The sequence below is a fragment of the Streptomyces sp. NPDC002845 genome, from assembly GCF_053591955.1.
Genome location: NZ_JBSFUU010000012.1, coordinates 1 through 52,737, shown reverse-complemented (window position 1 = coordinate 52,737; position 52,737 = coordinate 1). Strand labels below are relative to the sequence as shown.

64 protein-coding genes and 1 pseudogene (1 of these 65 only partly in view) are annotated in these 52,737 nt (G+C 70.9%); 31 read left to right on the top strand and 34 right to left on the bottom strand.

The features are described 5' to 3' along the window. The 20 genes from ACWD3C_RS11115 to ACWD3C_RS11020 all read right to left on the bottom strand — a co-directional run. Nucleotides 1-106, bottom strand: partial view of a hypothetical protein gene (locus tag ACWD3C_RS11115; RefSeq protein WP_451142417.1) — the 5' portion only. It extends 968 nt beyond the left edge of the window; 106 of the gene's 1,074 nt are visible here — the first part of the coding sequence; its start codon is at nucleotides 104-106; its stop codon lies off the left edge, out of view. Nucleotides 107-154: 48 nt separating this feature from the next. Next, nucleotides 155-544: a hypothetical protein gene (locus ACWD3C_RS11110; RefSeq protein ID WP_451142415.1), complete on the bottom strand. Its 390-nt coding sequence runs from the start codon at nucleotides 542-544 to the stop codon at nucleotides 155-157. Nucleotides 545-581: 37 nt separating this feature from the next. Further along, entirely contained in the window at nucleotides 582-1,016 is a 435-nt protein-coding gene (locus ACWD3C_RS11105; RefSeq protein WP_451142413.1) for a DUF4326 domain-containing protein, read from the bottom strand. Between the two features lie 55 nt (nucleotides 1,017-1,071). Further along, entirely contained in the window at nucleotides 1,072-2,256 is a 1,185-nt protein-coding gene (locus tag ACWD3C_RS11100; protein ID WP_451142411.1) for a DNA adenine methylase, read from the bottom strand. Further along, nucleotides 2,253-2,480: a hypothetical protein gene (locus tag ACWD3C_RS11095; RefSeq protein ID WP_451142409.1), complete on the bottom strand. Its 228-nt coding sequence runs from the start codon at nucleotides 2,478-2,480 to the stop codon at nucleotides 2,253-2,255. Before ACWD3C_RS11095 ends, ACWD3C_RS11100 begins: the two co-directional genes overlap by 4 nt. Further along, a complete protein-coding gene (locus ACWD3C_RS11090) occupies nucleotides 2,477-2,788 on the bottom strand; it encodes a hypothetical protein (RefSeq protein ID WP_451142407.1) in 312 nt (103 codons plus the stop codon). The genes ACWD3C_RS11095 and ACWD3C_RS11090 overlap by 4 nt, the downstream gene beginning before the upstream one ends. Next, nucleotides 2,781-4,604: a zinc finger domain-containing protein gene (locus ACWD3C_RS11085; RefSeq protein WP_451142405.1), complete on the bottom strand. Its 1,824-nt coding sequence runs from the start codon at nucleotides 4,602-4,604 to the stop codon at nucleotides 2,781-2,783. The genes ACWD3C_RS11090 and ACWD3C_RS11085 overlap by 8 nt, the downstream gene beginning before the upstream one ends. A 3-nt stretch (nucleotides 4,605-4,607) precedes the next feature. Continuing rightward, a complete protein-coding gene (locus ACWD3C_RS11080; RefSeq protein WP_451142404.1) occupies nucleotides 4,608-5,138 on the bottom strand; it encodes a hypothetical protein in 531 nt (176 codons plus the stop codon). Beyond that, the gene (locus ACWD3C_RS11075) at nucleotides 5,135-5,452 is read right to left on the bottom strand and encodes a hypothetical protein (protein ID WP_451142402.1); all 318 of its coding nucleotides are present in this window, start codon (nucleotides 5,450-5,452) and stop codon (nucleotides 5,135-5,137) included. The genes ACWD3C_RS11080 and ACWD3C_RS11075 overlap by 4 nt, the downstream gene beginning before the upstream one ends. Next, nucleotides 5,449-6,849, bottom strand: a complete 1,401-nt coding sequence (locus ACWD3C_RS11070) for a hypothetical protein (RefSeq protein ID WP_451142400.1) — start codon at nucleotides 6,847-6,849, stop codon at nucleotides 5,449-5,451. Before ACWD3C_RS11070 ends, ACWD3C_RS11075 begins: the two co-directional genes overlap by 4 nt. Before the next feature lie 5 nt (nucleotides 6,850-6,854). Continuing rightward, nucleotides 6,855-7,172, bottom strand: a complete 318-nt coding sequence (locus tag ACWD3C_RS11065; RefSeq protein WP_451142398.1) for a hypothetical protein — start codon at nucleotides 7,170-7,172, stop codon at nucleotides 6,855-6,857. A 75-nt stretch (nucleotides 7,173-7,247) separates the two neighbouring features. Continuing rightward, nucleotides 7,248-7,994 carry a hypothetical protein gene (locus ACWD3C_RS11060; protein WP_451142396.1) on the bottom strand — a complete coding sequence of 249 codons (747 nt, stop codon included), beginning with the start codon at nucleotides 7,992-7,994 and terminating at the stop codon, nucleotides 7,248-7,250. Next, entirely contained in the window at nucleotides 7,994-8,758 is a 765-nt protein-coding gene (locus ACWD3C_RS11055; protein ID WP_451142394.1) for a hypothetical protein, read from the bottom strand. The genes ACWD3C_RS11060 and ACWD3C_RS11055 overlap by 1 nt, the downstream gene beginning before the upstream one ends. Continuing rightward, nucleotides 8,755-9,573, bottom strand: coding sequence for a hypothetical protein (locus tag ACWD3C_RS11050; protein ID WP_451142392.1), 819 nt, complete (start codon nucleotides 9,571-9,573; stop codon nucleotides 8,755-8,757). The genes ACWD3C_RS11055 and ACWD3C_RS11050 overlap by 4 nt, the downstream gene beginning before the upstream one ends. Further along, on the bottom strand, nucleotides 9,570-10,223 hold the full coding sequence (locus ACWD3C_RS11045) for a hypothetical protein (RefSeq protein ID WP_451142390.1): 654 nt from the start codon (nucleotides 10,221-10,223) through the stop codon (nucleotides 9,570-9,572). Before ACWD3C_RS11045 ends, ACWD3C_RS11050 begins: the two co-directional genes overlap by 4 nt. Further along, nucleotides 10,217-10,495 (bottom strand): hypothetical protein, encoded by a 279-nt coding sequence (locus ACWD3C_RS11040; RefSeq protein ID WP_451142388.1) that lies wholly within the window; start codon nucleotides 10,493-10,495, stop codon nucleotides 10,217-10,219. The genes ACWD3C_RS11045 and ACWD3C_RS11040 overlap by 7 nt, the downstream gene beginning before the upstream one ends. Further along, complete coding sequence (locus tag ACWD3C_RS11035) at nucleotides 10,489-11,070, bottom strand: hypothetical protein (RefSeq protein WP_451142386.1); 582 nt, start codon at nucleotides 11,068-11,070, stop codon at nucleotides 10,489-10,491. Before ACWD3C_RS11035 ends, ACWD3C_RS11040 begins: the two co-directional genes overlap by 7 nt. Continuing rightward, the gene (locus ACWD3C_RS11030) at nucleotides 11,067-11,600 is read right to left on the bottom strand and encodes a hypothetical protein (RefSeq protein ID WP_451142384.1); all 534 of its coding nucleotides are present in this window, start codon (nucleotides 11,598-11,600) and stop codon (nucleotides 11,067-11,069) included. Before ACWD3C_RS11030 ends, ACWD3C_RS11035 begins: the two co-directional genes overlap by 4 nt. Nucleotides 11,601-11,689: 89 nt before the next feature. After that, nucleotides 11,690-11,992 carry a helix-turn-helix domain-containing protein gene (locus ACWD3C_RS11025; protein ID WP_451142382.1) on the bottom strand — a complete coding sequence of 101 codons (303 nt, stop codon included), beginning with the start codon at nucleotides 11,990-11,992 and terminating at the stop codon, nucleotides 11,690-11,692. After that, nucleotides 11,989-12,219, bottom strand: coding sequence for a helix-turn-helix domain-containing protein (locus ACWD3C_RS11020; RefSeq protein WP_451142380.1), 231 nt, complete (start codon nucleotides 12,217-12,219; stop codon nucleotides 11,989-11,991). The genes ACWD3C_RS11025 and ACWD3C_RS11020 overlap by 4 nt, the downstream gene beginning before the upstream one ends. A 517-nt stretch (nucleotides 12,220-12,736) precedes the next feature. Here ACWD3C_RS11020 and ACWD3C_RS11015 point away from each other — a divergent pair. From ACWD3C_RS11015 to ACWD3C_RS10965, 11 genes are all read left to right on the top strand, one after another. Continuing rightward, entirely contained in the window at nucleotides 12,737-13,195 is a 459-nt protein-coding gene (locus tag ACWD3C_RS11015; protein ID WP_451142378.1) for a hypothetical protein, read from the top strand. 108 nt (nucleotides 13,196-13,303) lie between these two features. Then, nucleotides 13,304-13,549: a hypothetical protein gene (locus tag ACWD3C_RS11010; protein WP_451142376.1), complete on the top strand. Its 246-nt coding sequence runs from the start codon at nucleotides 13,304-13,306 to the stop codon at nucleotides 13,547-13,549. A gap of 22 nt (nucleotides 13,550-13,571) precedes the next feature. Further along, nucleotides 13,572-15,122, top strand: coding sequence for a LacI family DNA-binding transcriptional regulator (locus tag ACWD3C_RS11005; RefSeq protein WP_451142374.1), 1,551 nt, complete (start codon nucleotides 13,572-13,574; stop codon nucleotides 15,120-15,122). A gap of 813 nt (nucleotides 15,123-15,935) precedes the next feature. Further along, nucleotides 15,936-16,640, top strand: coding sequence for a DUF5994 family protein (locus ACWD3C_RS11000; protein WP_451142637.1), 705 nt, complete (start codon nucleotides 15,936-15,938; stop codon nucleotides 16,638-16,640). 10 nt (nucleotides 16,641-16,650) lie between these two features. Next, nucleotides 16,651-16,938, top strand: coding sequence for a hypothetical protein (locus tag ACWD3C_RS10995; RefSeq protein ID WP_451142372.1), 288 nt, complete (start codon nucleotides 16,651-16,653; stop codon nucleotides 16,936-16,938). A 177-nt stretch (nucleotides 16,939-17,115) separates the two neighbouring features. Further along, a complete protein-coding gene (locus tag ACWD3C_RS10990; RefSeq protein ID WP_451142370.1) occupies nucleotides 17,116-17,427 on the top strand; it encodes an STAS domain-containing protein in 312 nt (103 codons plus the stop codon). A 312-nt stretch (nucleotides 17,428-17,739) separates the two neighbouring features. Further along, nucleotides 17,740-18,981, top strand: coding sequence for a PP2C family protein-serine/threonine phosphatase (locus ACWD3C_RS10985; protein ID WP_451142368.1), 1,242 nt, complete (start codon nucleotides 17,740-17,742; stop codon nucleotides 18,979-18,981). Between the two features lie 695 nt (nucleotides 18,982-19,676). Next, entirely contained in the window at nucleotides 19,677-20,102 is a 426-nt protein-coding gene (locus ACWD3C_RS10980; protein ID WP_451142366.1) for an STAS domain-containing protein, read from the top strand. Beyond that, nucleotides 20,099-20,770 carry a hypothetical protein gene (locus ACWD3C_RS10975; protein WP_451142364.1) on the top strand — a complete coding sequence of 224 codons (672 nt, stop codon included), beginning with the start codon at nucleotides 20,099-20,101 and terminating at the stop codon, nucleotides 20,768-20,770. Before ACWD3C_RS10980 ends, ACWD3C_RS10975 begins: the two co-directional genes overlap by 4 nt. Continuing rightward, complete coding sequence (locus ACWD3C_RS10970) at nucleotides 20,760-21,515, top strand: ANTAR domain-containing protein (RefSeq protein ID WP_451142362.1); 756 nt, start codon at nucleotides 20,760-20,762, stop codon at nucleotides 21,513-21,515. The genes ACWD3C_RS10975 and ACWD3C_RS10970 overlap by 11 nt, the downstream gene beginning before the upstream one ends. 79 nt (nucleotides 21,516-21,594) lie before the next feature. Next, on the top strand, nucleotides 21,595-22,311 hold the full coding sequence (locus ACWD3C_RS10965) for a GAF and ANTAR domain-containing protein (protein WP_451142360.1): 717 nt from the start codon (nucleotides 21,595-21,597) through the stop codon (nucleotides 22,309-22,311). Nucleotides 22,312-22,356: 45 nt separating this feature from the next. Here the strand turns inward: ACWD3C_RS10965 and ACWD3C_RS10960 are convergent, their stop codons facing one another. From ACWD3C_RS10960 to ACWD3C_RS10935, 6 genes are all read right to left on the bottom strand, one after another. After that, on the bottom strand, nucleotides 22,357-22,590 hold the full coding sequence (locus ACWD3C_RS10960; protein ID WP_451142358.1) for a hypothetical protein: 234 nt from the start codon (nucleotides 22,588-22,590) through the stop codon (nucleotides 22,357-22,359). Continuing rightward, nucleotides 22,587-23,405 (bottom strand): SigB/SigF/SigG family RNA polymerase sigma factor, encoded by an 819-nt coding sequence (locus ACWD3C_RS10955; RefSeq protein WP_451142356.1) that lies wholly within the window; start codon nucleotides 23,403-23,405, stop codon nucleotides 22,587-22,589. Before ACWD3C_RS10955 ends, ACWD3C_RS10960 begins: the two co-directional genes overlap by 4 nt. A gap of 271 nt (nucleotides 23,406-23,676) precedes the next feature. After that, on the bottom strand, nucleotides 23,677-24,036 hold the full coding sequence (locus ACWD3C_RS10950; RefSeq protein ID WP_451142354.1) for an ANTAR domain-containing protein: 360 nt from the start codon (nucleotides 24,034-24,036) through the stop codon (nucleotides 23,677-23,679). A 40-nt stretch (nucleotides 24,037-24,076) separates the two neighbouring features. Beyond that, a complete protein-coding gene (locus ACWD3C_RS10945) occupies nucleotides 24,077-24,433 on the bottom strand; it encodes a PRC-barrel domain-containing protein (protein ID WP_451142352.1) in 357 nt (118 codons plus the stop codon). Between the two features lie 9 nt (nucleotides 24,434-24,442). Next, entirely contained in the window at nucleotides 24,443-24,835 is a 393-nt protein-coding gene (locus ACWD3C_RS10940) for an ANTAR domain-containing protein (RefSeq protein WP_451142350.1), read from the bottom strand. An 81-nt stretch (nucleotides 24,836-24,916) separates the two neighbouring features. Further along, nucleotides 24,917-25,195, bottom strand: coding sequence for a hypothetical protein (locus ACWD3C_RS10935; RefSeq protein ID WP_451142348.1), 279 nt, complete (start codon nucleotides 25,193-25,195; stop codon nucleotides 24,917-24,919). Nucleotides 25,196-25,576: 381 nt separating this feature from the next. Here ACWD3C_RS10935 and ACWD3C_RS10930 point away from each other — a divergent pair, with 381 nt between their 5' ends. From ACWD3C_RS10930 to ACWD3C_RS10880, 11 genes are all read left to right on the top strand, one after another. Then, nucleotides 25,577-25,807, top strand: coding sequence for a hypothetical protein (locus tag ACWD3C_RS10930; protein WP_451142346.1), 231 nt, complete (start codon nucleotides 25,577-25,579; stop codon nucleotides 25,805-25,807). A gap of 117 nt (nucleotides 25,808-25,924) precedes the next feature. Beyond that, complete coding sequence (locus tag ACWD3C_RS10925) at nucleotides 25,925-26,092, top strand: hydrophobic protein (RefSeq protein ID WP_451142344.1); 168 nt, start codon at nucleotides 25,925-25,927, stop codon at nucleotides 26,090-26,092. 92 nt (nucleotides 26,093-26,184) lie between these two features. Beyond that, nucleotides 26,185-26,358 (top strand): CsbD family protein, encoded by a 174-nt coding sequence (locus ACWD3C_RS10920; protein ID WP_451142342.1) that lies wholly within the window; start codon nucleotides 26,185-26,187, stop codon nucleotides 26,356-26,358. A 509-nt stretch (nucleotides 26,359-26,867) separates the two neighbouring features. Beyond that, a complete protein-coding gene (locus ACWD3C_RS10915) occupies nucleotides 26,868-27,224 on the top strand; it encodes a PRC-barrel domain-containing protein (RefSeq protein ID WP_451142340.1) in 357 nt (118 codons plus the stop codon). Nucleotides 27,225-27,262: 38 nt separating this feature from the next. Beyond that, complete coding sequence (locus ACWD3C_RS10910; RefSeq protein ID WP_451142338.1) at nucleotides 27,263-27,433, top strand: hypothetical protein; 171 nt, start codon at nucleotides 27,263-27,265, stop codon at nucleotides 27,431-27,433. 667 nt (nucleotides 27,434-28,100) lie between these two features. Continuing rightward, nucleotides 28,101-30,005 carry a rhamnogalacturonan lyase family protein gene (locus tag ACWD3C_RS10905; RefSeq protein ID WP_451142336.1) on the top strand — a complete coding sequence of 635 codons (1,905 nt, stop codon included), beginning with the start codon at nucleotides 28,101-28,103 and terminating at the stop codon, nucleotides 30,003-30,005. 189 nt (nucleotides 30,006-30,194) lie between these two features. Beyond that, nucleotides 30,195-31,385, top strand: a complete 1,191-nt coding sequence (locus ACWD3C_RS10900) for a sensor histidine kinase (RefSeq protein WP_451142334.1) — start codon at nucleotides 30,195-30,197, stop codon at nucleotides 31,383-31,385. Beyond that, entirely contained in the window at nucleotides 31,382-32,188 is an 807-nt protein-coding gene (locus tag ACWD3C_RS10895) for a response regulator (RefSeq protein WP_451142332.1), read from the top strand. The genes ACWD3C_RS10900 and ACWD3C_RS10895 overlap by 4 nt, the downstream gene beginning before the upstream one ends. A gap of 144 nt (nucleotides 32,189-32,332) precedes the next feature. Next, nucleotides 32,333-32,842, top strand: a complete 510-nt coding sequence (locus ACWD3C_RS10890; RefSeq protein ID WP_451142330.1) for a hypothetical protein — start codon at nucleotides 32,333-32,335, stop codon at nucleotides 32,840-32,842. 51 nt (nucleotides 32,843-32,893) lie between these two features. After that, entirely contained in the window at nucleotides 32,894-33,685 is a 792-nt protein-coding gene (locus ACWD3C_RS10885) for an ABC transporter ATP-binding protein (protein ID WP_451142328.1), read from the top strand. Then, entirely contained in the window at nucleotides 33,682-36,249 is a 2,568-nt protein-coding gene (locus ACWD3C_RS10880) for an FtsX-like permease family protein (protein ID WP_451142326.1), read from the top strand. The genes ACWD3C_RS10885 and ACWD3C_RS10880 overlap by 4 nt, the downstream gene beginning before the upstream one ends. A 275-nt stretch (nucleotides 36,250-36,524) precedes the next feature. Here the strand turns inward: ACWD3C_RS10880 and ACWD3C_RS10875 are convergent, their stop codons facing one another. The 5 genes and pseudogenes from ACWD3C_RS10875 to ACWD3C_RS10855 all read right to left on the bottom strand — a co-directional run bounded on the left by ACWD3C_RS10875 (nucleotide 36,525) and on the right by ACWD3C_RS10855 (nucleotide 42,034). After that, nucleotides 36,525-36,998 carry a DUF3618 domain-containing protein gene (locus ACWD3C_RS10875; protein WP_451142324.1) on the bottom strand — a complete coding sequence of 158 codons (474 nt, stop codon included), beginning with the start codon at nucleotides 36,996-36,998 and terminating at the stop codon, nucleotides 36,525-36,527. Continuing rightward, entirely contained in the window at nucleotides 36,995-37,414 is a 420-nt protein-coding gene (locus ACWD3C_RS10870) for a phage holin family protein (RefSeq protein WP_451142322.1), read from the bottom strand. The genes ACWD3C_RS10875 and ACWD3C_RS10870 overlap by 4 nt, the downstream gene beginning before the upstream one ends. Before the next feature lie 66 nt (nucleotides 37,415-37,480). Continuing rightward, nucleotides 37,481-37,774, bottom strand: a pseudogene (locus ACWD3C_RS10865) (ribonuclease BN); the annotation flags it as partial. Nucleotides 37,775-37,914: 140 nt separating this feature from the next. Beyond that, a complete protein-coding gene (locus tag ACWD3C_RS10860) occupies nucleotides 37,915-39,069 on the bottom strand; it encodes a Glu/Leu/Phe/Val family dehydrogenase (protein WP_451142320.1) in 1,155 nt (384 codons plus the stop codon). Further along, on the bottom strand, nucleotides 39,062-42,034 hold the full coding sequence (locus tag ACWD3C_RS10855) for an FAD-binding and (Fe-S)-binding domain-containing protein (RefSeq protein WP_451142318.1): 2,973 nt from the start codon (nucleotides 42,032-42,034) through the stop codon (nucleotides 39,062-39,064). Before ACWD3C_RS10855 ends, ACWD3C_RS10860 begins: the two co-directional genes overlap by 8 nt. 182 nt (nucleotides 42,035-42,216) lie before the next feature. Between ACWD3C_RS10855 and ACWD3C_RS10850 the strand changes: the two genes are divergently transcribed. Together ACWD3C_RS10850 and ACWD3C_RS10845 are read left to right on the top strand one after the other, a co-directional pair. Continuing rightward, nucleotides 42,217-43,137, top strand: a complete 921-nt coding sequence (locus tag ACWD3C_RS10850; RefSeq protein WP_451142316.1) for a LysR family transcriptional regulator — start codon at nucleotides 42,217-42,219, stop codon at nucleotides 43,135-43,137. Beyond that, a complete protein-coding gene (locus tag ACWD3C_RS10845; protein ID WP_451142314.1) occupies nucleotides 43,134-43,262 on the top strand; it encodes a hypothetical protein in 129 nt (42 codons plus the stop codon). The genes ACWD3C_RS10850 and ACWD3C_RS10845 overlap by 4 nt, the downstream gene beginning before the upstream one ends. 178 nt (nucleotides 43,263-43,440) lie before the next feature. On the opposite strand, the gene ACWD3C_RS10840 is transcribed toward ACWD3C_RS10845, so the two are convergent. After that, entirely contained in the window at nucleotides 43,441-44,349 is a 909-nt protein-coding gene (locus tag ACWD3C_RS10840; protein ID WP_451142312.1) for a LysR substrate-binding domain-containing protein, read from the bottom strand. Between the two features lie 210 nt (nucleotides 44,350-44,559). Here ACWD3C_RS10840 and ACWD3C_RS10835 point away from each other — a divergent pair, with 210 nt between their 5' ends. From ACWD3C_RS10835 to amaB, 3 genes are read left to right on the top strand one after another with little or no spacing between them, the layout of a single operon-like run. Next, nucleotides 44,560-45,744, top strand: a complete 1,185-nt coding sequence (locus ACWD3C_RS10835) for an NAD(P)/FAD-dependent oxidoreductase (RefSeq protein ID WP_451142310.1) — start codon at nucleotides 44,560-44,562, stop codon at nucleotides 45,742-45,744. A 27-nt stretch (nucleotides 45,745-45,771) separates the two neighbouring features. After that, on the top strand, nucleotides 45,772-47,163 hold the full coding sequence (gene hglS, locus ACWD3C_RS10830; protein WP_451142308.1) for a 2-oxoadipate dioxygenase/decarboxylase: 1,392 nt from the start codon (nucleotides 45,772-45,774) through the stop codon (nucleotides 47,161-47,163). A gap of 49 nt (nucleotides 47,164-47,212) precedes the next feature. Then, nucleotides 47,213-48,757, top strand: a complete 1,545-nt coding sequence (gene amaB / locus ACWD3C_RS10825) for an L-piperidine-6-carboxylate dehydrogenase (RefSeq protein WP_451142306.1) — start codon at nucleotides 47,213-47,215, stop codon at nucleotides 48,755-48,757. Between the two features lie 12 nt (nucleotides 48,758-48,769). Here the strand turns inward: amaB and ACWD3C_RS10820 are convergent, their stop codons facing one another. After that, nucleotides 48,770-49,264, bottom strand: a complete 495-nt coding sequence (locus ACWD3C_RS10820; RefSeq protein ID WP_451142304.1) for a DUF5994 family protein — start codon at nucleotides 49,262-49,264, stop codon at nucleotides 48,770-48,772. A gap of 201 nt (nucleotides 49,265-49,465) precedes the next feature. On the opposite strand from ACWD3C_RS10820, the gene ACWD3C_RS10815 reads away from it, so the two are divergent. Beyond that, nucleotides 49,466-49,717 (top strand): hypothetical protein, encoded by a 252-nt coding sequence (locus tag ACWD3C_RS10815; RefSeq protein ID WP_451142635.1) that lies wholly within the window; start codon nucleotides 49,466-49,468, stop codon nucleotides 49,715-49,717. Between the two features lie 156 nt (nucleotides 49,718-49,873). After that, entirely contained in the window at nucleotides 49,874-50,473 is a 600-nt protein-coding gene (locus ACWD3C_RS10810; RefSeq protein WP_451142302.1) for a DUF5994 family protein, read from the top strand. A 115-nt stretch (nucleotides 50,474-50,588) separates the two neighbouring features. Here ACWD3C_RS10810 and ACWD3C_RS10805 read toward each other — a convergent pair whose 3' ends face one another. Next, entirely contained in the window at nucleotides 50,589-51,344 is a 756-nt protein-coding gene (locus tag ACWD3C_RS10805) for a helix-turn-helix domain-containing protein (protein ID WP_451142300.1), read from the bottom strand. Between the two features lie 231 nt (nucleotides 51,345-51,575). Between ACWD3C_RS10805 and ACWD3C_RS10800 the strand changes: the two genes are divergently transcribed. Next, nucleotides 51,576-52,247 carry a DUF4097 family beta strand repeat-containing protein gene (locus ACWD3C_RS10800; protein WP_451142298.1) on the top strand — a complete coding sequence of 224 codons (672 nt, stop codon included), beginning with the start codon at nucleotides 51,576-51,578 and terminating at the stop codon, nucleotides 52,245-52,247. Nucleotides 52,248-52,276: 29 nt separating this feature from the next. Further along, nucleotides 52,277-52,737: ABC transporter ATP-binding protein (locus ACWD3C_RS10795; protein WP_451142296.1), on the top strand; the 461-nt coding region annotated here is incomplete at its 3' end.

Here is a 52,737-nt window from a genome sequence, read left to right as displayed (position 1 = left end):
AGAGCCGCTGTTCTGCGGCCACGCCAGGGCCGAGCGGGCTGCGGGTCCAAGCGGCGATCTCGTCGAGGTCGGTATCGGTCAGGCGGCCGGTGGTCGGGTCGGTCATGGTCGGGTCTCCAGTGGTTGGTGTCACGCGGTGCTGAACGCGGGCAGCTCAGGCGGCGGGATCGACGTCGGGGTGCGTGAACCGGACGGGCTTGCCCAGCGACCGGGCGTAGGCGATCTCCGCACGGGTCGAGTCGCCGATGTAGCCGCCGACGACGAGGACCTCATCAGCGAGGCGGATCTTCGCCCGGTGCAGATCGTCGAGGCGCACCTTCAGCGCCTGCGCCTCGACGGGGTCCGACCACAGCGGGTGCGGCTGCTTCATGTCACAGCCGGGCTTGACGACGATGCAGCCGCTCGCGGTCAGCTCCAGGTCGGCGTCGGCCATCTCGGGCATGAAGCCGGTCGAGCCGCAGATAGCGACGATCTTCGGGATGTTGAGGCGCTCCTTCGCGTGGGCGAGCTTCTCCTCAGGGCTGAGCAGTTCGGGATACGACACGGGGTGCTCCGGTGTGGGTGGTTGGGGTGCGGGTAGGTCAGGCGGTGGGCTGGTTGGCCAGGTCGAGCAGGACGGCGGCGTGGCAGTGGTCGGGCTGGCCGGGCTCGGGGAGCGGGCACCAGCAGGCAAGATCGCGGCCGCCCAACTCGCGGCGGATCACCTCGGGGTCCCAGGTCTCGTTCTCATAGGCGATGTGGTCGCGGAACAGCTCGACGGCGTGGGCCCGATCGCGGACCACGGCCACGGTCTCGGTCCAGGCGGCCCACGGGGACCAGGCAGGGTGTTCGACGGTGCCGAGCGGGCGGTCGTCACGCTCGGGGTACGGGGCGTCGTGGAAGCTGGTGCGGCTGACGTAGCGGGCGCCGACGGTGAACGGGTTGCCGAACCGGCTGGGGCGGCTGACGATCACGCAGTTGTCGGGCTTGCGCCAGCCGGAGACTCGTCGTCGTTGGATGCGTGCGGGCTGGGTCATGTCGGGTGTCCTTCGCGGGTTGTTGATCGGCGGGTTGGCGTGGGGCGGGATGGGCTCAGGCGGGCAGCGTCGCGGCGTCGGCGAAGAGGCTCAGGCGGGCAGCGAGCGGCCGGTTCGCCCACAGCACCTCGACGCGGCCCTTCGCCGTCTTCGCGTTGCCGGTCATCGACGCCTGCTCGTAGCGGTGCCAGCCGTCGTACAGGTCGCCGTACAGCGGGCTGTCGTAGCCGGACAGGACGACCGAGGCCTTGCAGCCGGCGAGCGCGGCCGCAAGCTCCTCGTGCTCCTGCTCGGTCTTCATCTCGTGCCGGTACCGCGTCGTCGCCTCCCGGGTCGTGCCGAGATAGGGCGGGTCGACGTACAGCAGCACCTCGGCGTGGCGCCCGTACTTGGCGATCAGGTCGAGGGCAGGCATGCACTCCAGGGACACCGCGTGCAGACGTTCGGCTACTGCGGCCATGCGGTCGACGTAGCCGTCCAGGTAGGCGGGCATGCCGAAGTAGCCCTTGGCGCCGGGGTTGACGTAGTGACGCCAGCCGTTCTTGCGGAGCTGGCCGCCGAGGGACTGCGAGAGACGCACCCAGACGCGGCGGGCCTGTTCCAGTTCGTCCGTGGTCGGCTCGTGGGCGGCGAGCATCTCGGCGCGGCCGTGAGGGGTGAGCGCGCAGACGCGGATCAGGTCGTCGGGGCGGTCGCGGAGGATTCGCCAGAACAGCATCAGTTCACCGTCGAGGTCGTTGACGGTCTCCATCCGCGACGGGCGCTTGGCGAAGAGGACGGAGAGGCTGCCGCAGTAGGGCTCGACGTAGTGCCCGTGGGCGGGCAGCAGGGAGGCGATCCATGGGGCGATGGTCTGCTTCGATCCGAAGTACGGGACGGGGCTCTTCATGGGGTCTCCTGGCGGGCTGGTGGTTACGGGAGTTGCTGTGGGCGTGTGGGAGTCGGCGGGGGCGTCGTCGCCGTCGCTGCTGTCGTTGTCGGCGGTGGTGAGGAGGTCGCGGAGCGCGGCGATCGCCTCCGGCTGCCCGGCCGGCAGGGCAGGGAGCGCGCGGCGTTCCTTGCGGATCAGGCCGCCCCACACACCGTTCGGCGCGTCATGTACGAGCGCGTCGTACAGGCACTCGGCGCGTACCGGGCAGCGGCGGCAGATGGCTTGCGCCGCCGCGGGGTTGGGCCGGTGGAAGAGGCGAAGGTCGCTGCCGGTGCACGCGGCCTGCTCACGCCAGCCGGTGCTGTTCATCCGGGCCTGCCCGGGCGGCCGACGACGTAGCCGGAGATGCCCTCCAGCAGCGCGGCCAGGTTCCTGGCCTGCTCGGCCGGGGTGCAGGGCTGGTAGTGGAGCGGCAGTTCGGGCGGATCGGCGCGCAGCCTCGGCGCGCGCCAGGCCGTGCCGGTGGGGTGGTCCTCGGCCGGCACGTCGTGCGCCTGGTCGTGCTCGGGCGGCGGGGCCTGGGCGGTGGTCATCGGGGCCACCGCCAGGTGCCGGGCCGGACGGTGGCGCGTCGTCCGGGCCTGCTCGAGGGCCGTGGCCTGGGCCGGGGGTTGGCGCAGGTGGCCGCGTGGGGCATGGCCCGCCACTCGGTTCCCTCGAGGCGGTCCCGCTCGCCATGCAGGACGCGGACGCGGAGGGTGCCGGTGCCGTCCCGGTAGACGGCCAGGTTTCCGTTGTCGTCGGAGTCGGCGTTGATGGCCTGGCGGCGGCCGTTGACGGTGATGGCCCACCTGATCCGGGCCAGGCAGCTGTCGCACATCGCGACGTCGTGGTCAGACATGGGTTCCTCCCGGCGGCTCGGCGGCAGTCGTGCGGGCGGTGTGGGGTGTCGTGCGGCGGCGGCCGCGCGGAGTGGTGCAGGGCTGGCCCTCCTCGGCGAGACAGCCGGGTGTGGGGCAGGCGATGGCGAGCGCCCCGGTCACCAGGTGCCGGCCGGTCGCGGCACGGAAATCGGCGGGCATGTAGTCGTCGGGCATGGGCGCCTCCTTGGCGGCGTGGCGGAACGGGACGGGCGGTGCGGACCGCGAGGGCATGGGCATGGCTGCGGCAGTGAGTTGGCCGTGCGGCTGCTGCTCGTGGACCAGGCCCCCGGCGGTACGGCGGGCGCGGAGCTCGGCGAGCCGGTCGTCCCACGCGCGGGCCTGGCGCCAGTGCTCCCTGGTGGCCTGCCGGTTGAGGGCGCAGGCCTCGCACGGTTCGCCTGTGGGCCAGACGCGGCCGCTCTCGCAGAGCGGGAGGCCGCACCCCTGGTGGCGGATGCCGACCTCGAGGAGCCAGGCGGCGACGTCGCGGATGGGTCCGGCGTCGCGGTAGCGGGCTCCGATGCGGGCGGCCATCCGCTCGGGGGTCATGAGGGTGGTGGCGGCCTGGTCGAGCTGGTGGCCGATCTCGCGGGCGGCCTTGCGCAGCACGAACCGGTTGGCGTCGTCGAGGAGGTGGCGGACGGGGGCGAGGCTGGTGTGGATGCGCCGGGTCCAGGACAGCTCCGGCCCGGTGTACGGGGGCTTGCCGGAGGGCTGAGGGGCGGGGCGGGTGCCGCGCGGAGCGCGAGAGGTGCCCGGCCCGAACGTGCCGTCGGCGAGATCGTGCGCGTCGGTCGCGGGCTTACTACCGGTCACTCGCCTACGGCGGGAACCACCCACCTCCTTGGGCGCACAACTCTCGTCAGTAACAGCCTGCTGGTCTTCCTTGATCGCGAGGGATCCGCCGTCGGCGTCCGGACCGGACCCGCCATGGTTGTCCGCACCAGGCGCCTCGGACACCGCGACCGCGGCCGCTTCTGTCTCTGCGTCCGGGCTGGTGTCCGGGCCGGGCATGGGGCCGAAGCCGAGCTCCAGCTCGAGCTGTACGGGCTCGTCCGGGGCGGGAGCAGCCGGGGCGGCGGGTGTGGCGGGGCGGAGGGGGTGGGGGTTGACCGTGACGGTGTTGCGGCCCTGGTAGCCGGTGCGGTGGCCGACGCTGGCCCAGCCGGAGGCCTCGAGGTCGCGGACGATGCGGCGTGCGGTGCGCTCGCTGAGCGGCTGTCCGGCGCTCTCACCCTGGTGGTGGAACAGTTCGCCGGCCAGCTCGGCGGCGGTGGGCTCGTAGCCGGGGTGGTACTTGGCGGCGTGGGCCATGAGGAGGGCGGCGCGCAGGCGGCGCGGGTCGAGGGCGTCGCACATCGCCACCGACACGGTGACGAAGCGTTCACCGTCGCGGACGGGGCGGACTTCGCGGATCGCGGTCCGGCCGATCCCGGTAGCGCGGGTCATCCGTTGGGTGACGAACTCCGGCGGGCCGCCGTCCGGTCCGGGCGTGCGGCCTTCGGTCAGAGCGCGTTCGAAGTCGCGGACGGACAGGCCGCAGAAGCGGGCCATCTGCCGCACCGACGCGTTGCAGTGCTCCTCGTTGGTGTCGACGTCGAGGGCCGCCGCCTTGGCCCACGCCTTGACGAAAACGTCCGAGTAGTGGGAGCCACGGTAGACACGCTCGGGGATCTCTACCTGCTGGAGGGCGCGGCGCTGGGGGCGGCGGGGGCGCACGCGTTGGGCAGCACGTCCGGCCCCGCCACGAAGGTGGCGGGGCTCGGCGGCGGCGAACGCGTGCGCGGCGGTCATGGGTCAGGCAGCGCCGTCGCCGTGGGTCTGCGCGTGGCGGGCGCGGAGGTGGTCGAGGACCTGGGCGGGCACGCACAGCTGGAGGACGTCCTCGCCGGCGTGCGGGCCGACCGTGAGGACGCGGCTGCGCAGCCAGCCCTGCTGGGTGAGGACCTGGACCTGCTCGTGGGCGGTGTCCATGGTCAGGCCGGTGGCGTAGGACAGCTGTCGCAGTCCGGGCTTCTCGCAGGCGCGGATACGGCCGGTGCGGAAGTTGGAGAAGGACAGCAGGCTCAGGGCGACGAGGCGGGCCTCGGGCCGCAGGCGGCTGATGCGGATGGCCTGCGCGTACATCGAGCGCATGACCTCGCCGTCGCGGAGCTTGCCGGGGGCGGGGATGTCCGACGCGGTGTCAGGCGCCGGGCTGGGGGCGGGTATGGCCGCTTCCTCGGCGGCGGCCGGGACCGGCGGGGCGGGCGGGGGTGTCGGCGTGGTGGGCGGGTTGTGCCGGGTGGCGAGGTCGGCCGGACTCGGCCGACGCGCTGCGGTGGTCATAGGTTGAGGTCCTTCCGGTGGTCGACCGCGGCCTGCGCGGCCCGGTACACGTGCGGGGTTGAGCGGCGTTTGCCGGAGGCGACGGCGCGGGCGTCGTGGACACGGGAGTCGTTGAGAGGGCTGGGTGTCGTCCACGCCCCTGCGGGGAGGCCGGGCCCGGGTGGGGGTTCGGGTTTCCCGGCGAGGGCGCTGGGGGTGTGGAGGGGGCAGCGGGGGCCGGTGAGGTAGCGGCGGACGTTCTCGATGGACCGGCAGTGCCGGTGCTCGGCGCCGATCCAGTGCCGGCACTCCGGGACCGCCCGCTCCCCGCTCACCCCTCGCCGTCCCCGGAGCCGTCCTCGTCGCCGCCGTCGAAGTGCGGGCTGTCCCAGTCGGGTTCGTCGGGCTCGGGGTGCAGGGAGGCGGGGTCACGGCCGTCGTCGGCAGCGTCGGACTCCGTGAGGGCGGCCAGGGCCGCCTGCTTGTACGCGGTGACGTGGCCGCACGGCCACGGGTCCGACCGGTGCCCGGCGGGGGCCGGGTCGGCCTGCGGCTCGTACCCGCCGCCCTCGATGCGTTCCTCGGCCGCGGCCTGGTGCTCGGTGCAGGCGTAGATCACGCCGTGGTGCGTCCCGAGCTCCCCTGGCCCGGGGGTTTCCGCCCGGACGAGCAGCGAGGCACCCGCACCGCACTCCCAGCCGGTGTGTCCGTCGGCCGACGCCTTCCCGGGCGTCCGGCGCAGCTCGGCGGCGTAGCGCGCGGACCCCGCTTTCACGGCCGGCCGGGGCTCCGGGCTGCCGCGCCGCTCCTCAACACCGGCCACGGCCTCGGCCGGCACCTCGTCGGCCGGGCCGTCGTCCTCGGTGTCCTGGAGGTCCGGGGCGTCGTCCGGGTCGTCGATGTGGGCGGTGAGGATGACCCGGGCGCTGCCGTTGCTCGCGCCGTTGCCGGACAGGCGGAGGTAGGTGTGGCCGGGACGGACGTTCCCCCAGGGGTCGCGGATGGGGCCGGGCCGGTAGTCCTCGCCGGTGTCCTCGGCATCCGTGTCGAGGACGGTCTGCCAGGCGCCCAGCACCTGCCGGGCGCGGGCCACGGTGAGCATGTCGAGGTCGGCCAACGCGATGCCGTCGCCGTCCCGCTTGCCGCTGACGATCTTCTTGAACTCCCAGGGCAGGGGCGGCAGGTGCGGGTGGACGACCTCGAGCGACGACAGCCACAGCAACGCGCTGTTGTCCGCGTACGCGGCATCGCTGAGCCGGTCGGCCTTGTGCGCGACCCAGCTCTCTCCCGCCCGGTGCTTGGACGCGTACACGTCGGTGGCTTTCCAGCCGCAGGAGCAGGCCGCGGTATAGCCGTCGACGTGGGTGTAGCAGCCGCGCTTGACCGGGTTGTGGGAGGCGACCTGCTGGGTGTGGCCGGTGAGGCGGCCGAAAGAGCGGACCGTGCGGCGGATACGGATCTGGGTGGAGGCGGCGAGGCGGCGGGTGTGCAGCGGGGGCTCGTCCAGCTCGCCCCGCCGGCGGCCGGGCGGGCGGCAGATGATGTGCCCGGGCGGGTCGCCGGCCAGGTCCCACAGGCGGCGGCGCTGGACGATCTCGCGGACGTGGACGGGGCCGTCGGTGCTGTCGATGACGTCGCCGAGGAGGACCTCGTCGGCGCGGGCGAGCAGGGTGACGGGCGGGGCGCCGAAGATACGGGTGTAGTCCGGGACCGGGCGCGTCTCGAGGCTCATCTCGCTCACCGGGCACCGCCGTTGTGCACGACGCGGCCGTCACGGACGATCGTCAGGCGCTCCGGGCCGGCCTCGGCCCACGCCCCGTAGAGGGGGTCGGTGGTGCGCTCGACGGCGAAGTCCCCCACGAACGCGCCCTCGGCGTCGGAGGCGGGGTGGGTGGTGGCGAAGAGGTTCATGCTCATCAGGCCGTCACCGGCGTCGCTGATGAGGTAGGTCTCGTCATGGGCGGGCAGGGCGGTGGATGCCGGGTAGTGGACGTGGACCACGTCGCCGGGGCGCAGCGGGTGCCAGGGTGCGGAGGTGAGGTCGCGGTCGACCATGTTGGGTTCCTTCGCTTGGGTTGGTGGCCGGTCGGGCGGCACGGTCGTCAGGTCACGTGCCGCCCGACCGGCGGCTCAGGCGGTCGAGGGTGTGCGGTAGCCGGCGAGGGCTTCGGCCCAGCACGCGTCGGCGTCGGCGTCGGCGGTGTTGGGCGGTGTGGTGGGGCGGGGCCAGGCGTGGCCGTACGCCTCCTCGTGGCGGGCTGCGATGGCGCGGGCGGCGTCCGGGCCGCAGCGGATCTCGCCGCGCTGGATCTGGCCGAGGACGCGTTCGGTGTCCGGGGACAGGGGTGTGTGGCTGTTGGTGCGGGGCGGCGTCGAGGTGGTGCGGCCGGTGTAGCGGGCCTCGACGAGGACGCCGTCCCCGTCCTCGGCGGGGCGGGTGCGTGTCTCGTAGGAGCCGGGCGGCCCGTACACGCGGAAGGAGCCGATCGCGTCGCGGATGTGCCGGGCGGCGTCGCGGGCGCCAACAGATGAGGGGTAGGTGTGGACGGTGCCCCACTGGCCAGGCTGGGCGTAGAGGCGGTGGGCGGTGGCGGGGTGGTTGGCGCGAGCAGTGGACGCCGTCCCGGACGGCTGGGTGCCGACCGGGATGTCCTTCTCCTCGCCCTGCTGCCGGGGGTCGATGTGGGTCAGCGCGATGCCACCGGCGCAGCCCTCGACCTTCACGACCGGCTCACCGTGACCCAGCTCCCACGCGGCGCTGCGTGTACGGGTGTCGAGCCTCCGGGCCATGGTCGGGAAGTCCTCCGGGCGGACGCCGGGGTAGGCGGTCACCGGAGTACCGACCGGGTACCGGGCGTTGAACTGCTCGGCATCCATCACGCACCGCCCGTCTCGGGCAGGTCCCGGGGCACGCGGTAGTCGTGGTGCAGCGGCGAGTCGTGCGGGTCCTCCACGGCGGCGCGCTGTCCGGCGAGCAGGGCCCGCAGCTGCTGCACCTGTGGCGTCACGTCCTCGTCGTGCGCAGGGTCCGACGCGGTGCGGCCGCATGTCTTACAGTCGGGCAGTCGTCGCTTCGCGTCGCTCTCGCCCTGGTACTCGTGCTCGAACGGGTGCGGCTTGTCCGCCGACACCTCCACCGACGGACCCGGCGCCGTGTTGTGCGCGTGCTGTGTCTCCGCGATCAGCCGCCACCGGCCGCACGTCGCCTCTATCTCGGCGAGGGCGGCTGCGCCGTCGTACCCGACGACGGACGCGGTGAGGTCGGCGAGGAATTCCTCCAAGTCCTCGTCGTCCATGAGCGCGGCCCACGGCAAGGCGGGCGGATACGAGCCAGCCGGGCGCTTCGTGGCCTCCGGGACGTCGAGCTTCTCCAGCTCCAACTGGGCTTCCAGCAACTCGACGGACATCGGTAGCTTCTCCTGCCGCATGACCTCGATGGCCACCTGGTAGCCCGTACGGCGCTGCGCGGCAGCCTCGACCTCCAACTCGGCGAGCCGAGCCCGCAGCTGGTCAACCGTGTCGAGCGCCCGGAACAGGGCGGTCTGAACACTGGCCCAGGGAGACGGCTCCGGACCCACAGGCATAGGCAGCGCGCCCATCAGCTCCACTGCGGCGGCCAACTCCGCGTTCCTGGCGGTCACTGGGGCTCACCGCCCTCGGCGGCCTCGGCCGACTGGTTCTGCTCGGCGCGCCAGGCGGCGGCCTCCTCGTCGGGCAGCTTGGTGTAGCCCCGTAGTTCTACGGCGATGCCGGCGGCGGTCGTGCCGCGTGCGAGGGCGTGCTCGATGACGTACGAGTACGGGGCGGGTGTGCTGCTGATCGAGGTGGTCACCTCGGCGCCCAGCGCGGTCGCGACCTGCCGGAGCTCGGCCACACCGGCGGTACTGAAGTTGACCTCGGCCGAGCCGCCGCCGCCTTCGTGACCGAAGCAGCTGAGGTACGTGACGGTCAGGCCGGCGCCCGGGTGCTCGGCCATCAGGCGGCGGACCGCGTGGGCCACGCGTGCGGTGCGGCTCTCCCATCCGTCGAACGCGGTGAGCGGGCCGGGCGCCGCGTCCCCGTCGGGGGCCTGGTGCTGGTCGTCTTCCTGGTGGAGGAGTTCGCCGAGCTTGGTCAGGCCGGGGACCTCGTTGATGCGGTCGTGTCCGCACGCGCTGCACGGCTGGACGAGTTCGAACGTGGCGATCTCATCGTCGGTGGTGTACCGGTAGCGCAGGTACTCCAGGCGTCCCGGGGCGAGCGGCGCGGTCGCCTCCTCGATGTCGTCCGGTAGGTCGTCCGGGGAGGTGTACGTCCAGTCCAGCTGCTCGGCGGCCTCGCCGAAGCGGTTCGTTGCCGTCTTGCGGGCCGAGGTCAGGAAGGACTCGCGGTTCTCCTGGTACCGCGCGTCGAGCTCGTCTTGAGCGGACCCGATGTACTCGGTGTAGGTGGTCTGGGCGAGTTCGATGAGGTTCATACGGCGACCACCAGGGGCTGCTGCTGGGCGGGGTCGATGGCCGCGGCGATCCATGCGGCGGCCTGCTCGGGGCTGGTGTGGTCGGTGGTGCGGCGGCCCCAGGCCAGCCGGTGTACCTGCCCGGCGAGCCGGGGCGGGGGCGGCACCGGGCTCGCGGCGGCCCACCAGCGCAGTGCGCCGCGGTCGGTGCGGTGGCGGCCGATCGCCCCCACACAGTCCTCGGGGGTGAGGCAGTCCACCAACTCGGTGGTGGCGAGGTACTCGTGGGGCTTGTCGTCCTGCCCCGACTTGCCCGGCCCCCAGCCGTAGAGGACGGGTCGGCTGGGCCACAGGTACAGGCCGGCCACCTTGCGCGGGGGCTGGCCGTAGCCGATGGCCTCGGTCGTGGTGGTCTGCCGGGTCAGGCCTGCGCCGGTGATGAGGTGGGCGGTGCCGCAGGAGCGGCAGATGGCGCGGACGGTGACGCGGTCGAAGGTGTCGCCGTGGCCGCAGTCCTCGAGGGGGCAGCCGTGGCGGGTGGTGCCGGGCTGGCCGAGGGGGTGGGCGCCGGTGTCGTGGCGGACGTCGATCTCCCAGCCCGCGGTCGGGCTGGTGCAGGTGGTGGTGTGGGTGAGCTGGTCCCACCCGAAGTAGGCCTCTTCGATCAGCATGTGGGGTGTCCCTTGGCGTGGCGTGCGCGGTGGGGTTGCACGGTGGTGAGCTGGACGGTCTCGTCGGGCGCGGTGGGCTGGCTGTGCGGGCGGTGGTCCGCTCGTGCGGTGGGGAACAGCGGGGTGGTGGTCCGGTGTGATGGCTCGACGGGGGTGTAGGTGGTGAACTCGTCGACGAGGCGCTTCACGAGGAGGGCGATGAGGAGCCAGGCGCCGCTGGTGGCGAGGACGATCCCGAAGACGACGGCCGGGTCGCTGGTGGTGGTCACCATGGGTGGCCGCCGATCACTCCGGCCAGACGGGCCGCGGCCTTGTCCTGCAGGAGGGCGGGGACGCCGTAGCCGCGCAGCTGGATGGTGACGCCCCTGTAGTGGCCGGTCGCGGTGACCGCGTCGCCGTGCGTCCGGACGGAGTCGATGGCGACGTTGAGGCGGTGGAGCCACCAGCGCCAGTCTTCGAGGGCCTCCGGCCGTACGGTCAGGCCGAGGGTGGCCGGGTCGGGTACGTCGGTCGCGGTCACGTCCGGCTGGCTCGCACCCAGTTTCTGTGCGAGGACGGCGGCCGCGGAGTCGAGGTCGACATCGAGGCCGATGCGGGAGGTGCAGCCCGCGTACTCGGTCACCTCCGTCTCGGCGGCGGTGTCCGTGCTGGTGCCGTCGGCAGGGACCGTGTACGGGACGGGCTCAAGCTCGGCGACCGTGGCGTCGGCCTGGGCGAGCATCGCCTTGATGACGGGGGTGAGCTCGACGGCCAGGTCGTCGGTCTGCTTGTCGCTGAGCGGGAGATCCAGGACGGCGATTGCAGTGGCCAGGCGGTCCCGGACCTTGTGCTGGAGGTGGCGGCTCACCGGTCACCCCCGGCGGCCTGGTCCTGCACGGTGTCGGCGACGGCGGGGACGTGCGCGACGACGCTCGAGCCCAACGGGACGGGCACCGGCACGACTACGGCCGGGACGGACTCCGCAGGAGCGACCGTCGGCGTGGTGTCCGTGGCCTGCGCGGGCGGCTGGCTCAGGTGCTCGAGCTGGTCGGCCTCGTCGCGGGTGAGGAGCGTCCAAGCCCAGACCTCAATGCCCTCGGTGCGGGTGCGGACCTCGGCGTAGATGCCGGGGCTGCGGTCGCTGGGCTGGATCGTGAGGGGCTGGTCGGCGCGGGCGGCGATCTCGAGGACGCCGGAGACGTCGTGGCTCCAGTAGATGTGCACGCTGTACTCGCCGGTCAGCTCGCGCTTGATCGAGATGTCGCGGGGCAGCGTGGTCAGCTGGTCGATGATGCGGCCGGCCAGAGCGTACGCGTCCTTGATCGACGGCAGCGGGACGGCGGGAGCTCTGGTCTCGGAGGGTGCGGTCAGAGTGGCGGGCTGGGTAACCTGTTCCACGGTGATCCTCATTTCTCAGTGGTGAGGTGATCCGTTGAAGGGGCTGACTCGGACCCGGCACGGTCCGGGCGGCCCCGTTTCTCGTGCCGTCAGCCGACGCGGCGGCGAGGAGGCTTGGCCACCAAGCGCACGACCGGCGCGGGCTGTGTCTGCGGCTGTCTGGTACGGCGAGGGCGGGCCGCCGCGGGCGCGACTTCCTGCGGTTCGGGCGCAGCGGTCTGCTCGATCTGCTTCATCAGGGCATCCATCTGGGCGCGGCTGAGACGCCACGCGCCGGCGACCTTCTGCGCCGGGATCCGGCCATTGCGGGCCTGCTCGCACACCCAGTAGGCGGAGACGCCGAGTGCGTCGGCGACCTCCTTGGCGGTGTAGAGCAGTCGCGGCAGGCTCACGCGGCACCCCTGGCCGTGGCGTTGGCCTGCGCGGCGAGGTACTTCTCGATGTCCGCGATGCTGGACACGATCCGGCCGTTCAGGCGCCACGTACGCGGGCCGCGTCCCTGGTTGCGCCAAGTGCGGATCGTGCCGGGGCGGACCCCGAGTCGCGTGGCGATACCAGGGCCGTCGTCCGTGTCGTGGACGTAGATGAGTCCGAGTGGGGGGCTCGGTCGTGACGGCATTCGTCCTCCTTGATGGTTCCGGGTTGGCGCATGTTGCGCGGATCGGGAGACGTGGGGGGCACGAAAAGGACGAGGACCGCGACGCCGACGGCCTCCGAGATGCGGTGTGCGGCGTCCATGTCGCAGCTCTCGGTGCGCCCGGTGAGCAGATGCCCGACGAGTCCAGCTCCGAGCTGCGTCGCAGTAGCGAGAGTGCGCACCGTATAGGGGACTCCGCAGCCGGGTGTCTCCATGAGGCGTCGCAGCATGTCGGGATCTCTCAGTCGGTAGCGCACTTTCAACGTCATCTCCACTGCGGCTCGATCCATCTACAGCCATAGACACTATGGCATGAGCGTAGATGTGTCGTCTACGGATCGGCTGACTTTGCGCCTTGAATGCGCCCCCACCTCGGCGATTTACTAGACCTGTAGACGACGCGTCTACGACTGGAGAGGGTGTCGCAACACTCGCCAGCTACAGCACAGCCCACCCCCACACTGCGCGCGAGACGGGCGCACATCCCGGAGAGAGACCCATGAAGGCAGACGACCGCACTAACCCCGACGCGGTGGCCGTCCCCGAGCACCTCGCACGCGATCTGGACCGAGACGAGCTTTCCAGGCTGGTCCGCGAGGTGAACGACACCGGCGTCTCGTACGCGGCGATGGAGAAGCGCGCCCGGAAGGCCGGCTACCAGCTGAGCCGCTCGCAGTTCAACAAGATGGCAGCCAGGACGGTGACGAATCCGCCTGGCGAGAAGTACCTCCTCGCCCTCGCGGCGGGCCTCCAGAAGCCCTACCGGATCGTGGCGCGGGCCGCCGCGCGGCAGTACATGAACTTTGATTCGACAGAACTGTCGGGGTACGGCGACGACGTACGAGTCATCGTGGCGCACCTAGCCGGTATGGAGACGGACGATCAGCGGCGGTGGCGCGCGATGATCGAGGCGGACGAGCGCGCCAAGGCGCAGGGGGAGGACGACTCGGACGCCTAGAGTTTACGGTCCGCCCCTAGTGCGTAGACGCTCCGTATATGTATCGTGACCGAACTCGTGCGACGGCATATGCCATATGTGACGCTCGGGAACGATGTGGGGGGTTACGTGATCACATTCAGGCTGGGGCGGATCGAGAACGACGCTCCGATTTACGTGAAGGCGCACCGTCAGGGAGTGCACGTGATCCTCGACGAGACGGTGTTCACCGAGGAGCAGGCCGCAGCGCTGAACTGCGGGATGGCCGGCTGGCTGTCGATAGCCGACGTGTGGCAGCTGTGGAACGGCGAGATCGTCGACCTGAGCGAGGTCGGCCCCGAACCTCAGCTGAGGACGCGAGAACCCGCGCGCTAACCGCGCGGACGCAGGGGGATCAATGGCATGGACTGAGCAGCTCGTAGGCGGGTTCCGGGCACGCTACCGCGACGCCGCGGGCAAGAAGTGCTCGGTACTGGACGAGGCCGGGGCACCGCGGCTGTACCGCACCAAGTCCGAGGCACTGAAAGCAGCACGCGATGCCGAGGCTGACGTGCGCACCGGTCGACACCGCGATCCGAAGCTGGGCCTGGAGACGTTCGCCGAGTACGCGAACCGCTGGTACGAGGACCAGGACCTGGCTCCCTCGACGATGCAGAACTACAAGCACCACATCGAGGAGCACCTCCTGCCCCACTTCGGGGACCTGCCGCTCAAGCAGCTCGGCAAGGACGAGGTGCAGCGGTGGGAGCGCGCCGAGAAATCGGCAGGGTACGAGGCCTCCAGCATCAAGACCTGGCGCGGCACCCTGCACGTCATGCTCACCGATGCCGTAGACGAGGGACTCATAGCGTCCAACCCGGCCGCGAAGAAGCGAGGACGGGGACGGCGCGCCGGCAGATCGACACGGCGCAGCCCGGAGAAGGCCATCACCAGCGCGCTCGGAGCGCTCCTCGCAGCCGAGCGGGCCAGCCTCCTCTCCGGCCGGGACGACGAGTTCGTCCTCGTCGTGCTCGACACGTACACCGGCATGCGGTGGGGAGAGGTCGTCGGCCTGGAACGCGAGTACGTACGGGAGACCACGGTCCGGATCGAGTGGCAGCTGTACGAGCTGGACTCCGGGGAGCTCGACCGGTGCCCGCCGAAGGACGACTCGTACCGCACGCTGGACATCCCCTCGTGGCTGTCGCGGCTCCTGGCCGAGTTCCGCCAGGACCGCACGGCCACGAAGTGCACGTGCCACGGGAACGCCTACCTCTTCGGCGGGTACGGGGTGGCGAACGGCAAGAGCAAGGCGGCCGTCACGATGAAGGATGTCGCGAGCCGGGCAGAGGTCTCCGTCGGCACGGTCTCGAACGTCCTCAACCGGCCGGAGCGCGTAGTCGAGGCGACGCGCGAGCGGGTGGTGGCTGCGATGGCCGAGCTGGGCTACGTGCGCGGGGCAACAGCGGGCGATCACGCCGAACACCACCGGCGCAGCGGCTTCGCCACGTGGCTGTTCCAGCCCGCGGCCACCGGGTGGTACCCGCCGAAGGCGCCGCAGCCCCGGCGTCCCGTGCCCGTGCTGGCCGAGCCGTGGCCCGGGGTGCCGGCCCGCGGACGGGGCGCCGCCGCCCGGGCCGAGGCCTGCTGGGTGCCGGTGGCGAACGGGCTGACACCGCACGGGCTGAGGCATCTGCACAAGACGCTGATGGAGGATCTCGGGACACCTCCGAAGCTGATGGACGAGCGGATGGGACACCTCGACGGGTCGGTGCAGGCCCGGTACTCGCACGTGACGGATGCGATGCGGGAGCGGCTCATGGAGGGACTGACCGACGTGTGGGAGGACGCGCTCGACGCCAGGCTGGCGATGTGCCCACGGTCCGCTGTGCGGGTGCTGGACCGGCTCCTGGTGGAGCGGGCCGAGGGTGTTGCCCCGATCCGTCGGCTGCACGTCGCCAAGGGGTGATCTCGATTTTCGCCCCAGATCTGCCCCAGATAATCGCCCCAGCGGAGAAAGCGGATCTCAATTCCCGTGCGCCACCTGCGCGTTCTATGAAATGGGAGATCATATTCCTGACCTGAGATCTTCCTTCGGGACGAAGAGGTCGTGGGTTCAAATCCCGCCACCCCGACAGTGAAGTACCAGGTCAGGGGCCTGATCCGCATCGCGGGTCGGGCCCCTGAGTGCTTATGGGGGTCGTTTTGGACTACCTGTGCCGGGGCGGGCTGCTGAGCCGCTTCAGCGCCGGGACCTCGGCCGGGTCACCCGCAACAGGCGACTGCGGCGCCGGGGCAGGATCGACCGGGTCTCCGGAAGCCTGAAACAGGCCGTCGAGAAGACCAAGGTCGGCTTCAGGCGCAACGGAAGCGGCACCCGATGATGTACGACCAGTCACGCGCCCAGCAGCCCGCGGGCCGGACCCGGGGCCCCGCCGAGCGCCGTACCCCGGGCCCGGAGCCGCTGCTCCCGTCGACCGAAAGGGACAAGAGGGACAAGATCGTCCTGCGTCTCCGGCACGCCCTCAACACCTTCGCCGACACTCCGCGCGAGGCGTTGGAAGTTGGAAGAGGCCGGGAGCGCCTACGACGAAGCACCGCCCAGTTCGTGAGCGCCCTCGCGGAACGGCGGCGTCTCCTCCGCGCCGGGTGGCAGGAGCGGACCCCCGGAACACAGTCCGACGAACTCCGGCACGCGCTGAGGCAGTACCGGGAGATCACCCAACGACTGCTCCACATCCAGGCGGCCACTACTCCGCGCTGCGGCGGAGCGCGGAGTAGTGTGGACACTACCGAGGGCATTTCGCACACCGGCTTCCACGCCGGGTCGTTCTCGGTGAACGATGAAACCCGGGCCGCCGCAGAGACGGCCCGGAGACGGGTCCGCATCATGTCGGCGACCTTGCACCCATCCCTGCCGCACCACGAGTCCGTCGCAGCCCCGGCCGCGCGTCTCACACTGAAGACCGACGGCACGTCCCGCGGACTCCTGGACGGGGCCTGGTGGCCCCGCTCCCGGGATCTGTTGAGCGAACTGCCGGCACTGACCGACGTGTTGGAACCCTTGTGGGGCCGCATCGCCCGCATCGCCGTCAACCCGAAGTACTGGCCGGTCATCCCCCGCAAGGTTCCCGTGGACGGCCACATCGTCAAGGTCGGCTGGTTCACCCCGGAAATCGACCCGCACAAGTTGCTGCTGCTCTCCTACGGCACCGGCCGGTGGGACCTGCTGATCGTCCCGCCCGAGACCGGGGCGGAGGCGGCCGCCCGGCTGATGGCTGCCGCGTCCGACTACGACGGCCCGCCACTGCCCGCGAGCGCGCTCATCGCCGCGGACGAGGCCCGGCACGGCGTCTCCGCGACCGACGAGCCACTGGACTCGGACGAGGCATGGGAGTACGAGGGCGGCGCCTCCGCGGTGTCCGTGGCCGTTCCGAAACAGACCGGTCCACCCGGTCGGGCCGGCCGCCTGATCATCGGTACGTGAGGTGGCCGCCATGAACGCTTTCATGAACGCTTTCCTGACAGCCGCCGCCTTCGTGGTTCTCGTCGCAGCGGCGGCATACGTGATCCACCGGCTCAACATCCAGCACGCCGACAGAATCGCCGTGCACCGGTACAGCGCCCCCCTGCCCGGCCGCCGCGGCCGCGGGGCACCGCAGTCCCCGGTGGGACCGAACCGGTCCGAGTGGCCGGCCACCGGCGAACGACGGGACCACCGCGACGGGGGCCGCGGCCGCTTCCCGCCGCGCCGCCGCCGCAGCCGTACCACTCACCACAGGTGACCAGCCGACCACAGGTGGCCAGCCGGTTTCCGCCACCGGCTCCCCGCGCGGACCATCGACTCGGCCCGTACCGACGCGTGCGCCCGGGCGCATACACCCGGGCCATGGACCGCGCGAGGAGCGGCCGGGACCCATGAACCGAGGCACCATGAACCGAGGCATCTGAACCGAGGCGTCATGACTCTTCCGCAGCTGAACATCTACCGGCACGACCGGGGCAGGCGGGCACTGATCACCCTGGCCGGTGAGATCGACCCGGCCACCGCGCCCCAGGTGCGCGCCGCTCTGGAGCGGTGCCTGAGTGACGGCATCACCACCATCGACGTCGATCTGACCACCGTCGACCTCTGCGACAACAGCGGCCTGAGTGTCTTCCTCGACGTATCGCGGCACGCCGCCGAGACCCACGCGTCCCTGCGGCTGCACCACCCGTCCCCGCAGACCGCATGGCTCCTCGCGGACACCGGCTCCGATCTTCTGTTCCTGTGAGGCTCCGGGAGAGATGTGGTGCACAACGAGACGGAGAGCCATCTGTTCTGACCGTGTGTGACATGCCGCGCCTGGCGTAATGGGCTGTTCGGGGTGGCCGACCACGTCACTCTGTGCGGGTTGATCGCGGTCGTGTCGGGAGCTCGTGTGTACAGACTCACGTGAGCGGGTCGAGCGCATCCGCCGTGACCCCAGGACGGACCGAGCGTGCCGGTGCGGGCGCTGGATTCGCGGCACGACGTGAACATGGACACATGGACACATGGACACGGTGACCGAAGCTTTTGACGACGCCGGTGCGGGGGTGCGGTTATGGCGGCAGGTGAGCGCCGATCTGACGAGGGCACGCTGGACCGGTCGGAAGGGTTCGGTGAGCGACTGCTGGGGGTGCTGCTGGACCGGGCACACGAGATGCCGCCGCAGCTGATCGCCCCGCTGATCGCCGAAGAGGTGGCCAGGGTCGGTGGCCGCGACGTCTCGATCCTGCTGCAGGACTATGGCCAGCTGGTGTTGGTGCCGTTGCCGGGTCGGCGGCTGATGGTCGGCGAGCCTGAGCCGATCGGTGACTCTCCCGCCGGCACAGCCTTCCTGCACGCGACCACTGTCGAGGTGCCGCAGTCCGACGGCGTCCGGATGTACCTCCCGTTGCTGGACGGCAGCGACCAGGTGGGCGTGATGGCCCTCACCCTGGACACCGTCGATGACGACGACCGGCGGCTGCTGCGCAGGCTCGCCGGCCTGGTCGCCGACATGCTGGTCACCAAGCACAGCTACACCGATCAGTTCTTCCTCGCCCGGCGCCGCGAACCGATGAGCGTGGCCGCGGAGATCCAGTGGTCCCTGCTGCCGCCGCTGGCGATGTCCGTCCCGCAGGTCGCGGTGGCCGGAATCCTGGAGCCCGCCTACGACGTCGCAGGCGACAGCTTCGACTACGCCCTCAACGAGGACATCCTGCACGTGGCCATGGTCGATGCGATGGGCCACGGCCTGGACGCCGCCACGATGGCGACCGTCGCCGTCGGGGCCTACCGGCACGCCAGACGTGCCGGCATCGGCCTGTCCGAGATCTACACGTTCATGGACCGGGCCATCGCCGAGCAGTTCGGGCCCGACCACTTCGTCACCGCCCAGATGATGCGACTGAACATCGCGACGGGCTACCTGCAGTGGGTCAACGCGGGCCACCCCGCACCGCTGCTGATCCGTGACCACAAGGTCGTCCGGCAACTGGGAGGCCCGACCACCCTGCCCGTCGGCTTCGGCGGTGAAGAGCCCCGGATCAGCGGGCAGCTGCTCCAACGCGGCGACCGAGTGCTGTGCTTCACCGACGGCCTGATCGAGGAGCACGAAGCCGGCGAAGCACAATTCGGCGAAGAACAACTCATCCACTGGGTCAACCGCATCGAACACACGGCGAAGGGAGTACGAGCGGTGGTGCGCTCACTCTCCCACGCCCTGAAGCAGCAACGGGGCTGCCGCACCACCGACGACGCGACCCTCTTCCTGATCGAATGGCGAGGGGGCGCCGCCGACCACCTCGTGCTCCTGGAGTGAGCCGACAACCGACCACCGAAGACAGGGCCGACGCCACAGGGACCCGCTGCCTGGCCAACCTCGGTGCGCACTCGCCCCTGGCTGTCCGCCGGTGTGCCCCTGACCACGGCCGCACACGGAACTGGCGTCCGCACGAGCCCCCCACGTCAGAAACGCGACCTGAGGGAACAGGGATTACCGAATTGCGTAACGCCAGACCTCGGGAATCACACGACCGGATCCTGCGGAGTCGAACTGTTCGACTCCGTCATGCGAGCCACCTCCTGGGGCGGTGCACGGGGTGCCGTACTCGGGCGGCCGTCATGAGTGCTTTCCGTCCAACTGCCGTTGCGATGCCTCGGACATGCGCGAGCCACCGCGTTTTTTGCACCGTCCACATCTTGGGATCGGGCAGCGTAGTCCTCCCATCGAACGACGCGAGGACTACGCTGCTGTATAGACGTCCCAGACCCCGGCGGCATGCTGTTGATGAACGCAGATGGCTGCGGGGTGCGGACTCTTCGTCTGTCACCCGGCGCATCCCTGGAGGGAACTGGGTGGGTCTTCTGTCCTGCTGCTGTCCTGCTGCGCAGGCTGTCGGACCGGCCGTTGCTCTGCCTCCGCCGAAAATACGCCCCTGCCGGGAGCGCGCCCAGGGAGCCGGGACTCCGGCGCCACCGCGCCCGCTGCCGCATGGTCTTCCGAACCGAGGCATCATGCCCCTGCCACAGCTCACCGTCTACCGCCATGACCGAAGGACACGAGCGCTGATCACCCTGGCCGGTGAGATCGACCTCGCATCCGCGCCGTTGGTGCGCGTGTCCCTGGAGCGGTGCCTGCGGGAGGGTATCCGCACCATCGACGTCGACCTCACCCCCGTCACCTTCTGCGACTGCAGCGGACTCAACGCATTCCTCCACGCTGCGCAACAGACCACCGTGGTCGGCGGGACCCTGCGACTGCACCATCCACCGACGACGCTGGCTCGAATTCTCGACCTCGTCGGCTGCGGGTTCCTGCTTCTCGGCCTTCCGTTCGGCCTCCTGCCACCTCCTCTCGGGGACACCCCGGCCACGCCCGCTCCAGCCCCGCCGCACGGGTCTGTCCGGTTGGTGCCTGTCCTCTCGGGTGATGTGCGATGACGGCCGAACCCGGGCGGGGACAGTCACGGAAGCCGGGGGACGGCGAGCCCTCCGCCATGGCTCCGGTGCGGTTGCGTCGGCTGAACCGTTGGCTGGTGGAGGGCCTGCGTGAGGATCTGGCGGATCTGTATGTGGTGTCCCGCGCAACGGCGCCGGGTGAGGCGTACCGCCCTCCCAGCCGCCAGAACTTTCTGAACCGTCTCACCACGGACATGCGTCGGCCGGGATTCGCCATGGTGATCGCCGAGACGGACGGACTGATGGGATGCGCCTTCGGATTCCCGGTACGCGGCGACGGCTCCTGGTGGTTCGGCTTCGACGGAGCATTGCCGCGCAGCATCGATCAACTCACGGTGTCCGGCAGGGTCTTCGCGTTCGGTGACATCCTGATCCGGCCGCACCCGCAGGACCGGGGCCTCGCCCGTCGTGTGCAGGAGCGGCTGCTGACCGACCATCAGGCATCGCTCGGCGCCACCCTGGTGGACCCGGCCGATCGCCCAGCCCTCGCCGCACTCCGCTCCTGGGGGTGGCTGGACATCGGAGAGCTTCGCAGGCCGGCGGGCGCCACCACGTTCCGCGCGCTGGTACTTCCCCTCGGGGAACGCACCACGGCGAGGCTGGAGGGCCTTGTCACGATGCCTGGAGGCGGTGGCCCGGGTGGGCCCTGACAGCCGGGACAGCCGGTCGGCCCGCATTCGGATGCTGGTGGCCGAGCAGGCGGCCCGACGAGGTGCCCGGGTCGGTGTGGTGGACGTGTGCACCGCGGCCGTGGCCGCGCTGCCGGTCGGCGGGGCCGGGCTGTCGGCGATGTCCAAGGGCGCGCCGAGCCACCCGCTGTGCAGCACCGACGACATCAGCGAGCGGTTGGAAGAGCTCCAGCTCACGCTGGGCGAGGGGCCCTGCGTGGACGCCTTCCTGCACGGCTCGGCCGTACTGACACCCGATCTGCTCACCCGTGACCTGCAGGACCGTTGGATGGTGTTCGCCGAGGCGGCCCTGGAAGCCGGGGCACGCGCGGTGTTCGCGCTCCCTCTGCAGATGGGGGCGATCAGCCCGGGAGTTCTGGACCTGTACGCCCACGTTCCGGTCCGGTTGAACGCAGAGGAACTGGCGGACGCGTTGGCGTTCGCCGATCTCGCGACTCTGGTGCTGCTCGCCGCGCGAATCGACGAGACGGGCGGGCCGGGCGGTGGCCCCGTCGAGGACCTGGGCGCGTACCGGGCGGAGATCGACCAGGCCAGCGGCATCCTGACCGTCCAGCTCGGCGTCGGCATCGAAGAAGCCTTCGTCCGGCTCCGCGCCTACGCCTATGCGCAGGGACGCCGGCTCGCCGACGTGGCCGCGGACGTGGTGGCCCATCGGCTCCGTTTCTCACCGGACGCGGAGCCGGACCAGGCCGATGAGGAAACCTGACCGATCGGTGCCGACCGAGAAACGTGCCGTACTTCCCGCCCCCTCAAGCAGGGACTAGTCTCAATCAAGGGTGCCCACGATGGATCAACAGTTTCTGGCCAAGACCTTCGTCGAGCTGGCCGACAACCTGGTCGCCGACTTCGACCTCATCGACTTCCTGCGCCTGCTGACCGACCGCTGCGTCGGCATGCTCGACGCGAGCGCCGCCGGGGTGCTGCTCGCCGACCGGGACGGCAAACTCCGCGTCATGGCCGCCTCCGACGAACAGGTGCGCCTGCTGGAGCTCTTCCAGCTCCAGAACGACGAAGGCCCCTGCCTCGATTGCTTCCGCACCGGCGCACCGGTGGTCATCCACGACCTGACCCGGGAGGTCGATCGCTGGCCGCGCTTCGTCACGGTGGCCCACCGCAGCGGATTCGGGGCCGTCCAGGCCCTGCCCATGCGCCTGCGGGACGAGACCGTGGGCGCCCTGAACCTTTTCCGCGCCGCGCCCGGCCCCTTCGACCCGCCCGCCACACTCATCGCTCAGGCGATGGCCGACGTCGCCACCATCAGCCTGTTGCAACAACGCACCGTCCACCGCAGCACGGTGCTCAACGAACAGCTGCAGACGGCGCTGAACAGCCGGGTGCTGATCGAACAGGCCAAGGGGAAGCTCGCCGAACGCCAGGGCATCGACATGGAGCAGGCGTTCAGCGCGCTGCGCGGCTACGCCCGCGCACACAACCGGCGCCTGGCCGACGTGGCCCGCGCCTTCATCGACGACTCCGAACCCCTCGCCGGGCTGGGGTCCTGACCCACGCCCTTGCCGGGGCCCGCTGCTGCGCTGCACCGTCCTCGATCAGACGGCGGTGGAGCCACCCCAGTTCCGGGCATGGCGTGGATCGCTCGCGTCAGCTCGGTGTTGGTCTTGGTCCAACTCCTGCTCGATGAACAGCGTCCGCAGCGCGAAGGCGACCGCCTGGATGTGGACGAACGGCACCGCCCCTGTCCGCAGGGCACCGCCGGCGACAGGGAACGGCCCACACCGCGCCCTGACAGTCCGGCGCCGCCCGTGCAGCCGGGACGTCGTCACACGGTCCTCCTGCGATCGTGGGCCTCGGCCATCACCTGGTCGCGCAGGCGCGCACAGGTGCGGATGATCAGCCGGGAGACGTGCATCTGCGAGAGACCGAGCTGCCGGGCGATACGATCCTGCGTCATCTCGCAGAAGAACCTCATGTAGAGGATCTGCCGTTCGCGTTCGGGCAGCGCCCGCAGCAGCGGGCGGAGCGCCTCACGGTTGACGATGACGTCGAAGCCGGGCTCCAGGCCACCGAGAGTGTCGGCCAGTGGACGGCTGTGCTCGGAGCGGCCGGGTACGACGTCCAGGGACACCGCGGTGAAGCTCTCCCGCGCCCCCTCGCCCAGCCGTACCTCCGCCTCGGTGAGGCCGGTGTGCGCGGCGATCTCGTGGACGGAGGGTTCACGACCGTAGAGCGAAGCGCACTCATTGCCGGCGGTGCGGACCCGGCCGCGCAGCTCCTGTACGCGTCGCGGCACGTGCACGCCCCAGAGGTGGTCCCGGAAGTGCCGTTTCACCTCGCCGACGATCGTCGGTATGGCAAAGCTCGGGAAGGCGGTGCCGCGGCTGGGGTCGAAGCGGGTCACCGCCCTGACCAGGCCGAGTCGGGCGACCTGCTTGAGGTCCTCGAAGGACTCGCCGCGGTGACGGAAGCGCCGGGCGAGCCGCACGGCCATCGGCGCCCAGGCGCACACCACCTCCTGCCGCAGCGCGGTCCTCTCCGGGCCGTCCGGCAGGGCGGCGATACGGTGGAACGTGGCATCGGTGTCCGGGGCGTCGTCGTAGGCGTATGCGCTTCGTGGGCTCTGAGTGCGTGCGTACGGCATGGGCGCGTGTCTCCCTCATCGGTGGCGTCGCTCACCGTGGGAGCCGTCGGACCGCAGCGCACTGGGAGCAGCGACAGCTGCTCCCACGGGCGTGCCTCCGGTCTGAAGCACGCTTGGCGGGTTCCCGGACTGTCCCCTTTCAAACAGGGCTTGGGTGTTTGAGATCCACTAGGCGGGCTACACAACAGAGGCGTCCGACGGCCGTCCTGGACGAAGGCACCGGAAAGTTGAGCTCACAGCTTCCGGTGCCGTCCGCTGGGCGCGTGCGCCGTCATCTCCGGGCCGCCGCATGGAGGTGCCTCAGTGCTCGGCGCAGCTCCCGCTGTATCGGTTCCGGGAGCGTCCGGTCCTTCGTTGTGGCGACCAGAGCCGCGGCCACGTCGCGGAGCTTGATGTTGCAGTGCTGCGACACCTCCACCAGGAGGTCCCAGGCCCGGTCGCTGGAACACGGTGCCAGGGCCATCACCATGCCGCGTGCCTGGTCGATCACCGCACGGCTCGCCAGCGCCTGCCCCAACTGCTCATTTTCGGCGCGCAGTTCGACGACTTCGGCCAGCAGAACCGCATCTCCCGCCGAAGGCACAGCCGTCAACAGCCGCGTTTCTTCACGGGGCGTGGTCACCTGGTGCATGGTCCGTACCTCACAGGGCAGTCATCCCGTCCATAGGTGGTCAGCGGCGCGCCAGTTGCCGTTCTCCGGCCGCACCGGGCTTGTAGGCCAGTCCGTAGTGCTTGAAGATCGCTTCCTCCTGCTCGGCGGGAAGCACGCCGTCGGTGCCGATCGAAGGGGCCTGCTTCACCAACGTTCTGACATAGCCGACCCTGAGATAGTCCGGCCCGGCGATCGCATCATCGAGAGGTACGAAGACCAGACGGTGCCGGGTGGGCAGTCCGGTCCGTACCGTGGCCATGGCCGGCTCATCGGTGGTGGTGTCCACATAGACCGCCTCCAGGACACCGATCTTGTGCGACTCGGTGTCGACGACATCGCGGTTGCGCCATTCTCGGACGTCGGCTGCGTGGATCATGGCCTCTCCCTACCTGGACGACTGGCCTGAGGGTCGTGAGTCGCACCCCTGGTTCTCCGCGTGAAATCGCCGCAGCGTACGACGTAGCGCCCGCTGCATCCGCTCCGGGAGCGGCTTGCCCTCCCAGGCGGCGACCAGGGCCGCGGCCACCTCCGGAAGTCCGGCGTCGCACTGCCGTGAGACATCCACCAGCAGGTTCCTGGCCGCCCCGCGGCGGCAGGGGGTCAGGACCATCATCATGCCGCCGGCCTGGTCGATGACCGCACGGCCCGCCGGCGCCTGCCGCAGCTGATCGTTCTCGGCGCGCAGTGCGACGACGTCCTCTCCCGCAGGCGCGTTCCCCCGCGTGGCCGCGGCCCGCAGATCCCACCACGCCTGTTGGATCACGGTTGTGCGTTGCATGGCATGCACCTCTCGACGATCTCGACGTCCGGCCTGGCTGGAGCCGTCCCGGAGCCGGTGGCTGCCGGTCCACTCCACGGGTCACCTGCGGTGCTCGTGGTCCCGACGGTCCTCGCGCCGCCAGCGCGCCCGGTTCTGACGGCTGTAGCGGCGGTCCCAGCGTTCCCGACGATCCCGGCGCTCCCGGTAGTCCCGGTAATCCCCGAGATCGGAACTGCCGCTACGGCTCCGGCCTCCGCCACGGTCGCGGCCGTGGCGGGTGGCGCCGTAGGCCAGCACCGCCGCGGCCACCCACCAGATGGGATTGAGGAAGCCGAAGCCGATCAGGACCACGATGAGGATGAGGAGCAGGACGAACACGGAGGGCCTCCCCGGGAGCGTGACACAGCGTCGATACCGGGGACTGGGGCCTCACCCCACAGCGTAGTCCTGCCCAAAGGTTGTGGATACCGTGCGACGCCAGCGCGTCCTGCCCGGTGTGGATGGCTGCTTGACACCTGTCGGAAAACTGCTGCGAGGGCTAGCGTGCGACATGCCGCCCCTGCCCCCGGCAGCGTCGCACCGCCAACGCGCTCCCCAGAGGGCGCACCCTGCGCATCGGTGCCGGATCCCGCCGCGTCACGAGCGAGGCCGTTCCCTCACACGCCCATCGTCACGCGATCCCGGCACACCCGATGCGCCCCGGGCGGGCTCCGATCTGCTGCCCGCCGCGTCGCACGAATCCCACAACGGGCGGTACACATGTACGCGCTGATCGTTCCCGCTTCGACCCCCTTCGTCCTGCTCGCCACCGTGCTGGGCCTGTCCTGGTGGGAGGACCACATCCTGCCGGCACCGCCGGCCGGGCCGGTCGAAGCCCTCGCCGAGGCTCCGTTCACCCTGGCGACCCCTGTCACCCTGGCGACCCCTGCCCAACTCCAAGACCTCGTCAGTGTCGACGCTGCGTTGACAAGGGAGGATGCCGGGCGTTGACTGGCAGCACGGCGTAGGGCTATGCCACTCCGGATCATTCGGGCGCAGCATTCCACCTTCCCGCTTCGCCCGGACCCCGCGGAATCAAGGAAATCCCCGCGAACTGGAGGCCCGGCGATGTTCTGGATTCTTCTCCTTCTGCTGATCCTGGTGGTCTTCGGGTTCGGCTTCACGACGCAGATCCTGTGGTGGGTCGCGGCCGTCCTGCTGGTCCTCTGGATCATCGGCTTCGCCATGCGCGGGCGCAGCGGTGGCCGCCGCCGGTACAGCCGCGGTCGCAGGTAATCCACTTCACGCCCGATCTCACCCCGCGGGAATGACAGCCTGTACGGCGATCACGCGCGGGATCCCCTCCAGTCGACACACAGAGGACAGTCATGAGCGTCGGACATGCGATCAAGCACAAGACACAGGAATTCAAGGGCCGGATCACCGAACGCATCGGCCGGACCACCCGCAATCGGCGGCTGCAGCGCGAAGGCAGGACCGACCGGGTCTCCGGAAGCCTGAAGCGGGCCGGAGACAAGGCCAAGGACGCTTTCAGGCGCTGACCACAAACGCCCCGGGTGGTGCCCACGTCGAGTGGGCACCACCCGGCCGGCCTCAACGCTCAATGAACAGACAGGAATTGACGGCAGGAATTGACGGAAATGAAGCAGACCGACGTGCGAACCGAGAGCCAAAGAAAGCAGCCAAGTTCACCGTCGTGATCAGCGATCAGCGATCAGCGAGGCCACGGCCCCACCTGCCAGGGGTTCGCGCCGCAGCATGGTGGTGGCGGAGACGAAGATCCCTGCTCCGCCGCCACCCGCACCCGTCGCGTGATCGGCCGATCACGCGACGTAGCAACCCGAACCAAGATGAACGGTCCGCGGCACCGGAAGGCTTCATCGGCATGCCTGTCGACTACCACGGTCGAAACCCTTGCCGCGCGAGGGCGCGACGCAGAGATTCCCTGGATAACCTGGAAGAACAAAAGGCTACCGAGCTCAGTGGGCGGCGACTGTCCACGGGGAGGGCGGCTCGCACCGGTCCTGATCAACGGCTCAGGAGGCAGGCCATGATCCATGCAGCCGATATCCGCGAGTGGCGCAACCGCAGCGTCGTCGACCCGAAGGGCCACAAGATCGGCGTACTCGAAGCGGTCTACGTCGACACCACCACCGACGAACCGGCCATGGCCACGGTCCGCACCGGACTCCCCACCCGCCACCACCTGGCCTTCGTCCCCCTCGACGAGGCGATCCTCGGGCCCGGCTACGTCAAGGTCTCCCACACCAAGACGCTGGTGAAGAAGGCACCCTCGCTCGGCATGGACGACATCCTGCCCGCCGAGTCAGAGGAAGCAATCTTCCAGCACTACGACATGCCCTACCAGACGGGCGCAGGCGGCGAGCGGCAGCTCGCGCGCCGCTAGATCGCCGCGCTCAGCCGCCCAAGGGAGGCATACGGGTCATGGCCCTCTTGCTGTTTCTCGTTCTGGTCGCCGTCGTGCTGGGAATCATCGGAGTGGTGGCGGAGGGGTTGGGCTATTTGTTGATCATCGGCATCGTGGTCCTTGTGGCTGCGCTGGGCCTCATGGCCGTGCGCTGGTCCCAGCGCACTGGTCGCCGCCCCATCCGATAACGAACGACACCCGGTACTCCGTAGAAGCCCAGAGTGCCGCCAGGCAGCTCCTCCCCCATGGCCGACGACGGAAGTCCCGCTGGGAGCCATTTGGGAGCCGACCCGCTCCCCGAGCCAGAGATGTACCAGGTCAGAGGCCACTTACGAAGGTTCGTAAGTGGCCTCTGTTGTTGTGCGTGACCAACTGCGCGACTGTCGCTCCGGTCTGGATCAGCGAGGGGGATCTGCTTTCGGGAGACCTCTTCGGTCACGGCGAGGGCGCGGGCGTAGGTCGCCATGCGTTCGCGGTAGGCGTCGTCGGCGACGATGTTCCCGACGAGGATCACGGCCTCGGCCTGCTCCTGGCGCGTCAGCCCGATGGCGGCCGGCTCCCGCGACCGAGACGCCGGAGTGTCGGGCCACGTCGCGGATCGTCGCGAGGCGGGGCCGCGCGTCGTCGGGCGCGGTTGGCGAGGCATGGGGCCGACCCTCCTCCCGCAACCCGCAACCCGCAACCCGCAACCCGCACCTGTGTAACCGTTTCCGCTTGGGATCGCGGACCCGATCAGGCCCGTCGACGGGCGGGCCCTCAGCGTCTTGACGCGTACTCATCACAGTGCTTCCATCACGGGCATGTAAACGGTTTAAATCCCCAGGACTTTCAGGACTCCCGAGGAGGATGGTGGATGTGCGTGTTGTCATGGGCATGAAATTATCGACGGTCGCCCACCGGAGGACCGTCACCATCTCGGCAGTCCTGGCCCTCTGCGCCACACTGGCCATCGGCCCCGCGAACCCCGTTTCCCCCGACGCCGCAGCCGCCGATACGGCCGATACGACGGTGCGGGCCGCCCGCGTGATGGAGAATCTCGGTCGTGGGGTCGTGGCCGTGCGCTCCAGCAGCGCCCAGGTCCTGGTCTCCTGGCGGCTGCTGGGACTCGACCCGGAGGGCATCGGGTTCAACGTGTACCGGTCCACCGGCGGCGGCGCGTACGTCAGGATCAACGCCTCCGTCCTGACGGACGGGACCAACTACCAGGACTCCACGGCCGACCTGACGCGGTCCAACAGCTACCGCGTGGCTCCGGTCATCGGCGGGCAGGAGCAGGCGCCCAGCGCGGCCTTCACCCTGACGGCGAACCACGCCGTGGAGCCCGTGGTCCGCGTGCCGTTGCGTTCCGGTGGGCCGGTGAAGTTCGTGTGGGTCGGGGACCTCGACGGCGACGGCGAGTACGACTACGTAGTGGACCGGCAGACCTCTCCCCAGAAGATCGAGGCCTACAGCAGCCGCGGGGAGTTCCTCTGGGAGGTCGGCATGGGGCCGAACAGCCAGAACCAGAACAACATCGAACCGGGGTCGTCCGCGATCGACGTGGGCCACTGGGACGGTGTCACGGTCTACGACTTCGACAGCGACGGGCGCGCGGAGGTGGCCGTACGGATCGCCAGCGGGGTCACCTTCGGCGACGGGACGACCTGGACGCACAGCGACAACGCGCGTCAGTTCATGGCCGTCCTCGACGGCCGGACCGGGGCGCTCCGCAACTGGTCCGCCGTACCGACCACTTACCTGGGCGACGGTCCGATGGCCGCGCGTCTCGGGGTGGCGTATCTCAACGGCACCACGCCGAGCCTGGTCGCCTACATGAAGAACCGGCGCGACAACGGGGCCTTCAACCTGATGATGGCGGCCTGGAGGTTCACCGGCAGTGCGCTGAGGCATCAGTGGACGTGGCTGCGCGGCAGCCAGAACGCACCCGACGGGCACAACTCCCGCGCCGTCGACGTCAACGGTGACGGGACGGACGAGATCGCCGAGGTCGGGTTCGTGCTGAACGGCGACGGCTCGCTGCGCTACTCGATGGCGCCCCAGGGCATCGTCCACGGCGACCGCTTCCACCTCGCGGACATGGACCCCGGCCGCCCGGGACTGGAGGGCTACGGCGTGCAGCAGGACAACCCGAGCGGCCTGCTGGAGTACTACTACGACGCCGCGAACGGCTCCGTCATCTGGAGGCACCACGGGTCCGGCCCCGCCGACGTGGGACGGGGCATGGCGGGCGACGTCGACCCGCGCTTCCCCGGCATGGAGGTCTGGTCCTTCTCGGGCCTGTACAACGCGCCGTCCAACAGGCTCACCGAGCCGGACACCTCGCTGCGCCCCTGGCCGCAGCTGGGCCTGTGGTGGGACGGTGACCTCACCATGGAGCTGCTCAACGACGGCAAGATCGAGAAGTGGGACCCGGCGCGCCCGGCGCCGACCAACAGACTGCCGCGGCTGGTCAGCACCTGGAACCACGGCGCGGTCACGGCCGCCCAGGGCGGACCCACCCTTGTCGGCGACATCCTCGGTGACTGGCGCGAGGAGGCCGTGTACACCAACGCGTCCTACGACGAGTTGATCATCTTCTCCACGAACCAGCCGACCGACACCCGGCTGTACACGCTCGCGCACAACCCCGCCTACCGGAACGCCATGACGTTCAAGGGGTACATGCAGTCCCACCACGTCGACTACTTCCTCGGAGCCGGCATGGCCAGGCCTCCTCGGCCGAACATCACCTACGCCGGGGGCGGTTCATCATCATCCTGAGCCGGGGGCGGTTCATCGCCCTCCGCCGCCGTCACCGCGGGAGCGGCGGTCCGGCCGGCCGGCTCGCGCGGGTAGGACCGCCTCTCGGTGCGCACCGGGCCATCGTCTGGATCACCTTGACCGACCTTGGCCGACCTTGGCCGCAGGAGGCCAACTCCCTTCGTAGATCGGTGTCGTAGCCTGTTGGCCATGTTGCGCCGCTTATTGGCTCTGCCGTGGATACACACGGCGTACGACGTCGCGATCGCGGTGCTGGTGGTCGGCCTGGCCTCGCGCTACACCGATGCGTTCGACCAGCTCATCGGCTGGGCGATGGCCCTGGCGCTGGTGTTCCGTCGGCGTCGGCCGATGTTGGTGATGGGCCTGGTCTCGGGGCTTGCGCTGATCCAGTTCGTGCCGTCGTCCGAACCGGCCGCGTACGACGTGGCGTTGCTTGTCGCGATGGTTTCGGTGGTCACCCATGCCCGGCAGATGTGGCATGCCTACACGGCGGGTGCGGTCGTACTGCTGGGCGTGGCCGTGGCTTTCGGCGGGTTCATCCCCTTCGGCAAGCAGGAGGGCGAGTCCTTCGGCGACATCGTCGCCCTCGGTGGTGTCTGCGCGGCCGTGTGGCTGACCGCCATGGTGCTGCGGACACGTCGGCTGTACGTGGCCAGCCTGGAAGCCCGGGCTGCCACGGCGGAACGGGAGCGTGAGCATCTGGTGCGGCTCGCGGCCGCCGAGGAGCGCGCGGAGATCGCCAGGGAGTTGCACGATGTGGTGGCCCACAGTCTGGCGGTGATGATTCTGCAGGCCGACGGTGCCGGCTACGCCCTCAAGACGGATCCCGACAAGGCTGGTTCCGCGCTGCGGGCGATCGCCGACACCGGCCGTGACGCGCTGGAGGACATGCATCGGATCGTGCGGGTCCTGCGCGGCGGCCGGGCCTCGGGCCAGGGCGAGGAGCCGGATTCGGGTGCCGGTCGCCGCCGGGTCTCGCTGGACGACCTGGAGACGGTGGCCGAGCGTGCCCGCGCCGCGGGGCTGAAGGTGACGTTGGAGGTCGAGGGTGAACGGGACGGGCTGTCGACGGCGGATGAACTGACCGTGCTGCGGGTCGTCCAGGAGAGCCTGACCAACGTGCTGCGGCATGCCGGTCCCGGCGCGGAGGTGACGATCACGCTGCGGTTCGACAAGGACGTCGTACTCATTCGCGTGGTCGATGACGGAGCCGGCAAGCTGGCCGGCTCCCGGCCTGTGGCAGACAGGGCCAGCGGCGGAAACGGGCTGGTGGGCATGCGTGAGCGGGTGGAGGTGTCCGGCGGCAGTTTCACCGCCGGACCGCGCCTGGGCGCGGGGTGGCAGGTCGACGCGGAACTTCCGGTGAGGACGGCGGGATGAACGACGGGATGCACGACGGGATGCACGGCGAGACGCACGGCGAGACGCATGACGGAGTGCACGGCGAGATGCGTAGCGAGCTGCATGACGGGGTGCATGACGGGGTGCGTGGCGGGGTGCGTGGCGGGGTGCAGGGTACGAGTGGGCCGATCCGTGTCGTCGTCGTGGACGATCAGCCGCTGATCCGGGCGGGATTCGCGATGGTGCTGGCCGCGCAGAGCGACATCGAGGTCGTGGGTGAGGCGGAGAACGGCGCGGACGCCCTGGCGTTGCTGGCACGCGCCGAGGCCGATGTCGTCATCATGGACATCCGCATGCCCGTCATGGACGGGGTGGAGGCGACGCGGCGGCTGGGCCAACTCCCCGAAGCGCCCCGGGTGCTGGTGCTCACCACGTTCGACACCGACGAGGACGCCTTCGCCGCGCTGCAGGCCGGAGCGAGCGGCTTCCTGCTGAAGAACACCCCGCCCGAGGAGGTCGTGACGGCGATCCGTGTCGTGGCGGGCGGCGAGTCCGTCGTGGCCCCGCGCGTCACCCGCCAGCTCCTGGACCGGTTCGCGGGCAGGCTGGCGCCCTCGCCCCGCCATGACGAGCGGCTGGGGATGCTGACCACGCGCGAACGAGAGGTGCTCGCGCTGATCGCCGAGGGCCTGTCCAACAGCGAGGTCGCCTCCCGTCTGTTCATCGCGGAGGCGACCGTGAAGACCCACTTCGGGAAGATCCTCACCAAGCTGGACCTGCGCGACCGCGTACAGGCCGTCATCTTCGCCTACGACTCGGGCCTCGTCAGCCCCGCCGGCTGACCGCTCACCAGCGACTCCTGCTGTTACGGGGCGGGACTGCGACCGCGGTCGCAGTCCCGCCCTCCCCTCCCGGTCGCAGTTGTGCGGCGCGGAGATCAGGTTCTGAACCGATGTGCCGCGATGCCCGGTCTTCGAGAATTACCCGTGCTGATCGACAAACAGTGCCGAAACAGCGTCGGAAGAAACTTCTCGGAGGTCGTCATGACTGTTTCCACGCCCATGCAGGACAAGCCCGCGCGAAACAAGTCCGCGCGAAACAAAAAGGCAATGCTGTTCGGCGTCGTCGCACTGGTTCTTTTCGCGGTGATGGCGGCCGCGGCCGGATTCTGGTGGAACGAGCGCAGCAAGCCCAGTCAGGCGTCGAAGGCCGACTGCCTGCTGGCGCAGAAGATCGTCGATGATGCGCAGGAACTCCCCAGCGGCAAGGCAGCCGTCGAAGAGTGGTGGCAGAGCACGGGGGAGCTGCGCAGGTCGCAGATGAAGGACGGATTCCTCAGCGCCCAGATCTCCATATACGAAGGGTGGGCGTTCCAGCACGCGAAGGGGGAGGGCACACCCCCGGCGGACCGGGAAGTGGACCAGCTGACGAAGAAGGCCAACGGCCACTGTGCAGACGCCGGGGTCAAGCTCGCATTCCCTCCGATCGCTTCCTGACCCGCCGTCGCAAAGGGAATTCACGTCATGGCTATGACGCACGTAACGGGAATGTCCGCAGCCGCTGGTGAGCCCATCGCGGCGGCCGTGGATCTGGTCAAGGTCTATCAGCAGGGAGAGACGCACGTCAGGGCCCTGGATGGAGTGACCGTCGACTTCGCCCGCGCGCGATTCACGGCCATCGCGGGCCCGTCGGGCTCGGGCAAGTCGACGTTGATGCACTGTCTGGCCGGTCTCGACTCTGCCACCACGGGCCAGGTGGTCCTGGGCGGCACGGAGTTGACCGGTCTGTCCGACCGGGAGCTGACCCGAGTACGGCGGGACAAGGTCGGCTTCGTCTTCCAGTCGTTCAACCTGCTGCCACAGCTGACGGCTCTGGAGAACATCGCACTGCCCGTCACCATGGCCGGCCGGCGCCTGGATCAGGACCTGCTCGACCACATCGTCGGCGTGCTCGGCATCGGCGACCGGATGTCCCACCGGCCCGGTGAACTCTCCGGCGGCCAGCAGCAGCGCGTGGCGCTGGCGCGGGCGCTGGTGGCCCGGCCCGCCGTGGTCTTCGCCGACGAGCCCACCGGCAACCTGGACTCGCGGTCGGGCACGGAGGTACTGGACTTCCTGCGCCGCTCCGTGCACGACCTCGGCCAGACCGTGGTCATGGTGACGCACGACCCGCGTGCCGCCGCCTACGCCGACCGCGTGCTCGTCCTCGCCGACGGACGTGTCGTCGACGACGTCGACGCGGCGGCCGGCGCCGATGTCACCCGGGCGCTGCGGACCATGCGGACCGTGGGGGCCGTGGGGACCGTGGGGACCGTGGGGACCGTGGGGAGGGTCGGATGAACGTCTCCTGGCGCGCGAGCGTCCTGGGATCGCAGCTGGCCGAACTGCTCCGGCGGCCCGGCCGGCTGGTGATGACCGGCCTGTCGGTCCTGGTGGCCACCTTCGTGGTCTTCGCCACGGTCATGGCCCAGCAGATCACCACGAACACCACCCTCGACCGGTTCCGTGGCACGCCGGAGGCCGCGTCCCTGATCGCGACCGCCGACGGGTCGTCCCCCGACATCAGCGGTGCCACGCTGGAGGAGATCCGCGCGCTGCCCGGTGTGGCCGAGGCCGTCGGCCGCACGGACACCGGCGCGCCGATCGCCGGTCCGTCCGAGCGCTACCTCCAGCTCTACGCCGACCCCGGCACCGGACCGCTGTCCCGGGTCCGGCTCGTCGAGGGAAGCTACCCCGACGGCCCCGGCCGGATCGCGGTCAACCGCAAGGCCGCCGAAGAACTGCGGCTCGCCCCCGGCGCCCGCACGACCCTGCTCTTCCCCGACCCCGAGGACCCGGAGAAGACCGTCAAGGTCACCGTCACCGTGACCGGCGTGGTGAAGAGCACCGCGACGGCCGAGCGGTGGTCCAGCGGTTACGCCACCGATGCCGACCTGGCCCGCACCGCGGATCTGCCGGGCTATCAGCGCGTGGACATCCGCGCCGGGAACGGTGTCCCGCAGGGCGAGCTGTCCCAGCAGGTGCGCGGCGTGCTCGACAAGGCGTCCTCCGACGCGTCGCTCATGTCCGGCAGCGCGGTGCGTGACCAGGAAGCACGCGAGGCCGTGACGGAGTTCAGTGAGGTCTTCCAGCTCATCGCCGTGTTCCTGGCCGTGGCCGTGGGGGCGGCGGCCCTGGTCGCCACCTCGGCCTTCCGTATCGTCTTCGCGCAGCGGCTGCGGCAGCTGGCACTCCTGCGGGCCATCGGCGCCCAGCAGAGCCGGCTGGTGACCGCGCTCGCCGTCGAGGGCGCCCTGGTGGGCGTGGTCACCGGCTCGCTCGGTGTGCTGGCGGCGCTGGGCGCCGGACACCTCGCCCCACTGGCCGCCCGCAGCCTGGGACAGGAGCTGTCCGCGCCGGGCTTCCCCGTGGCGTACGCCGTCCTGGTGGTCGTGGGAACCGTGCTGGTGACGGTCTGCGCGGTCCTCGCCCCCGCCCTGTCGGCGGCCGGGGTGCCACCGCTTCAGGCACTGCGCGCCGCCGGCACCGTCACCGCCGAACGCCGCATCCACCCCGCCCGGCTGACCGCCGGCCTCTTCCTCGCCGCCGTGGCCACGGGGCTCGCCGTTCTGCTCCTCGGCCGGCTGCCCGAGCCGGGCCAGGACGACTACGACAGCGAGTTCGCCATGCTGGTCACGGTCGCCTCGGCGGCGTTCGCCTTCCTGGCGCTCATCGCCCTGGGCCCGCTCCTGGTCCGCCCCGTCCTGACCGTGGCCGGGTGGCCGCTGCGCCGGCTGGGCACCACCGGCAGGCTGGCAGTCAGCGGTGTCGGAGGCACGCCGCGCCGTGCCGCGGGCGACTCCGTCGTCGTCGCCCTCGGTGTCGCCCTGGTCTCCGGCGCCCTCGTCTGCGTCGCCTGTCTGGGCGGCTACATGGAACGCACACTCGCCGTCGAGGCCCCCGCCGACTTCCAGGTCTCGGCCGACGCCAAAGGCCTGGACGGCACCGTCGTACGGCAGATCGCCGCATCACCCGAGCTCACCCATGTCACCAGCTACCGCACCCTCCCGGTCACCGTCGACCGCAAGGAGTTCGACGTATCGGACCTGGACCCGGACGCCCTGCCCACCGGCAAGCACATCGACACCGTCACCGGCGCCCTGGAGGATCTGGGACCGGGCAGCGCGGTCATCGCGTCCGGCCTGGCCGACCGCCTCGACGTGCGGGCAGGCGACACCCTCACCCTCCCGTCCCGTGGCGGCGACATACAGCTGACCGTCGCCGCCACGCTGCCCGGTCAGGGCCCGCTCTTCGCGGACGTACTCGTCGCACCCGCCGATCTCGACCGGATGGGCGCCTCCCCGAACGCGAGCGGCGTTCTCGCCGACGCCGCCACCGAGGGCCTCGCCGCCCGCGGCGAAGCGCACCGAGCGCTGGAGGGCACGATCCGTGAACACGTCTCCGACCTCGACGACGTCTACGTGAGCGTCCTGGCGGAGAACCGGGACGGCAACCAGGACGCGATCCGGCTCATGGGCACCACCGCACTCGCGCTCGTCGCCCTGACCGTCCTCATCGCCGTCGTCGGCGTCGCCGCGACCACGAGCCTGACCGCGATCGAACGCACCCGCGAGTTCGGGCTGCTGCGCGCGCTGGGACTGGGCGGCGGCGCACTGCGCCGGACCGTCACCCTGGAAGCCGGCCTGTACGGAGTCCTCGGCGGCGTCCTCGGCCTGGCCCTCGGCATCCCCTACGCCTGGCTGCTCGTCCGTATCGCCGTCACCGAAGCGCCCCTGCGGCTGCCCGGCGGACAACTCCTGGTGGTCTTCACCGGCTTGGCGGTCCTCACCGCCCTCGCCGGCCTGCTGCCTGCCCGCCGCGCCAGCCGCATCACCCCGATGACCGCGCTGGGCGGCACCGAATGAAACCGAATGAACACGGGCCGGGTGCCCTCCGGGGCAGAGGAAGGGGCACTGCTCGCCGCCGGGGCTCGTACTTCGCGGTCGTCGGCGGCGTCACGGTCCTCATCGCCACCAGCCCGATGTGCCATCTGCACCAGCCCACGTGGCATCCGCACCAGCCCGATGTGACGCAGGCTCCGGCCGACGGGAGGGTCAGCCGGGCCAGGTGCCGGCCGGCAGCACACCGCCGGCGGCGCCCAGGGCCGGGCCGACCGGCTTGTAGGCGATCTGCGCGGCCTTCAACGCCGACGCCTCCGGGAACGGCGTACGACGAGCAGCGCGATGAGCGCACCGGCCGCGGCGAACAGCGGCACGCGGTTGGCCCGCGCCGCCCTCATGCCCTGGCCGGCCTTCTCGCGCACCGGCTCCGGAGCCTTCTCCCTGGCCAGCTCTCCGGCGTGCACGGCCTTGTCGCGGACCTGCTCGGTGGCCGCGGTGGCCTTGGTGCGCACCGGCTCCGGGGTCCTGTCGTGGACCACGTGGGCCGCGTGCGTCGCCTGGTCCCGCAGCCGGCCCCCGACCTGTGTGGCCTTCTCGGCGACCTGCTGCTTGACGGCCGTCGTCTTCTCCTGGGCACGTGTCTTCACGTCGGTCTTCGCCGCGAGCGCCTCTACGGTCTCGCCGAGTTCCTCACGGGTCGCCTCGATCCGCTCACGCAGTTCCTCCGGGGAGGGCGCGTTCTCATCGCCCGTGGGCGGCTTGTCGTGGGTCATCGCTGTGCCCTCTCCCTGATCTCGGCCATATCGGCCTTGACGCTGTCCATCGTCCGCTGCGGCGCCGGCGGGGACGCCCTGCCGATCTGCTGCTTGCCGAGAGCCGCCATCAGCGCGGTGATGGCGCCCAGGACGACGGTGACGATCAGCGCCGCCACCCACACCTGCATCCCGAGCGACAGGGCGGCGATCACGGTGACCACCAGTGCCTGCAGGGTGAGGACACCCATCAGGCCGGCGCCGCCGAACAGGCCGCCGCCCTTGCCGAACCGCTTGCCCTTCTCGGTCATCTCCGCCTGCGCCAGGCGCATCTCGTCGCGCACCAGCTGCGACAACTGCTGCGAGGCACGTTGCACCAGGTCGCCCACCGGTTCCTGTGCTCCGACGCCGTTACGGTGGGAGCCGTCTGCTGTCATGGGTGCTCACCTCTCCGGTGTTCCTCCTGGGCAAGGCGGCGGTCCTGCTCGTCCATCCAGATCACCGGAGCGAAGTTGCCGCACCGCGTTGCGGAGGACGTCCTGCGCCGCGCCCGGGGCGGGCTTCTGGACAATGTCCAGCACCCGTTGCGTCGCCGACCGGCCGGCGGTCCCCAGCAGCGGCACGAGCGCCGGCAAGGCCGGGAACAGCGCCAGGCCCCCGTGGCAGGTCAGCGCCGCGGCCCGGTCGGTCAGCTTGTCCTTCTTGAGCTTGTCCTTCTTGAGCTTGTCCTCCTGACCGGCCGCGACGTACCCGCCACACCCGCCACACCCGCCATGCCTTCTCTTCGTCCGGGTCATGCCGCCCGAGTATCCGGATCGGGAACGGCTCACACCGGTATGCGCGGCAGGTCATGACAAGCTGCGCTGTGGCGATCAGCGTCCAGGACGGCGTCGTACGGACCCGGTCGGCACAGCGTTGCGGAGTCGGTGTTGCGGAGTCAGTCGTGGTCGCGAGGGATACGGCCCCGGCTCCGCATCGCGGTGCGGACGCGCCGCTCGGCCAGGGTGCGGCCGGCGGTGTGCGGGGTGATGCCGTGGCGGTCGGCCTCGTCGAGGACGGTGACCGTGTTGGTCCGCAGGCGGGTCGAGATGGTCTCGAAGATGGCGGTGGTGTCGGGCCGGAATCCGGAGTAGCGGGCGTCCATCGCGAAGGCGGCGGCGACGACGCCTCCGGCGTTGGCGACGAAGTCGGGGAGCACCGTGACGCCCCGCTCGGCGAGGACGGTCTGGGCCTCGGGGGAGGTCGGCAGGTTGGCGCCCTCCACGACGAGCCCGGCCTTGATCTCCTGCGCGGTGGCGCGGTCGATGACGTCCTGCAGGGCCGCGGGCAGCAGGATGTCGCAGTCGACAGTGAGTTCCGCGCCGGAGGCGAGGGCGGTGCCCCGGCCGTGGCAGGTGACGAAGTGGTCGCCGTGCTCCTCGCGGGCGGCCAGCAGGCCGTCGACGTCGAGGCCGCTGGGGTCGTGCAGGGCCCCGTGCGCGGTGGAGACCGCCACGACGGTGGCACCGAGCTGCGCGAAGCGCCGGGCGGCAGCGCTGCCGACGGCGCCGAAGCCCTGGATGGCGACGCGGGCGCCGGCCATGGGCAGGCCCTGGCGCAGGGCGGCCGCGTCGGTCGCCTCGGCGACTCCGTAGCCGGTGACGCCGAGCTTGTCGTACGCCACGCCGCCGAGGTGCTCGGGGGTGCCGACGGCGGCCCCTCGGTCCCCCAACTCGTCCTGGATGATGGCGGCGTCGCTCTCGGTCAGCCCCATGTCCAGCCCCATCACGTACTCGCGGGGCACCTCGTTGGACAGAGCCCTGGCGAACGCGCGCAGCACCGCCTCCTTGTCCCGGGAGGCGGGGTCGGCGACGATGCCGGCCTTGGCGCCGCCGTAGAAGAGGTCCACGCCTGCCCACTTCCACGTCATGACCCGGGCGAGGCGGGCCACCTCGCCGACGGTCACGGTGGGGCTCATCCGGGTGCCGCCCTTGCCGATCCCGCGGGCGGTGTTGTCGATGACCAGGACGCCCTTCATGCCGGTACGGCGGTGGGAGACGACGACGATCTTCTCGGGGCCCCAGTCGTCGACGAGGGAGAGTGCGTCAGTCACGAGTGTGCTCCTTGGGGTCGATGGCGGTGTCGGCCGGGGGCAGTGCGCGGGCGATGAGTTGCGCGAGGTGGGTACCGGTGCGGTCGGTCTGCTGGGCGATCTGGGTACGGCAGCTGAAGCCGTCGGCGAGGATGTGCGTGCCGGGGGCGGCGGAGCGTACGGCGGGGAGCAGGACCTGTTCGCCCGCGGCGACGGAGACGTCGTAGTGGCCGCGTTCGAAGCCGAAGTTGCCCGCCAGGCCGCAGCATCCGGAATCGAGCGTGGTGTTGTCGACGCCCATACGGCGCAGCAGGGCGCTGTCCGCGCCGAAGCCGGAGGTCGCGTGCTGGTGGCAGTGCGTCTGGCTGATCGAGTGGGCGTCGTCGATGGGCGGGGGCTGCCAGTCGGGGGCCCGGTGGACGAGGAGTTCGGCCAGGGTGACGGTGGCTTCGGCGAGGGCGCGGGCTCGGTCTCGGGTACGGTCGCCGCCGTCGCCGTCACCGTTGCCGTTGCCGTCGAGAAGTTCGGGCAGGTCGGTCCTGAGCGCCGCCGTGCAGCTGGGTTCCAGGCCGACGACCGGGATGCCGGCCTCGATCGCGGGAGTCAGGGCGGAGACGGTGCGCCGCGCGACGCGCCGGGCGACGCCGAGTTGCCCGGTGGTGATCCAGGTCAGTCCGCAGCACTGGGTGCCGTCCGGGACCTGGACGCGGAAGCCGGCGTTCTCCAGTACGGCGACCCCGGCCCGGAGGACCTCGGGGGTGAAGTGGTTGTTGAAGGAGTCGACCCAGAGCATCACCGGGCCGCGTCCGCCGTCGCCCGGCGGTGCGGTGCGGCGGCGGAACCAGGTCAGGAAGGTCTCGTCCGCGAAACGGGGAATCTCGCGCCGGTCGGCGATGCCTCCGAGCCGCTTGACGAGGGGTGCCAGCCGGGAGGCGGTGAGGGCGTTGACCGTTCGCGGCATCCGGGCGGCCAGGCGGGACAGCAGCGGCAGCCAGCCCATGGTGTAGTGCGAGGCGGGCCGGACGCGGCCCTTGTAGTGGTGGTGCAGGAACTCCGACTTGTACGTGGCCATGTCCACCCCGACCGGGCAGTCGGCGCTGCACCCCTTGCAGGACAGGCACAGGTCGAGGGCGTCGCGGACCTCGGCCGACCGCCAGCCGTCGGTGATCACCTCGCCCTGGGTCATCTCGTACAGCAGGCGGGCCCGGCCCCGGGTGGAGTCCTTCTCGTCGAGGGTGACCCGGTAGCTGGGGCACATGACATCCCCGCGGTGGCTCGCGGTACGGCACTTGCCGACGCCGACGCAGCGGCGGGTGGCCTTGGCGAAGTCACCGTCGTCGGCGTGGAAGGGGAAGACGGTGGTGAGAGGCAGAGGCGTACGGTGCGGGCTGACGCGCAGGTTGCCGTCGACGGGCAGCGGGCGCACGATCATGCCGGGGTTCAGGCCGTTGTCGGGGTCCCAGATCTCCTTGAACTCCTCGAACAGGGCGATGACTTCGGGCCCGTACATGAGCGGCAGCAGTTCGGAGCGGGCCTGGCCGTCGCCGTGTTCGCCGGACAGGGAGCCGCCGTGGGCGGCGATCAGCCGCGCCGCTTCGGTGACGAAGGCGCGGAAGACGGCGGTGCCCCGCTCGGTGGTGAAGTCGAAGTCGATACGGACGTGCAGGCAGCCTTCGCCGAAGTGCCCGTAGACCGCGCCCTGCAGCTCGTGCCGCTTGAGCAGCTCGGTGAACTCGCCGAGGTAGGCGCCCAGTCGGTCGGGCGGAACGGCCGCGTCCTCCCAGCCTGGCCAGGCCTCGGAACCGTCGGGCAGGCGGGTGGCCAGGCCCGCTCCGTCCTCGCGGATACGCCACAGCCGCCGGGCGCGCGTGGGGTCGGTGACGATCTCGCTGCCGGTGAAGCCCGTCGCCTGCCCGGCGGTTTCGGCGAGTCGCGCGGCCCGTACGGGCAACTCGTCGTCGGTGTCGCCGAGTTCGGCGAAGAGCCAGGCCTGGGCGGAGGGCAGGGTGTCGATCGCGGCGCGTGTCTCGGGGCGGGTGACGATGTCGGTCAGCGCCTGGTCGAGTCCCTCCAGCGCCAGCAGCCGGTGCTTCAGCAGGGCGGGCACGGCCTCGGCGGCGGCGCGGGCGTCCTGGAAGCCGAGGACGACCAGGGCGCGGGCGGGGGGCGGGGCGATGAGGCGGACGGTCGCCGAGAGGACGACGGCGAGCGTGCCCTCGCTGCCGACCAGGGCGCGGGCGAGGTTGAAACGGTGCTCGGGCAGGAGGTGTTCCAGGGCGTAGCCCGACACCTGGCGAGGGAACCGGCCCAGCTTCGTACGCAGCACGCCCAGGTTGTTCCGGGCGAGCCGGTACAGGGCGGCGATCAGCTGTCCGCGGTCGTCACCGGCGGCGATGGCCGCGTCGATCTCCTGCTGCGTCATCTCGCCGAGGCGGACCACCGTGCCCCGGTAGGTGACCACTTCGAGTTCCAGGACGTTGTCGGCGGTCCGCCCCCAGGCCAGGGAATGGGTCCCGCAGGCGTTGTTGCCGATCATGCCGCCGAGCGTGCAACGGCTGTGGGTGGACGGGTCGGCGCCGAACAGCAGGCCGTGCCCGGAGGCGGCCCGTTGCAGGTCGTCCAGCACGATGCCCGGCTGCACCGTGGCCGTCCGTGCCCCCGGGTCCAGCGCGAGCAGCCGGTTGAAGCAGCGGGAGAAGTCGAGCACCACACCCGGCCCGACCGCCTGGCCGGAGGTACTGGTGCCGGCTCCGCGCGAGGTGACCGGCACGCCCAGGCGGCGGCACACGGCGAGGGCGTTGAGGACGTGCCGCCGCTCACGCGGGAAGACCACGGCGAGCGGAATCCGCCGGTAGTTGGAGGCGTCGGCCGAGTACTGCGCCCGGCGGCCGGCGTCACCGGCGACCTCGCCGCAGTCCGCTCGGCCGAGGGCATCGGCCACGGCTGCCGCATCGAGGCCGCCGAGGTCCCGCACTGTCGTGGTCACGGTGCTCGCTCCTTCTGGCTCACGGCCACGTTCGACCCGGTCCACCCCACGATGTGGGCCGGGCGACGCACCCACAAGGGCCAGCAGAGCGAAAGAATTGACGCTTGAGAGCAAGGAATGCTTAGGCTGCTGGCTGCCTGACTGGATCTGGAATCTGGAATCCCTGCGCACTCCAGGAGTCCGTGTTGCTGAAGCCCCTGCACCTGCTCACGCTGAAGGCAGTCGTCCGCAGCGGCTCGTTCGCGATCGCCGCCCGCGATCTCGGCTACACCGCGTCCGCGATCTCCCAGCAGATCTCGGCCCTGGAGAAGGAAACCGGCCTGGTCCTCTTCGAGCGGGAGGCACACGGAATCCGCCCCACGGCCGCGGCCCACCGCCTGGTCGACCTCGGCGCCCCCGTGCTGGCCGCCCTGGACAACCTGGACCATCACGTCCAGGAGCTGGCCACCGGCGTCACCGGCCGGCTGAGGCTGGGCAGCTTCCCCACGGCCGGCGTCAGGCTCGTGCCGTCCGCCCTGTCGGCGTTCACCGAAAGCCGTCCCCGTGCCCGGATCGAGCTGGCGGAGGGCGAACCCGAGGAACTGGTCGCCGCGCTCGGCAACGGCGACCTGGACGTCGCCCTGGTGTACGAGTACGGGCTCAGCCCCCGCCAATGGCCCGACGGTCTGGCCCACCACCCGTTGCTGCGCGAAGACCTCGTGCTGCTCCGCGCCCGCGACAGCGGCCTGAGCGCGCACCTCCCCCGCCTCTCCCGCGCCCGCTGGATCACCAGCCGCGAGGGCACCGCGGGCGCCGAGTCGCTCGTCCGGCTGTGCGCGGCGGCCGGGTTCGAGGCCGCGGTGGCCTTCCGCAGCAACAACTACGACGTCGTACGGGGACTGGTGTCCGCGGGGCTGGGAGTGGCGGCGGTACCGGCACTCGGCCACGCGCCGAGCGACACCATCGAGGCCACCCGGCTCACCCAGCGCTCCGCACACCGCACCGTGCTGGCCCTCCACCGCCGCGAGAACAGCAACCCGCTGCTGGCCACCATGCTCGACTCCCTGCGGCGGGCGGTACCCACGGACGACCCGTTCCTGCACCCGGCCACCGATCCGACGTGACCGAGACCGAGCCACGCGGCCGGGCCGACGTGACCGAGCCGACGTGCGCGGCCGGGCTCTACGCCGAGGGTCTGTCCGACGGATCACGCCGACCTCGGGACGCGGCGGCCGGCAGCTGCTGGTGAGCGGGGTCATGACCCGCCGGACAGCGCACCCAGGGCTCTGAGCAGGTCCAGCGAAGTCCAGTGCGGTTCGGCAGCGCCCCAAAGGGGCGCGGGGCTGTGTACATATGCGGCTCCGCCGCGGGGCGCGACCAGCCCACGACGAACCCGCAGGTGATGCACTGGACTTCCAGCGGGGCGCTCAGGCGTCTCGCCGCGTATCGGCCACCGCCCGCAGCACACCGACCAGCGCCGCCACCGTGGGCCGCCGTTCCGCGGAGGAGCGGAACACCACGACGATGTGCCGCTCGATCGTCTCGCGCAGCCGCACCACGTCGAAACGCGAGGCACGGAGCCTGAGCATCAGATCCGTCACGACGCTCACCCCGACTCCCGCCTCGACCAGCGCCAGAGTGGCCGCGGTGTCCGTCACCTCGTGCCGTACGTCCGGCTCGACACCCGCCCGTCGGCAGGCGGTGCGCACCGCGCGGCCGTAGTAGCTGTCGGCCGACGGAAGGATCCACCGCAGGTCCCGCGTGTCGGCCAGGGCGACCTCGGCACGGCCGTCCATCGACCCGGCGGGCACCGCGAGGGAGAACCGCTCCCGGTAGAGCCGCGTCACCCGGAGCGCCGGATCGCGCGGGATGGGTACGTCCGGGTAGTCCAGGCCGAGCGCCAGGTCCACGCCCCCGGAGGCGACGGCGTCGTACACCTCGTCCACGTCCATGTCACGGCTGTGCACGTCCAGCCCGGGATGGGCCTCGCGCACGTGCCGCAGGGCCGGCGGCAGGATCTCGGCGGCGGCCGTGGCGAACAGGCCGACCCGCAGTACGCCGGAGACCTCGCCCCGGCTGCGCTCCAGTGCCTCGACGGCCTCCGCCTCGGTGGACAGGATGCGCTCGGCGTGCCGGGCCAGCGTCCTTCCGGCGTCGGTCAGCTCCACCCGCCGCCCCACCCGCCGCAGCAGTTCCATGCCGGTGGCCTTCTCCAGCGCGGCGATCTGCTGGGAGACCCCGCCGGGGGTGTACCCGAGGGCCTGCGCCACCGCGGTGATGGTTCCGCGCCGGGTCAGCTCGACCAGGGAGCGCAGCTGGGAACTCGTCCAGTCCATATAGAGAACGTAATAGATCAGACGCAGAAACTGTTCATGGACGTCAACGGTTGGGTTGCGTCACGATGACGGACAGCTAGCTGATCAGCGTCTTCATCCCCTCATCGACGGACGACTCGACGGACAACTCACTGACGGCCCAAGCCACGCCCCGACCGGATGCCCCTCGGCTCCTCCGGCCCGGGCGTCGGCCTCTGGAAGGACGGTCCCTTGTCCAACTCCTCCCCCTCCTCCACCTTCCGCACCGTCCCCCCAACCGCCGACGTCGTGATCATCGGCGGTGGCGTGATGGGTGCCAGCACCGCGTTCCACCTCGCCGAAGCGGGGGTGAACAACGTCGTCGTGGTCGAGCGCGGCGAGCTGTGCGGTGGCAGCTCGGGCAAACCGATCGGCGGGGTGCGCGCCCAGTTCTCCGATCCGCTCAACATCGAGCTGGGCAGCCGCAGCCTGCGCGCCTTCCAGGACTTCCCGCAGCGCCCCGGCGCCGACATCCGCCTCGACAGCGTCGGCTACCTCTTCCTGCTCACCACCGACCGGCAGGCCGCGGACTTCGAGGCGAGTGTCGGCATCCAGAACGGCCTGGGCGTCCCCAGCCGCATGATCGGCCCGGACGAGGCACGCCGACTGTGCCCGTACATCAGCACCGACGGACTCGTGGCCGCCGTCTACTCCCCCACCGACGGCCACGCCCGCCCCGCCCTGGTCGTCCAGGGTTACGCCGACGCCGCCGCCCGTACCGGCGTCACCTTCGCCACGCACACGAGTGTGACCGGCATCGACACCGTCGGCGACCGGGTCACGGCGGTCCACACCGACCGCGGCCGCATCGCCTGCTCCACCGTCGTCTGTACGGCGGGCGCCTGGTCCGGGCAGATCGGCGAGATGGTCGGCGTCGACCTGCCGGTGCGGCCGGTACGCCGCCAGCTCGCCTTCACCCGGCCGCTCACGTCCCCGGTGCCCCGTATCCCCTTCACCATCGACTTCTCGTCGTCGGCCTACTTCCACAACAGCGACGACGGCCTGCTGTTCGGCCTCGCCGACCCCGGCCAGCCGGACGGCTTCGACACCACCTGGACCCCGGAGTGGCTGGAGCTCTTCCGGGACGTCGTACGGGACCGGGCCCCCGAGCTGGCGGGCATGGAGATCGCCGACGGCTGGGCGGGCCTGTACGAGGTCACCCCGGACCACAACGCGCTGATCGGACGCTCCGGCGAGCTGCCCAACTTCCTGTACGCCACCGGGTTCTCCGGCCACGGCTTCCTGCAGGGCCCGGCGGTCGGCGAGATCCTGCGCGACCTCTGCCTGGACCGCGAACCGTTCGTCGACATCTCCCCGCTCAGCGCCGACCGCTTCCGGACGGGAGCCGAGATCCGCCCCGAAGCCCACGTGGTGTAAGCCCTCGTACGCAAGGGAGACCCTTCCATGATCAGCCAGTGGCAACTGCGCGCCGCCTTCGCCGCCCGACTCTCGGACATGTACGGGCGAGAGGTCCCCGCCTACACGACACTCGTGGACGTCTCGCGCGAAGTGAACGAGGACGTGCTGCGCGCCCAGGGTGCCGACGCCGAACGCCTCGGATCCATCAGCCGGGTGACCGCGGAACGGCACGGCGCCATCCGTGTCGGCACCCCCGCCGAACTGCGGCAGGTGGCCCGCGTCTTCGGGGCCCTGGGCATGCACCCGGTCGGCTTCTACGACCTGCGCGAAGCCGCCTCCAGCGCGGTGCCCGTCGTATCGACCGCGTTCCGCCCCGTCGACGGCGAGGAACTGGCCCGCAACCCCTTCCGCGTCTTCACGTCCATGCTCACCCCCGCCGACCCACGGTTCTTCGACGCCGAACTGCGCTCCCGCCTGGAGACGTTCCTCGCCGCCCGCGAGCTGTTCCCGCCGGAGCTGCTCGCCCTGGCCGACCGGGCGGAGGCCGAGCGCGAACTGCCCGGGGAAGACGCCGAACGGTTCCTCCAACTCGCCGTCGCTGCCTTCGAGTTGTCGACGGAACCGATCGACAGGGCCTGGTACGAGACCCTGGAGAAGGTCTCCGCCGTCGCCGCGGACATCGGCGGCGTACGCAGCACCCACATCAACCACCTCACCCCGCGCGTCCTGGACATCGACGAGCTCTACCGGCGTATGACCGAGCGCGGCATCGAGATGATCGACACCATTCAGGGACCTCCCAGGTGGCAGGGCCCCGATCTGCTGCTGCGCCAGACCTCCTTCCGCGCGCTGGCCGAGCCCCGCGCCCTGCGCACCCCGGACGGCGGCGTGACCAGCGGCGCCCTGCGCGTGCGGTTCGGCGAGGTCGAAGCCCGGGGCATCGCCGTCACCCGCGAGGGCCGGGCCCTCTACGACCACCTGCTCACCCTCGTAGACCAGCAGGTGGCCGACCACCCCGGAGCGGACCGCTCCGAACTCGCACACACCCTGTGGACGGAGCACGTCCCCGGCACCGAGCGCGACCTCGCCGCCCAGGGCCTGGCGTACTTCACCTACCGCGTCGCACCCGACCGGCCGCAGGACGGCAGCCACCCGCCCGCGACCCTCGACGACCTGCTGGCGCAGGGCTGGGTACGGGCCGAGCCCATCGTCTACGAGGACTTCCTGCCCCGCTCCGCCGCCGGCATCTTCCAGTCCAACCTCAGCGACGCGGGTTCCCGGGACAACGACCAGCAGGGCACCGCCTACGACAGCGAATGGCTCTCCGGCGCCATCGAACGCGAGGTCCTCGACCCGTACGCCCTGTACGAGCGGCAGCAGAACCACTCCCTCGCCCAGGTCGCCCGGGAGCTGCGACTCGACGGCGCGCTCGGCTGACCCCGCCGATCCGCCCCCCTCTCACCTCCACCACCCTCAAGGGAGCACCATGACCACCAGCACCACCCTGCCCACCACCTTGCCCACCACCGACGACCTGCGTGCCCGCGCCCTCGCGAGCCTGGAGCGCGTCGGCGTGACCGTCCCGGAGGGCGCCGACTTCCAGGCCCGTACGCCCATCACCGGGGAGAACCTCTTCGGCCTGACCGCCGCGACCGCCGCCGAGACCGAGGAGGCCGTCGCCGCGACCCGCGAGGCGTTCCTCACCTGGCGCACCACCCCGGCGCCCCGGCGCGGCGAACTCGTCCGGCGCCTGGGCGAGTTGCTGCGCGAGCACAAGGGCGACCTGGCCGACCTCATCACCATCGAAGCGGGCAAGATCCGCTCGGAGGCGCTCGGCGAGGTCCAGGAGATGATCGACATCTGCGACTTCGCGGTCGGCCTGTCCCGTCAGCTCTACGGCCGCACGATCGCCTCCGAGCGCCCCGGCCACCGTCTCGCCGAGACCTGGCACCCGCTCGGCGTCGTCGGCGTCATCTCCGCCTTCAACTTCCCCGCCGCCGTCTGGTCGTGGAACACCGCCGTGGCCCTGGCCTGCGGCGACACGGTGGTCTGGAAGCCCTCGGAACTCACCCCGCTGATCTCGCTGGCCTGCGACCGGCTCCTGGACCGGGCGGCCGAGGAGGTCGGCGCCCCCCGTGACGTACACCGCCTCCTCCTCGGCGACCGCACCATCGGCGAGCAGCTCGTCGACGATCCGCGCGTCGCCCTCGTCAGCGCCACCGGCTCCACCCGCATGGGCCGCGAGGTCGGCCCCCGCGTCGCCGCCCGCTTCGGGCGCAGCCTGCTGGAGCTCGGCGGCAACAACGCCGCCGTCGTCACCCCCTCCGCCGACCTCGACCTCGCCGTCCAGGGCATCGTCTTCGCCGCCGCCGGGACGGCGGGGCAGCGCTGCACCACCCTGCGTCGCCTGATCGTCCACCGCGACATCGCCGACACGCTCGTCGCACGCCTGACGGCCGCGTACGCCAAGCTCCCCATCGGCGACCCGTTCGACGAGAACACCCTGGTCGGTCCGCTGATCACCACCGCCGCCCTCGACACGATGCGGGACTCCGTCGCCCGCGCGCAGGCGCAGGGCGGCAAGGTCCTCGCGGGCGGCGGCCGCCGCCTGGCCGACACCGCACCCCGGGCCGCCTACGCCGAACCGGTCATCGTCCGCGTAGACGAACAGACGGACATCGTCCGGGAGGAGACCTTCGCCCCCATCCTCTACGTCCTGACCTACGACACGTTCGAGGAGGCCATCGCGCTGCACAACGACGTTCCGCAGGGCCTGTCCTCCAGCATCTTCACCCGCGACCAGCAGGAGGCCGAGCTCTTCCTCTCCTCCGAGGGCTCCGACTGCGGCATCGCCAACGTCAACATCGGCACCTCCGGAGCGGAGATCGGCGGCGCCTTCGGCGGTGAGAAGGAGACCGGCGGCGGCCGCGAGTCCGGCTCCGACGCCTGGCGCGCCTATATGCGCCCGGCCACCAACACCATCAACTACTCCAGCCGCCTCGCCCTCGCCCAGAACGTCAGCTTCCTCTAGACGTTCCTCCAGCTACTGCGGCCCGGCCTGGCCCGTGCCGGTACCCGTGCCCGTGTCGATGAGGATCTGTTCGGCATGCGTGACGTTGTCGACGCGGACCGCTTCGGCCATCGCGGCGCGGGCCGCGTCGGGCGTCGCGTGCGGCGGGACCACGAGGAGGGAGAAGAGGTCCTGATCGCCTCGGGTGATGAGCACGGTGTCGTCGCCGACCGGGAAGGAGTCGATGTGGACGACGCGGTCCTCGATGACCAGTCGCGTCGGCAGTTCCTCCCAGGCTCCGGCGTCCAGGCCGACGCGGGTGACCGGCCCGAGGTACTCGGTCAGTGCGGTGACCAGGGCGGGAAGCTCGGCGGCGATGTCGCGGGAACGGGGCCACCACGCTCCGTCGAGCACTCCTTGCCGGTCGTGTGCCGTCTGCAGCCGTACGACAGCCGTCCCGGGCTTGACGGCCTGGTGAACGGCGTTCGGCAGGAGCCTGGTCACGCGTGGGAAGTCGGATTCGGGCATCGCACTCGCCTGTCCGCAAGGAATGAGGAAGCGAAGAGGAAACGGAAACAGAGTGGCTTCCTCGCTCCACGGTACTCCCGTACGCCCTACTCCAATGCTCCCCGGCAGCCGGGAAACCCGCCGGTCACACGCGGGGGCCGTGGGGCACGCCGGAGTAGAGTGAAAGATCCGGCCAGCGTCATGCCGAACAACGAGGTCGCCATGCAGCCAGCGGAAACAGCCTCGGACGGGCACGCCGAGGTGCGCATCGTCGCCGCCTCCCCCGAGGTCGCCCGTCGGGTCGCGGAGGTGCTCCGTCATTGCTTCGCCGCCACCGAGCAGCGCAGCTATCCGGCGGGCATCGAGGGAGGGACCCGCCTCCAGCTCACCGTGGACACCACCCGCACGGCGGAACCGGCCCGGTCCTGGCTGGAGACCAGCCGCGCCGAGGAGAACGACCTCCGGCGAAAGTGAGCCGACGTCCCGGAGCGGTCCGTTCGGCCTCTTCGGGGAGTAGCGTGAACTCATCGGGAGCATTCCGCACACCGGCCCCGATGCCGGTGTCGTTCCCGGTGAGCGACGACATCGGGCAACTGCCCACGCGCAGGAGTCCGGAGACAGGTTCGCGCGATGTCCGCGACCCCCGACCGTCCCCCGCTACGGGCCGTGCCGGCCCTGCCCTCCGTTCCCTTCAGGGCCCCGACCGCCCGCCTCGCGCTGAAATCCTCCGGAGCACCTGACGAACTGGACGGCGCCTGGTGGCCCCGTTCACGTGACCTGACGAGCGAACTCTCCGCTCTGGCAGACGTGCTGGACCCGTTGTGGGGACGGATCACCCGCATCGCCGTCAACCCCCGCTACTGGCCGATCATCCCGCCCAAGATCTTCGTCAACGGCCATATGGTGAAGGTCGGTTGGTTCACCCTGGAGTTCGATCCGCACAAGATCCTCCTGCTGTCCTCCACAGCGGGCCGCTGGGACCTCCTGGTGGTCCCCCCGGAGACCGACGCCCCCTCGGCCGCCCGCCTGATGGCCGCCGCGAGCACCGGCCCGCCCATGACGGCGACCGCGCTCATGACGGCGGAGCAGGCCCTCCACAGCAGCCCGACGGCCGACCGGCCTCAGCCGCAGGCCCCTGCGGCTGTTCGGGAGTACGAGGGCGACGCTTCCTCGTCACGCCGGGCCGCCGCCGTTCGGCTCGCCCGGGTCATGCGGGTCATGGGGACGTGACCGTCACGGTCACCGCCCGTCACTGCCCGTGACCGACCGCGTGAGCACCCGCGGCACCGCCCGCCGCGGCTGATCCGGCGCGGGCACCACTGGCCGCGACCATCAAGACGGCTGTCTATCCGGGATCCGAACTTGGCTTGGCGGCGCCGCCTGAGGGCGTTTCGGCTTTCGTGTGGAGGACCTCGCGGGCCTGCTCCGCGGCGCGGGCGAGGCTCTCGCTGACGAAGTCGAGGAAGCGGGCGATGTTCTCCAGGCGGGTGGCGGCCGGGGTATCGGGGCCGAGGATGCCGACGCCCTGCCGTGTGATCTCGACGAGCTGGGCGGTGGACCGGGCGCTGGCCATCATCGACTGGTACCAGACGTCGTCGTCGGCGTAGTAGCGCTCGCGGCGGCCTTCGTCGCGCTCCCGGCGGACGAGGCTCTGACTTTCGAGGAACGCGATCGCTTTGGAGACGGACGCCGGGCTGACCTGGAGGCGCCGGGCGAGTTCGGACGCGGTGAGGCTGCCCGCGTCCGTGGTGAAGAGGCAGGTCAGCACCCGGGCCATCATCTTGGGCAGGCCCTGTTGCATGAGGACGGTGGTGAACGTCTCCTCGTACTCGGCCACGGCCTCGGCGTCGCGTCCGTGCGGCTGGGGGTCTGACCCCGCCCCTCGGGAGGGGGCGGCCCTGCGCCGGTGGGCGCGGCGTTCGGTGGCGCGGTGGGCCAGGTCGGCGCGGTAGGCGGTGGGGCCGCCGTTCCGCATCACCTCACGCGTGATCGTCGAGGTCGGACGGTCGAGGCGTCGGGCGATCTCGGCGTAGGGGAGGCTGTCGGCCAGCCCCAGCGCGATCTGCTGGCGTTCCTGCTGGGTGAGCCTGCCTCCCGGCATCGCGATCTCCTTCGTGGTCCTTGGTGCTCCGTGGCGCCTCCAGCATAGCGTTCACCTCTGACCCATTGCAACGTACAGAGGGGCGCCGTTGCATTAAATTTAAGACCATTGCAACAATTTCATTGCCTTTACCTGCACTGATACCGATTCTTCGCAACGAACTTGTTGCCGGATCTTTGAATGCAACGTAGCTTTTCCATCGTTCGAAACAACGAGCCGAAGGAGAGCACGATGCAGAAGTTCGACACCCCCGCCCCGATCTCCGCCGTCCTCGACATCCCCGCGGGACGCGTCCAGTTCATCGCCGCCGACCGGACCGACACCACGGTCGAGGTCCTGCCCGCGGACGCCTCGAAGGGCCGCGACGTGAAGGCGGCGGAGCAGACCGAGGTCGCGTACGGCGACGGCGTCCTGCGGATCGAGGTCCCGGCGGCGAAGAACCGGATCATCGGCCCCTCCGGATCCATCGAGGTGACGGTCCAGCTGCCCGCCGGCTCCCGCATCGAGGCGAAAGCGGCCAGCACCGAGCTCCGCGGCGTCGGACGCCTCGGCGACGTCGCCTTCGAAGGCGCGTACCGCCAGATCAAGATCGACGAGGCCGCGAGCGTCCGCCTCACCGCGATCGACGGCGACGTCGAGGTCGGCCGGCTGGGCGGCCCCGCGGAGATCAGCACCGCAAGGGGCGACATCCGGATCACCGAGGCCGTGCGCGGCACGGTCGTGCTCCGCACCGGGCAGGGCGAGATCTCGGTCGGCGCCGCCCGCGGAGTCTCCGCCTCCTTGGACGCCGGCACCAGCTACGGCCGCGTCCACAACGCGCTCCAGAACACCGAAGGTGCCGCCGCCGGCCTGAACATCCACGCGACCACCGCCTACGGCGACATCACCGCCCGCAGCCTCTGAAGCCCGCAGCCTCTGAAGGAGCACCCCTCATGACCGACTTGGCCATCGCGGCGAACGGGCTGCGCAAGTCCTACGGCGACAAGGTCGTGCTCGACGGCGTCGACCTGGCCGTCCCCGAAGGAACGATCTTCTCCCTGCTCGGCCCGAACGGCGCCGGCAAGACCACCGCCGTCAAGATCCTCTCCACCCTCATCACCGCCGACGCCGGCGACCTGCACGTCGGCGGCCACGACCTCGCCGCCGACCCGCAGGCCGTGCGGGCCGCGATCGGCGTCACCGGGCAGTTCTCCGCCGTCGACGGCCTGATCACCGGCGAGGAGAACATGCTCCTCATGGCGGACCTGCACCACCTCTCCCGCAACGAGGGCCGCCGTACCGCCGCCGAACTGCTGGAACGCTTCGACCTCACCGAGGCCGCGAAGAAGCCCGCCTCCACCTACTCCGGCGGCATGAAACGCCGCCTCGACCTCGCCATGACCCTGGTCGGCAA

Coding starts and splice junctions, on each gene's coding strand:
- ACWD3C_RS10870 (WP_451142322.1), bottom strand. CDS start 37,414: ATGACAGCAGACGGCTCCCACCGTAACGGCGTCGGAGCACAGGAACCG.
- ACWD3C_RS10815 (WP_451142635.1), top strand. CDS start 49,466: ATGCAGCCAGCGGAAACAGCCTCGGACGGGCACGCCGAGGTGCGCATC.
- ACWD3C_RS10930 (WP_451142346.1), top strand. CDS start 25,577: ATGTACGCGCTGATCGTTCCCGCTTCGACCCCCTTCGTCCTGCTCGCC.
- ACWD3C_RS10820 (WP_451142304.1), bottom strand. CDS start 49,264: ATGCCCGAATCCGACTTCCCACGCGTGACCAGGCTCCTGCCGAACGCC.
- ACWD3C_RS11065 (WP_451142398.1), bottom strand. CDS start 7,172: ATGGTCGACCGCGACCTCACCTCCGCACCCTGGCACCCGCTGCGCCCC.
- ACWD3C_RS10895 (WP_451142332.1), top strand. CDS start 31,382: ATGAACGACGGGATGCACGACGGGATGCACGGCGAGACGCACGGCGAG.
- ACWD3C_RS10950 (WP_451142354.1), bottom strand. CDS start 24,036: ATGCACCAGGTGACCACGCCCCGTGAAGAAACGCGGCTGTTGACGGCT.
- ACWD3C_RS11080 (WP_451142404.1), bottom strand. CDS start 5,138: ATGACCACCGCAGCGCGTCGGCCGAGTCCGGCCGACCTCGCCACCCGG.
- ACWD3C_RS10985 (WP_451142368.1), top strand. CDS start 17,740: ATGGCGGCAGGTGAGCGCCGATCTGACGAGGGCACGCTGGACCGGTCG.
- ACWD3C_RS11060 (WP_451142396.1), bottom strand. CDS start 7,994: ATGGATGCCGAGCAGTTCAACGCCCGGTACCCGGTCGGTACTCCGGTG.
- ACWD3C_RS10990 (WP_451142370.1), top strand. CDS start 17,116: ATGACTCTTCCGCAGCTGAACATCTACCGGCACGACCGGGGCAGGCGG.
- ACWD3C_RS10980 (WP_451142366.1), top strand. CDS start 19,677: ATGCCCCTGCCACAGCTCACCGTCTACCGCCATGACCGAAGGACACGA.
- ACWD3C_RS11085 (WP_451142405.1), bottom strand. CDS start 4,604: ATGACCGCCGCGCACGCGTTCGCCGCCGCCGAGCCCCGCCACCTTCGT.
- ACWD3C_RS11040 (WP_451142388.1), bottom strand. CDS start 10,495: ATGGTGACCACCACCAGCGACCCGGCCGTCGTCTTCGGGATCGTCCTC.
- ACWD3C_RS11020 (WP_451142380.1), bottom strand. CDS start 12,219: ATGCCGTCACGACCGAGCCCCCCACTCGGACTCATCTACGTCCACGAC.
- ACWD3C_RS10945 (WP_451142352.1), bottom strand. CDS start 24,433: ATGATCCACGCAGCCGACGTCCGAGAATGGCGCAACCGCGATGTCGTC.
- ACWD3C_RS10880 (WP_451142326.1), top strand. CDS start 33,682: ATGAACGTCTCCTGGCGCGCGAGCGTCCTGGGATCGCAGCTGGCCGAA.
- ACWD3C_RS10800 (WP_451142298.1), top strand. CDS start 51,576: ATGCAGAAGTTCGACACCCCCGCCCCGATCTCCGCCGTCCTCGACATC.
- ACWD3C_RS10940 (WP_451142350.1), bottom strand. CDS start 24,835: ATGCAACGCACAACCGTGATCCAACAGGCGTGGTGGGATCTGCGGGCC.
- ACWD3C_RS11090 (WP_451142407.1), bottom strand. CDS start 2,788: ATGTCTGACCACGACGTCGCGATGTGCGACAGCTGCCTGGCCCGGATC.
- ACWD3C_RS10900 (WP_451142334.1), top strand. CDS start 30,195: ATGTTGCGCCGCTTATTGGCTCTGCCGTGGATACACACGGCGTACGAC.
- ACWD3C_RS10975 (WP_451142364.1), top strand. CDS start 20,099: ATGACGGCCGAACCCGGGCGGGGACAGTCACGGAAGCCGGGGGACGGC.
- ACWD3C_RS10910 (WP_451142338.1), top strand. CDS start 27,263: ATGGCCCTCTTGCTGTTTCTCGTTCTGGTCGCCGTCGTGCTGGGAATC.
- ACWD3C_RS11005 (WP_451142374.1), top strand. CDS start 13,572: ATGGCATGGACTGAGCAGCTCGTAGGCGGGTTCCGGGCACGCTACCGC.
- ACWD3C_RS11050 (WP_451142392.1), bottom strand. CDS start 9,573: ATGAACCTCATCGAACTCGCCCAGACCACCTACACCGAGTACATCGGG.
- ACWD3C_RS10920 (WP_451142342.1), top strand. CDS start 26,185: ATGAGCGTCGGACATGCGATCAAGCACAAGACACAGGAATTCAAGGGC.
- ACWD3C_RS11100 (WP_451142411.1), bottom strand. CDS start 2,256: ATGAACAGCACCGGCTGGCGTGAGCAGGCCGCGTGCACCGGCAGCGAC.
- hglS (WP_451142308.1), top strand. CDS start 45,772: ATGATCAGCCAGTGGCAACTGCGCGCCGCCTTCGCCGCCCGACTCTCG.
- amaB (WP_451142306.1), top strand. CDS start 47,213: ATGACCACCAGCACCACCCTGCCCACCACCTTGCCCACCACCGACGAC.
- ACWD3C_RS10805 (WP_451142300.1), bottom strand. CDS start 51,344: ATGCCGGGAGGCAGGCTCACCCAGCAGGAACGCCAGCAGATCGCGCTG.
- ACWD3C_RS11045 (WP_451142390.1), bottom strand. CDS start 10,223: ATGCTGATCGAAGAGGCCTACTTCGGGTGGGACCAGCTCACCCACACC.
- ACWD3C_RS10995 (WP_451142372.1), top strand. CDS start 16,651: ATGAACGCTTTCATGAACGCTTTCCTGACAGCCGCCGCCTTCGTGGTT.
- ACWD3C_RS10925 (WP_451142344.1), top strand. CDS start 25,925: ATGTTCTGGATTCTTCTCCTTCTGCTGATCCTGGTGGTCTTCGGGTTC.
- ACWD3C_RS10885 (WP_451142328.1), top strand. CDS start 32,894: ATGTCCGCAGCCGCTGGTGAGCCCATCGCGGCGGCCGTGGATCTGGTC.
- ACWD3C_RS10965 (WP_451142360.1), top strand. CDS start 21,595: ATGGATCAACAGTTTCTGGCCAAGACCTTCGTCGAGCTGGCCGACAAC.
- ACWD3C_RS10810 (WP_451142302.1), top strand. CDS start 49,874: ATGTCCGCGACCCCCGACCGTCCCCCGCTACGGGCCGTGCCGGCCCTG.
- ACWD3C_RS11070 (WP_451142400.1), bottom strand. CDS start 6,849: ATGAGCCTCGAGACGCGCCCGGTCCCGGACTACACCCGTATCTTCGGC.
- ACWD3C_RS10875 (WP_451142324.1), bottom strand. CDS start 36,998: ATGACCCACGACAAGCCGCCCACGGGCGATGAGAACGCGCCCTCCCCG.
- ACWD3C_RS11105 (WP_451142413.1), bottom strand. CDS start 1,016: ATGACCCAGCCCGCACGCATCCAACGACGACGAGTCTCCGGCTGGCGC.
- ACWD3C_RS11015 (WP_451142378.1), top strand. CDS start 12,737: ATGAAGGCAGACGACCGCACTAACCCCGACGCGGTGGCCGTCCCCGAG.
- ACWD3C_RS10840 (WP_451142312.1), bottom strand. CDS start 44,349: ATGGACTGGACGAGTTCCCAGCTGCGCTCCCTGGTCGAGCTGACCCGG.
- ACWD3C_RS10955 (WP_451142356.1), bottom strand. CDS start 23,405: ATGCCGTACGCACGCACTCAGAGCCCACGAAGCGCATACGCCTACGAC.
- ACWD3C_RS10915 (WP_451142340.1), top strand. CDS start 26,868: ATGATCCATGCAGCCGATATCCGCGAGTGGCGCAACCGCAGCGTCGTC.
- ACWD3C_RS11095 (WP_451142409.1), bottom strand. CDS start 2,480: ATGACCACCGCCCAGGCCCCGCCGCCCGAGCACGACCAGGCGCACGAC.